Below are 43382 nucleotides of genomic sequence, written 5' to 3' on the forward strand. Positions count from 1 at the left end.
GCTGCAGACATTACTCATGATGGTGATGTTGAAATCGTAAACCCTGAACATGTTATTTGTCATTTAACTGATGAAAATGCATCTATTAATATGCGTATTCGTGTTCAACGTGGTAGAGGATATGTACCTGCATCAGCACGTGTACATGCCCAAGACGAAGATAGACCTATCGGTCGTTTATTAGTGGATGCTACATATAGTCCGGTTGACCGTATTGCTTATAATGTTGAAGCAGCACGTGTTGAACAACGTACTGACTTAGATAAATTAGTTATTGAGTTAGAAACAAATGGAACTATTGATCCTGAAGAAGCGATTCGTCGTGCGGCAACAATTTTAGCAGAGCAACTAGATGCATTCGTTGATTTGCGTGATGTTCGTCAACCTGAAGTTAAGGAAGAGAAACCAGAATTCGATCCGATTCTGTTACGTCCTGTTGATGACTTAGAGTTGACAGTTCGTTCTGCTAACTGTTTGAAAGCAGAAACAATTCATTATATCGGTGATTTAGTACAACGTACAGAAGTTGAGTTATTAAAAACACCTAATCTTGGTAAGAAATCACTTACTGAAATTAAGGATGTACTTGCTTCTCGAGGTTTATCACTGGGTATGCGCCTTGAAAACTGGCCTCCAGCAAGCATTGCTGAAGACTAGTTTCTAGGTCGATTTTTCTGAGAAGGATAAGATCATGCGCCATCGTAAGAGTGGTCGTCAACTAAACCGTAATAGCAGTCATCGCCAAGCGATGTTCCGTAATATGGCAAGTTCTTTAGTTAGTCACGAAATTATCAAGACTACTTTGCCTAAAGCTAAAGAATTACGTCGTGTAGTTGAACCGTTAATTACATTAGCAAAAGAAGACAGCGTAGCAAACCGTCGTTTAGCTTTCGCTCGTACACGCAACATTGAAACTGTTGCTAAATTATTCAATGAATTAGGTCCACGTTTTGCTCAACGTGCAGGTGGTTACACTCGCATTTTGAAATGTGGTTTCCGTGCAGGTGATAATGCGCCAATGGCTTACATTGAGTTAGTAGATCGCCCAGAAGTAGCTGTTGAAACAGTTGCGGAATAATTATTAAGTTATGCTATTAAAAAGCTCGCTAAATGCGAGCTTTTTCTTTTCTATTTTATTGTGTAGGTTCGATCTAATATAAGTTCGCAAATCTTTTTGCATAAAATCGAAATTTATTTTGCATAAATAATTAAACTATTATGAAAAATAAACCTCAAATTTAAACTAAACAAAAACGCCCTTTAAATCATCATTAAAGGGCGTTTAAATTTTACAGTTTAGAACTTGTAAACCATATTATCCTCATACTTGCCACTATATGAGGTTGATGTTTTAACGGCTATGCGCTCGTAATTAGCGAAAGATTGCCAGTTGTCCCATTGGTCGGTGATCATTGCGTCAATAAAGCGGACGAACTCCGATTTGGTTGAGCTAAAAAACACAAAAGGTGGACGAGTTAGATGGATTAGGCGTAGAAAATCAATCAAATCAAAATAGCGTTGCTGACCGTAGCTCTCCTGATGTGTACACAAATAAGAAGGCATCCACAATCGTCCAACCGTCACCATCATTAGGGATGTTATCATTTAATAATCGCTCAAAATGTTGTAAAAACATTCGTTTTTGACCGATAAAAGGGATCGGAGCTTGTTTAAACATAGCACGCTCCTTGTAAACTTATTTTGCTTGCTTATTGTCAGTATGTGCTTTTGCTGCAATAGCTGCAACTGCTGCATTGATGAGTTTATCTGTCATGATAGATCCCTTTAAAAATGACGGCTAATTGGTTCGGACTAAATCGCCACCCATCGGTACGTCCTGTGATTGCATTAAAACACCACTCTGAGCAGAAGTATTTACTACGTTTTTGTTTAATCCCCAAAATCACGCCTAGCGCGCCGCAGTAGTCATAACGTGCACCTTTGGTTTGCGCATAATAGGTTAGGATTTGTTGTTCGAGGCTAGAATTTATCGGCAATAAATTCCAGTCCCCCGTCCTCAAATCAATCACCTTGCAACGCACACCGCCATCTCGTGGCGATGAAGTATAGCAATGATATGTTGTCTCGTACTCATAATGAGTGCCTGTAATAAACTCCGTTTTTGCAATTACCAGCTCACAATGTGAGTATTTTCCGCGCGTGGTTTTGCGGATTATTAAGTCAATGAGTTTGTCCCATAAACTGCCACCAGAGCCTTTGTAAAATGCTAAAAATAATTGATTAGCCATTGGCTTGCTCCGCTAAGTAATCTGCATAAGTTTTAGTCCAACCTCCAGTGTAATTGTAATCCGCTGGATTATCAGATTGCTCTAATGCTGCTTTATGCCGTAAGGCATTAGCATGATTGCTTGTTTTAGCTGTCATTAATACTTGCCAAATCTGCATTAATTTATCTTTGTTAATCATCAAAATCGAATTATCCGCACAAGTCCAAGCAATCTCCATATCGCCGAAAAGGTCAAAACTGGCTTTTACCGATAAAATATTACGTTCGGCAGTAGCATCAGTGTCAATCCATTTACCTACCGCCTCTACATACACGCCACCGTTGATTTTAACGTCTCTCAATTCGTTAATTTTATCTCGTAGTTGAGCTATATGTTGTGCTTTTAATTCAGTCTCTTTTGAGTGGTCGATAACCCATTCTGAGCCATCCCATATGTGTAATGGTGATGGTGATTTACCAGAACAGGTTAATTTACCACTATCATCTAACCATACATCTCCACCGCCTGTGATTGATGCAGATATGTTGTCTATCATGTCATCATCAACTAAATACCATCCATCACTTAACTCTATATCATCATTTGCTTGAGTGTGGATATCATCAAATATTTTTAAAGCTAAATTAAATTGTTTTATCATCATAAGCCTCCGATAATGATAATGTTTATCCCAACGATAGCGTTTTTGGGTGCGTAAATTTTAATTTTGTTTGTGCCGTCCATTTTACCGCCATAACTAAAGCGAGCATTGCCATTATCAATAGCACTTATTACAGCATCGGTTGTTGCCTCAGGCAAATTTAAAGTGAGTACTCCGTCACCTGGCACAGTCATCTTATCTACTTGCATTTTAATGATTTTCCAGCCTGTGTTAGTGGTCTTAATTTTTAACACCTTGGCGCCATCATAATGGCTTGCATATACGGACTCCGATGTTAGATTAGGGATATCTGTCACTAATGCGTACTTGGTATTACCTTGATACAATATATCGCTCGTATGTAATTTTTTGCCGTCATAGCCTATATAGGCTAGTGGCTTACTTGCTGCTGCATTGTAGCCGAAACTAATATATCCCTTGTCGGCTTGTTGTTTACCGACAATGCCAACACTATTAGATAATTTTACGTCAGCAACAATAGCGTCATCGCCAATCTCGATGCCTTTGCCAGTATTATTAGCGGTGACTTTGAGTGTCGGTAATGACAATTCGCCTCTTAATGAGCCACCAGATAATGGTAGATAATTATCACCCACCCAGCCTTGATACGCGACAATTGATGTGCCTGTCGATTGATTAAATGCGATGCGCGATCTTTCGGCGCCAGTGTTATCAACAAACACGTAATTAAATCTTGCTGTATTTGAGGCAAGATCGCCAGCAGGAGCTACCTCAAAGCGCCAGATACCTCCTTGCGTTGTGTATTTTGTCTGTGCCCAATTTTTAGTGTCAAATATTAATACATCAGTCATAGTGTCACCACTTTTACTGACTTTAGTATTGGCTAAATCATAAGCAGTTTTAACTGCAAGACTCGTTGCTACTGTGTCAGCACTATTACTATCCACAGCATTGGATTTTTTACTGTTTGGGATGTAGTTATTCAGCGCAAGGCGTAAGATGGCGATGCCTTGTGCTAGTGCTTTACCAGCTTTAGCTGTTAATCCTAGTTCTTCGCTGTCCAACCCCGTATCACTCGTCAACCACACTTCGCCTTTTTGCGTTGTGCTGGCGGATTTACGGTTATCATCAATAATCTTAACAATAGCCTCATAAAGCTGAGTTTGCTTATTTTCTACAGGTTTAAAACCCGCTTTTCCCAACACATAATGCGCTTCGGCTTGCACGTCGCGCACACGGTCTTGCACGTCGTTCAGCCACGTGTCTGTCACACGTGTGCCTTGCTCGCCAGTTGCTGGATTCCCCGCGTGAAAGCGCTTGTCGGCGGAATTAATTTCAGGTAATAAAGTTTTCATTTATCGTTTATCTCTCTATTGATACGCAAAATAGCAGTAGGTGTGTGCTGGCTTTAAGTCTCTAAAAAACTCCTCAATAATCGGATCACCAAACTCAACCAAGTGATCGCCGGCAAACGAACTACCCGCACGGAAATACACAATATTGTCGTCACCGTTTAACACCGTCACCCGCCACATATAAATCAAGCTATCACGCGGCTCATTGCGAAATTGCACCAAGTCACCGGGATTAGGCAGGTCATTTTGTAAAGGCGAAAACTCTTTAATTTGGATCTGATAACCGATACTTTCGGCAATGCGTGCGAAGTATGGAATGGACAACCCTCCAACAGCATTTAACTGCACAATGACGCGTTTAACGCGCTCTTGATAAGACTTGCTTAAATCCGTTTTAATCCCACAAATGCGTTCCCAATCGGCTAACATTTGGTTTGATGTGGCTGGTTCGATAACGCTTAAAATTTCCACCGCACTTTGTTGTAAACGGTCAAACGCATTGCCGTCCACTTCGCATTGTGCGATAAAATGTTCTCCGTTGATGTTGTAACTTACCGGCGGATAAAGCTGTTTTAGCACGTTAGCATGTTGCATTAGGCCATCTCCGTTACATTCACATCACCAAGGCGGAACCATTCGATTTTGTTGATAACATCCGCTTTGCGGTTGGTATTCGGGGCAACAAAACGGCGGTCAACCACGCCGATTAAATCACTCACCACCGCTTCGCATTGCGACACAATCAAGTCATCGCCAGGAATCAAACCGTTAAAATAATCAGTCAGAGCATTGCGAATAGCCGTTTTGATGTCATTTAATGCCACACCGCTAATTTTAACCTGGATATTAAAATTGACTTTTGTCACATCAGGTTTAACGACTTTGCTTTCTTTTGCTGTTACTGGGCGTTCGTCATCAATATAAGCTTGCGCTCGACGCACCGTGTCATCACTTGGCACGCCATTATCGGCCGTAATCGCAATATCTACTGTGCCAAGCCCTCGGCGTAGCGGGTAAACATACGCTTGTTCAACGCCATCCACCTCTAACGCCCAGTCTTTGTAATCGTATTTATTGCCACCTGCTGCGGGTCGGCGGATTTTATTAAGCAAACGCTCCAACAATGAGCTATCGCTTTCGGCATTGGTCGCCCCAACCACATCATTTAATACAACATCCGTGCTCACGCCAACTGGCGCCGCCATAAACGATCCTTTTGTAGCAATTTTAATGTTTTGTACCGCGCCAGTAGCAAGGGAGCGCACCGCAACAACCGCAGTGCCACCGGAGGAAATCACCGCACTTTCGGTTGTCTCATAAAAACGCCCATCTTCGGTTTTGATTTGTAGTCCTATGGCAATTACAGCATCAGGATTGCCACTAATAGTGGCACCTTTGCCTGCTGCATAAGTGGCGTTGCGACGGCGCAAACCGCGCAATCCTGCGTGTTTTTCTAAAAATTCAGTGTCAGCAGTGTCGGGGAAAAACTGTTTAATTAGCCATTTTTGATGTGCATAAATCCCTTCCGCGCACGCTGCTAAACTACTGGCACGCGCATAAGCGTCACTGTCTTCGGACGTGTCGGCATTGGGGTAATACGTTTGATAATCCCGTAACAGACTTTCGCGGATTTCTTCAAGTGTGGGCACAATAAACACGATTTAAACACCTTTTAAATGACGTTTACGGGGTGTTTAAAAGTAAATTGTTCGCCCCGGCTGTCGGTCACAGATATTGAAAGAAGCACTTTGCCGTTGTGCGGTTGTTCATGCGTTACAATGATTTCACTTGCGCGACCGTCATCAATTAACGGCTGTAACGCCTCTTCGGCATATTGTTGCGCCAACATGCCAACACGGCTTAAGTCTTTTTCCCGTTGAATAGTATGGAGCAGAGAACCTACACGCCCATTTGCCCACCACGAGCCTAATGGCGTAGTTAATCTGATATACACAGCATTTTGCAGTGTACTGATATGCGAATTTGTATAGTCCCCGGTAAGCGGGCTGATTTCTCTGTCCATGCTGACAGAGTAAAAGAAAGGGGAAAGAAAAAGGCGGGGAGAGAGTTCCACACCGCCTTTCGTTTGATTATTGAGGTTTTCCGGTCACACCACCACTATCACCGCGGTGGGTGTGATTAATAAGGGATTTGCCGTTAGCAGTCACATCACCATCAGTAGTAAAGCTACCTTTTGTTTGTGTTACGTTGCCCGTAAATGATGCACCATAACCGCCCTGAACAGCCATGCCACCGTTGCCGTTGATTTGACCTTGGGCAGTAAATACATGGTCTGTCTCAACAATCGGGCTACTGATCTCAACTTTAGTGGTGGCGGTTATTTTTAATATATCACAATCAATTTCGATTAATCGACCTTGTTTTAAAATAATTGTGCTTCCGCTTTCGTCATAAACAGCGGTCTCGCCCGATTTTAAATTTTTAACCCTAAAAGAACCGTTTTCCGTGGCAATCACGATGGAGTGGGTTGTCTCCCCGCCCATCGGCAATACCACCACTTGCGTTCCCGCGGGCGGCACGGATGTGAGGCCGAATTGTTGCATTAACTCAACGTCTTGTAGAGTTTCATCTGCTAACCCCGACACCTGCACCTTTTGAATATTGTCCGCAGTTTTGACTAAATTCAACGTCCCGCGAAAGGCTTGGCGAACAGCGCCCAAGGCGGTTTCTGTGTGTTCTCTTATGGCTTTTCCTAATCTTTGCATTCCTAAGTCCCCTCATAAATGGATGCACTTGGACGTTTAGCTTTTTTCCCCTTACGTTTGCGCGCTTTCTCGGATTTTTTAGCATATGCATCGGGTGTCCAAATGCCATCTTCTTTTAAACGTAATTCGGTGGTTGTACCCCCTGTACGACTCAACATAAAACGGCGCCCCATCAAAAAGAAAATAGCATCAATATCGTACTCTTCGCAGATAACATGCACCCTTTGCCCAGGCGTCCACAAAACGCCATCTTGGGTTTTGTGATCAGGCACGGTAATCGTCAAAGTAAAACTGTTTAAAATGCTGTCCGTAATGTACTTTTTCGCCCATTTCTTCAGGGCTTCCAAGTTTTCTACATCCGGCACAATCACGGTCTTTGGCTTATAAGTCTCAATGGCGTCATCTTTAAACACCCATTTCAGATCGTTCTTGTTGTCGTCACCGCTGCGCCCGTGCCGTTGCGCCAAAAAAGTGATCTCTGAAAAGCTTTGGGATACATCGGTGGTCAGGCTTGCCTGCGTGAAATTGTTGCGCTTGCCGTCTTTCATGCAACACAATGTCGCCACCGGAGGCGTAGAGTAATCCGCACCGCCGACAATCAGCGTACCGGCAGGGTCAAACCACGCATGCAACCCCGCCGAATTGGCGCAGTGAATTAGTGCATTCCACGCGGTTTCGCCAATGTCGATGTCCACCTTGTCTAAGGTTGGGTTAGATTCCGCCCTAAGTTCCACTTTTTTAATGCCCAACGGCTCCACGATTTTTTTAATCGCATCTAACACCATCAAACCTTTAACATTGGTAATCGGCGCTGAGCAATCCACTAAAATAGACGCTTTGTCGCGCCCATTTAAGCTAAAAGTGCGGTCCATTTTTGAAATGGAATGTTGTGTCGTGTCAACAATGCCTGTCAGTACCAATTCACCGTTAATCAGCACTTTTGCCGTTTTACCGGAATAATCCTCCAGCACGGTTTTATCTGATGGTACGCCAACATTAAAACTAAATGCGTCAGCAGGAATTAAAAAATCGCTGTCGATGTCGTAGCTTTTCCAGTTTTTGTGCTGTTTACCATCAATCTCAACCACAATCTCATTGTTAAACGGGTAGCCGTTATTTTGCATAGCCATTGAGTACCTCGCCACGGGAAATAAAGTTTGGGTAACGAATGTGTGGATTTAAACGCAATAACTCGCTTGCACGTGTGTAGTCGCCATAAAACGCGTGCGCCACTTGCTGAATCGTGCTATCAAATTCGACTCTACGAATAATTAAAGGCGGTTTGCGGTTAATTGCCGCCAAGGCTAACTGAGTCAATTTGTGGCTTTGTTGACGCAGTTTTTCTGCTGTGTTGTAAGCCTGTGTATAAAGCCCCGTGTTCGGTGTTTGCAGTTGTCTTGCGCCTGTTTGTTTTTTCGCACTTAATGACATCAAACCAAAATCATCTTTAACGTAATGTAATGTCATGGCGTTTTGCTCCGCTTGCACTAACGCCCGCACGGTATTCAACGCCGCCAATGCTTGCAAGCGCGATTCCGTCACAATGTAATCAATTTCAGATGGGATTAACGAATCATCTTCAATAAACTGGGTAGCGATTTTCAGAACATTAGCCGTGGTCAGCAACTGGATAGCACAAAACATCTCTTTCGTATCTTGCGCAGTCAAAGATGAGGTTAATGATTTCAATTTGTTAGACTTGCTGTTTTTGCCATTGCTTAAATTCGGTGCAATTTCTAACAGGTCTTTCACGGTGCGAGTAACTTCATCAAATTTCGCACGCACGGTTAAGTCATCACGGTTAGCAATAGCCGTTAAGCCGTCGCGAATCATGCCCGCCATCTCACGCACGGCATTGCCACCTTGTTGTCTGAATGCGTCTTTTGATGATGGTGTATTGGCGGAAATAACGTGCTTTTTCTTATCCATATCAAACAAATCACGCACTTGTTCAAAACAGCCGTAAAGCGCGCCGAATGAGCCTAATAAACGTGATTTGACATTAGCGGCAAAAGAAATTCCTTCCATAAAGGTGCCATATAGCTCTAATGCATCATCCACCAAATCTTCGAGCTCGGTTAATAACTCATCAATCAAGCCAAGCACAGAAAAGTTAAACAAGAAGATCGGTTTTGCTGGTGTGGCTTCTTGGAAGCTAAGACTGACTGTGACATAGTCCACAAAATCTGCTTCGTGATGAAAATAAGCCGAGGTGCAAAGCATATTTTGCAACCGCCCGCGAATCGGATGCACCAACACCGCCGCACCTTGTTTTTCCAGGGCTGATAAAAATCTCTTAAAATCGGTGTAATACCCCTCACCATAAAACACGGCTTGCAGTTGGATGGTAAGCGGATTTAAACCTAAATCTTCAATGTCGCCGCCATTCACAAACGGATATGCGTGCGTAATGGTGGCGCGTTCTAAATTATCATCCACACTCACCACATCAAATCGCACACCGCGATAAGATGCCTGCTGGATTGGCATTGTCCAACCTTTCATTTTTACCCCCGTTTAAGTTCGCGATATTGGTTTTCGGACGTGCTTTCGGCAATCGTCCGACTGTCTAAGTCCACGCGAATTTGATTCTGAATAGTAAAGTTCTGACTTTCCACCGCTTGCTTCATACCTTCGGTAATCGTATTCCCAAGCTGCTGAAATTCGGCTTTATAGTCGGGCACTTGCACACGACGGTTATATTCATCTTGTGTTAATGTGCCTCGCTTTAAACGTTCATCGGCGATTTCTTTTCGTTTAGCGGCATCACCAAGTGCATAGCCGCCACTTGCTAAAGACCAAACTGACTTTTCAGGCGCTGGGACAGGTGGGGCATACTGAAACACCGATTTGCTTGGATAAGCTGCTGAATAAAAGGCCTGTTGAGAATCTTTGGTTTCTGCATTAAATTTTTCCTGTTGCGCTTCTTCAACGGCTTTTGCATACACATAGTTATCACTTGCCATGACAAGTGCTCCAACCCCTAACCCCAACGTGGCGCCACCACCAATTCTTAAGATTTTAGCTGCCTTACTTGCACCAGTAGCCAGACCTGCTCCCGTAGTAGCCGTTACCCCTGAACCTAAACCGCCCAACCCACTAACCATATAACCACCTAAACCGTACATTGCGGCAGTTCCGGCAACACTTGCCACCTGTGCTGCACCAGCTAATTCAGGATGGTCTTTCATATTGTCAATAAACCACTGATCATAGGCTTTACCAGCTTCATTAACATTGCCTAGTAGGGATTGAGCATGCATGAACTTAAGCGATTCAGCCCGTGCTTCCACTGCAGCAGCTGTAGAATTTTTAATTTCCACAGCTTTATCAATGCCTTGACCTAATTTATTCTGATCTAATTTTTCAATATGAGGTTCTACCTGTTCTTTGTCGGCGGCGGCAATCAAACCTGCTTTTGCTTGAGTATCCGGCATAACTTGGGCAATTAAAAAGCCGCGTTTTAAATCAAGCTGACGTTGGATTTCTTGTTTTTCCGTATCTTTGGTGGTTTGCGCTAATTTTTTGCGTAATGCTTGGTATTCTTTGTCGCTTTTCAGCATTTCATCTACAATTTTAATCAGCACTTTGGTCGGATTGTCACCTCGTTTGGCTCCCTCCAGCATGGATTGCTCAACATCAATGCCTTTGCCTTTTAAGGCTGGGTGATCTAACTTTTTAAGTCGTGTTACGGTATCTGCGGCTGTTTGTTTATTTAATGCATTGGTAACATTAGTTGCAGCTTCGTCATTAGAGCCGGCTTTATTTGCTGCACTTTGCAACCAAGCAAGAATAAATTTAAAATCCTCAATCCCGGAATAGGAATTGTTTTTTGCCGTGGATAAAATAGACGGCAATTTGCTAATCATGTCAGAAATTTCAAATTTTCCCTCGTACCCTGACTGTAATGTCATCTCAAGCGCTTTACTTAAATCATCACCCTTGAAACCGTAATCGCTTAACGTTTTCACTAATGATCCAACATCTTGACCGCTAGCATTACCGGCAATTTGCATTTTTTGTGCGACATCCAGATTCGCTACGGCTTCGTCAAAACTCATGCCGCCTTTTAACATCCCATCCAAACCTTGCAATGCTTGGTCAGCCGTACCATGTTTTTCTACCGTATCCAGCACGGCTTTATTAATTCTTGCAAAGCCCTCAGTTTGAATATATTCAGCAGATTTATCGTTAAACGCAGTTAGCGCGACCTCGGCGACATTGCTGTCCCATTGTTTTTTGTCATTCAGTGCCGGCGCAATCGTATTTTTCACACCAATTGCCCCAGCGACCATCGCCCCACCTACGCGCATCACATTTCCAAACTTTTGCCCCATGGACACTTTGCCCATTTCTGCATTTAACTCCGCAATACGGCGTTTCGTCGCCATAGCGGCACGGTCTAATTCGCGACCAGAAGCAATGCCACTGCGTTTTAATTGGTCGTATGCTGCTCGGGTGCGGTTGATTTCGTTTTGGATACTACGTTCACTACGCACGCCAATAGTTTCGCGACTGCGCGCAGCCTGTTGGATTTGGCGGTAGCTTTGTTCTGTTACTTGTGCCGTTTGGCGCACCGCTCTTTGTTGCGTGGTAGCGCTACGTTGAGCTTGGTTTTCAATATTTTTGGTTGATTTGCTAACACTGTTTTCAACGCTTTTTACTACGCTACTGGCGTAGTCTTTCGCTTTGAGTGTTAAAGAGAGATCCATATTTGCCATTTTTAAACCTTGTTTAAACGTAATTTAACAGCAATAAAAAAGGGGCATTACGCCCCCTTATTTTTACGACGCTTAAAAACATAGGACGTCGTAGTTTCATCGGTGTTGTGTTGGGTTTTCGCGCCTTGGCTCGCTAAATAGCTGTTAATCCATGCGCTAACTTCGGCGTGACACATATCCCAGACGGCTTGCGCGGTAAATCCAAACTTACCCAGTAAAATCGTTGCCGAGCGGTAGTTTTCATACGCCTGCCAAACCTCGCTGACATTGCGCCGTTTTACGCTTCGTTTGCCGTCTCTTGGTCTTCCGAAACGCCCATGCGCTTTTTTCGCAGTTGATTGATTTCGTTGTTAATCAACACGTAATCATCAGTGGCAAGATTATCGAGCAAGTATGCCGGAGTCACTGCCTCGCGCGGAATGCCGTCAAACTCGACTTGTTGCGCCAAATACGCCAAATCAACCAGCATTTGTTCTGCGGTGCTTAACGTCTCTTTGTCACTTAACCCAAGGTCACTGATAACTTCCGCCGCTTGGCATTCACCACCCACGGTCAAAATCTTGACTAACACGTCATGATGTAGCGTGCCGTTATACAGTACGCCAAGTTTCAAACGGGTTTTCATTATTCTTCAACCTTGTCTAAGGCGACCATTTGCAAATCGCGTACTTCTTCGCTATCTACGGTATAGCTTGTGCCGGTTTCGGTAGTAAAACAGCCGATGTATGAGATTCGTTTACCGTTTTCTTCTTCTACCGTGATTTTGGCATCTGTCACGTTATCCCAATCAGGCTCTGCCGCGTTTAACGGCACAACAACGGTTATAGATAACGTATATTCAGTAATGCCTTTGGCAAAGCCTTTCACACGTCCTTTACGGTTAATAGTTTTTACAGGCTTGCGGCCTGTTACGGTTTTTACATCAAGCTTGGTAAGTTCAATTTCTTGACCGTCCACTTCGACAATGCCAAGACTGGCGAATTCTTGAGCCATCTATGCCTCCTATAAAATTAAATCAATGCGGTTAGCAACAACATGCAATCCGTTCACCACATCAGTCGGGATGACACAATCCAAGCGGTTCGGGTCAACACCGTTGCGTTGCACCAACAGTTTCGCTTTATGCTGCGCCACGTTTTCCAAGATTTCTTCGTTTTCCAAACGCAATAAAACATCTAGGATTTCAGACCGCACTTTGTCCGGTGTACGTTTAGACAACTTGGCGCGAGGGAAACGCAACTCAATGCGCTGTTCAATGGCTTTGCGCGTATAGTCCAAGGTTCGGATGGTAGTTAAATCTAAGTAACTCGGGTCATCCGTATTGGTTGCCGACTTGGTGTAAGTGGTGATCGCACGCATAATACGGACACGATGATTTACAACGGTAATCGGGGTTAAACCGTGATATAACGCTTGATTCGCTTCGGTCAATAACGGGGTTTGTGTCGGGTCAACTTCCGTTAAACCTTTAATTTCAAGGGTATTTAACGGACGTGCCGGGTCTTCTTCGCCTGCAATCACCGCACCAAAACCTGCCGCAATTAACGCACAGGATTCAATCGCGCCTTTGTACCAACCACAAGTGACACGCTCGCTGTTGATTTTTTCGGTGTACGTTGTGCCGGTCGCCATACTGCCACGCCATGCCAGCACGCCGATAGCAGTTTTTTTCTCAAGTGGCGCAGACACGGATTCTAAATGCTCACGCAAGGCTTTGGCATTTTTATCATCCGCAAACGGCGAAATGATGACGTGGTAATGCGTACCGGCAACACTTGCTAATGCAGGGGCTAAATCCGCATTTTCTGCGCCGTTGGCAAAAGCGGTTGCGGACAATGTCATGTCTTTAGCCGTGTTTGTAGCAGTTAAATTAATTTCATTTCCGATGGCACCTTTGCATTTAGCCGTAAGCGTAATCGTGCTTTCGCTCACAGATGCCGTTGCCGGGCAATCTGTCGCACCGTTAATCACAGCGTTTAATCGGGCGGCAACATCCTTGGCTTTTTCACCTTTTGCTACGGCAACTTTGTAGTCAACACCGGCAATCGTTGCTGTCATAACACCTTGGCTGGTTGCCGTCCCGGTTAAAGCCAAACGACCACTTGCCGACACGCCGGAGGAACTATCCGCCAAACCCATCACAGATAAACGGATCAAGGAGTTGTTGGTAATGGCCATGCGCGTCATTAAATGCGCCCATGATCCGGCACCAAATGCGGTTGCGGCATCAAGATCGGAATACACGCGTAACGGCTGAGTAAATGCGGTTGTCCCCCCAATCATCGGCGCAACAATTAGCACTTCTTGCTCGTTAGTCGGCAGAGTAGTTAGCGCGCCTTTGGCGTTATACTCCGTATAAACCCCCGGTTTGCGTAAGCTGTTCGGGATTTTTTCAAATTCAATGTTAGTCATTGCCTGCACCTCTCTGCTTGATGGTTGGTTGCACTTCGATTAAGTCGCCATCAGCGATTCTGCGCTGATAATAGACCGTATTTTCCACTTCAACCGGTTCCTGCTCGATGTAGGCATACGGCTGATTTTCTAAAGGGACTTTCACCCCGGGGGCTGCTTTTACAATCATGTTTTATCCTTTGTTTTTACACTAAATCTGACCTCGGCATTGTTGTTCGGGTCATACAGTTTGCCGTCCACATGTTCAAGGATTGGTGACGCCGGGGAGAGTTCGGCCGCATAATGGGTAAACACAAAATCAGGGTTAGCCGGGTCTTGTGTTTTTTCCGGATACAAACCGTCTTCCAGCGGGGCGATATCATCAAACGCAGCCTCGTACTCAATGGCATACGCCGTGACTTTCTCCGTGCGAAACTGCGCATTGTTAAACAACGTCCGAATCGCCAACGGTTTTAACGGTTTCACCAATCCGCCTAAACGTTGCGCGTCCAGCAAGCGGCGCACTGCATAAATCAACTGATTTGCGCCGATTTCTCGTTTGTCCACACCGCCTTGTCGTGCTGCTTGATTGCTACGCAATGAGCGTACTGCCACAATCACTACAAACTTGGCGGTGGTGCGAAACGCATTGCCTCGCACCGTCATCGGCTCAATTCGTGCGCCACCGAACGTCACCAACACCATAGGCAAACGCCCCGTTCCAAGGCTTTCGTCGTCCAGCTCACCACCGTAGCTTTTTACGGTATTAGCAAGCTGTCCCAAGCCGCGTGTCAAGCGGTCAACCAGTGCATTTTCAATTTCGGTTATCACGGCCAAAAATCCTATTGTTCGGATTGGTAAACATCACCACATTGCCGTCGCTTTGTTGCTCATCTTCAATGTCAATACCAAGCGAAATCTTTCCTGCTGCCAAGTCCTCAAGCTCTTTTAAACTCAATTTATAGCGCGTGATAATTTCGTCAGTAATCGTTACCTCAGACATACTCGCCAAACGATAGCGGGTAAGATCACAACAAATACGGGTTAAGTTTTGCGGGATTGTCGGCAACGGTAAGCGATAACGCGCACTTAAATAACCGTCGATTTGGCTTGTGCTGTCAGATAGCGCAATGGTCAGCACGCTTTCATTCACCACGCCTTCGCGGTCACGGTCAGTCAGCTGGATTGTCTGAAACTCGCCAATGCGTAAAACAAAATCTTTTACCGTTGCATACATGGTTTAATCCTCACACACCGGAATCAGCTCTAACCAAGGGTCTTCCGCAAGCGTTAAAGTTTGTTCAGCCGTTAAGTCATCCGCTGCGATGTAAACCGCATCGGTTTTGTTAAAGCGATAACCGCAACGCCCATACGTTGCTTGCGGATGGATTTCACGCAATTTCACCGAATAACCGATAGGCACAATCACTTGCCCTTCTTTGTCGCCTGATTCATCGTGTTTTTCTACCGCACTTTTGGGCGCACTTTCAGCGTTATCCTCACCGGTTTCGACTTGGGTTTGCGCCTGTTCATCCGGTGCTGTTTGCACGTCTTGCGCTACTTCGTCTTTTTGGTTTTTCTTAGCCATAATTAACTCCTAGGGCGGTTTCCCGCCCGTTTGGTTATTCGTTAATGAATGGAGAGGCGAGCACCTCCAATTCACTTTCGAGGATGTTGGTTGTGCCGTTGATTTGTTTAGTTTTAAACAATTCTTTTGCCGCATACTCAAGGTTGGTCGGAACCAAAATTAAATTCGGCTGAATGTTTAATGCTTTGCCACCGTCACCTTTCAAGCCTTTCATGGTTTGGATGACTTTTTGCACGTTTTCTTTGGTTAATTTGGTTTTTTCCACACGGTGGATTAATTGCCAAAAACCGAAACCAGCCGCACCACGGGCACGCACACCCCATAAGTATTCATCTTCCATGAAGACGTGTTCGGATTTTGCCGGGTCAAACTTCGGCTCAATTTCCGGTGCGGTGCGTTTTTGCCAGATTAACGGTTTAATCGGCAAACGGGCATCCACGATATAGAACGTTGGCGAATCGTTATCTGTCCCCACTGTTAAGTTCACTTGAGTGGTACTGTTGCCTGTGCCGTCCACTTTCTCAAACACCGGGTGATCTGTGTCAAAGAAGTTCTGACCGTCATAACACAGCGTAGATTTACCTTTTTTCAACAAGCTGAATACTTCGTCATCAGGTAATTCGGCGGCAGATTGACCCGCTAATTGCATCATTGGCGCATATAGACCGACCTGATCATCTTCAATGTCTTCGCGCGGAATGCCGACGGTTGATTCAAATTTTTTGTTAGTAATGCTTGTACCTTGCGCTTGCATACTTTGAATTTGACGTTGGCCAACCCATTCACGCATTTTCGGGAATTTACCTAAAAATCCGTAAGTATTGGTTTTCGTTGTGGAAGGAATTTCCATAGCGATTTTTGCCCACTGAGTAGGGTGGTTTTCTAAGCCTTTGATAAATTCTTTACGAAAGGCTTCTGTGATGTGGTTTAACACCTGTGCTTTATTGATTGACATTATTTAGCCTCCTGAGACTGATATTTTTTAATGTAATCCGCATCTGTCATGCCAAGCATTTTGGCTACGGCTTGTTGTTCTGCGGTTAATGCCACCACATTGCCTTTATTCGGGTCTTCGTTCGCTTGATGACCGCCTGCTAAAGCTTGATTTGGCGTTGCAACAGTTAAATAATCAGAAAGGGCCGTAATGTCGGATTTACCTAATTTTTCCGCCCATTCTTTTTGTGATGGCAATAAACGCCCGTCAGATAATGCCGTTTGAATCAAGTCATTGACTTTATCGCCATGCACTTGCGCGCTTAACGCGTTTAGTTTGTCTTGCACATCTTTCATTGCCGATAACGGCACATATTTGCTCGGATCAGGCTCTGCGCCGACTTTCGCAGTTAAAGCGACGACTTCACCGTCTTTTTCTTTTAACTTACCGTACACATCACTGAGTGCCACCGGGCTGTCGCCCTTAGCCGCAGAAAGTGCGGTCAGTTTTTGTTTCATTTCGTCTTCGGTCGCTTCCGGCGTGCCGAATAATTGGCGTAATAACTCCAGCATGGAATTGTCCTTTTTGTGTTGATGTTGATTAAATTGGGATGAGAAGGCGACAGCTTCCGCCAAGTCATGACAAGCAGGGCGATTGGTTAATGCTGCATTCAGCACTTTCGTTACCTTGCCGTCCGGCTCAGTCAAAAACAGAGGCGAAATGTAACGATATTCCCCGTCTCGAATTTGTTGATGGGCTTTTTTTGTCCAATCTACATCGACAAAAATGCCTTCACCGGAAATATACTCCGCCGTTTCCATCCAACCTGCGGCAGGGTTAGGTTTGCCGTTTTTCTCAATAAATAGGGTTTGATGTTCGTAGTCGATCATGAGCTTAATTTTTAGCTGATTAATATCTTCAGCCAAAGCGTAGCCGTTAGTGTCATCTACATACCAGCCTCCTGCACCTTCGGTGCGTCCATCTTGCGAATAAAAACGACCAAAGGGGAACAACTGAATACGCCCATTTGTTTTTTTGTTAAGCGCGAAACTTAACGCAATCGGCTTAATGTGCATCGTTTGTTATCCTCGTTCTTTAATAGCGGATAACAGAATAACGGATTGGAAAAAATGAAAAGAGGGGAGTGACTTCCTCACTCCCCTCTAGGTTAGAATTTTTGAAAAAATGAAATTGGATGTTGCATTTAATCTTAAACTATTTTTAAAACCTTTTTAAATCCTTTTAAATCGTTTTAAAAAATTTAATTCGATAAATCACCCCTACAATCATAAAAATGCAAATACGCACGATTTAGGGCGGTTTTATGTTTTATTTAACTACACTCCGAAAATAGGCTTGCACATCCTCTAAAATATCCTCCTCGTCTTGTGGTGTTAAAACCAAGAATGGGCGGGCAGGAATATCACTTCCTGGGTGATCTACTGATTTTCTGACAATTCCTCCGAATGCCAAGGCTTTTTTAGTGACCGGTTTGATTTTATGCGGACTGGTTTTTCCGCCGAATTGATGGATAGCCGCATATTTTAGGTTTGTCCCAACCTGCGCTTCGTTGTTATCCCAACTGGAATGGATGCTATTTCTTAATGCACCGCTATCAATCAATGGTTTTCCGTCAGGGCGACTTTTCACACCAAGCCAAGCAGGACGCCCACCGGCTTCAAAGTTTTGGTCAACTGCAGATTGCATTGTACCAGCTATCGTACGCATAAGCGGCGCATTATATTTCACATGTTGCGCTAATTGTGATAATGCGTGGATAAGTTCTTTTTCGTTGTTGATTTTTACTTCTATCATGTTATAGTGCCTCTAGTCGCCCGTAGCAGCGAATCTCGAAAACTGCGAACGAATGCTATTGGAGCAGGGATTGATGTGTGGGGGTGTTCGAGTCCCACCGGGCGACATATCTATTTAAACGCTTTTCGCCATTGTCGATCACTTGCTAAGTGTTGCGATGTCAAGTAAATCTCATTGCTACCATTAAGCACTTTAATGACAGCTATCAATCGCCGTGAATCCACTTCTTTGTAAAATTTAAACGTATTTTTACCGTCTTGCTCTATTTTGTCAGGGCTATATAACACGTCCGGCAACCGCGCATAGTCATCAAAATCAAAATCTTGCCCGTAACGATTTGCAATTTGTTTAATTAATGAGTCATCCGAAAGCCAAACTGTGGATAAATCAGTTTTAATTTGCCGCTTGGTATCTTCGTTTAACACACCAGCAATAAATTTATAGTCCATTTTAAACCGTTCTCGAATCGGGTTTAAAAATGCCTCACGCTCATTTTTGCCTTTTAGCTTTTTATAATCATCAACATAAGGCGAGAATTCTTTTTCGAACTGTTTAAAATCAAATTTAAAGCACTCGCCGCCCATTTCACGTTTAGCAAATTGGTGTGCTAATGATTCAGGATAAAGCGATAAATTAGGTTTATATACGGTTCGTCCGACATTGTAATCAAAGCCTCTATCCGTAATAATCCATTTATCATCTGACAATTTAAATGCGGTCGTTTTTTCCGTTGTGGTGGCATTGATTTTTCGGTCGTAATCAATCAAACGATCTGTGCTATCCCCAACGACCAGATTGCGGCGGTTAATGTCACGCTCGGCTAATGCAATGACCGAACATCGACAATTAAATCCGTTGGGTGGGTAAAATGTCGCCCAAAATGGATCATCATAGCGATAAACCAAACCGTGCATAGCAGAATGACTTGGGCGGGTGCGATCATCATTTACTGCCGAATATTGCCAATAAGGTCGATTATCTGCGTTATCTCTCATTTCGGCATAGCGCTGAGAAGAATAGGCAGATTGCATGTTGGTGCGATAAATCGTCTCTAATCGACGTGGTGAGCCAAAATATTCACCGGTTTTCGGATCTGCAAGCAAATATTCTTTGTCATACCCGGCAATCCATCCTTTTTTCTTAAAATGTTCAAAAATTCCTTTTTTCCACTCGCTAAAAGGTAAGCCTTGTGCCTGTGCATCAACTAAAGACTGGTAGATGTCTTTACTCATCTCAAGGCTGGATAAATTGGCGATACGCGTTGCTTTTACTCGAGCGCTATCCATTAAAGCATCTTCATCAAAATGCCCTAATATGGCCTTTTTATCCCTTAAAAACTCAATGGCTTTTTTCGGTTCTAATCCCAAAACGAAATTAACGCTTGGCATTGCTGACTCCCAACAATTCGGACAAAAAGACGGCTTGTGTCAAATAACGTTGATGTTCTGCGTTATTTAAATCCGGGTAAATTTCGGCTAATTTATCACTTGCATCTTCATAGGAGTTGCATGCGGTTAATATGACTGCTAATTGACGCACCACTGGGTCTAATTGGCGGTTAAAGTCAATCACATTTAACGCCTCGTTTAAACTGTTATCCAACAAATCCTGTTCCGTTTCGCCCTTGTTGACTGCCGACAACGCCACGTGCGCACCTTTACCCGAACAACCGGCACACTGACAACCCACCACGTGGGCTGAAAGTGCGGTAGATTTCCCCGGTGTTTTTAAATCGGGATTAACATCGCTTTGAACGGCTTTTAAAACCACTTCACCGTCTTGCGCTTCCGGAATACCGAGCTTATCGCGCGTCCATTTTTCGGGGATTTGCACGCCAATGCTCACAAGTTTAGGGATGGCATCAGCAAAAGTGCTTAAATCATCGTATTTCTTGGTGTCAAACTCAAAATAGGGCACTCGATGTAATGCAATATTCGGATCAACGTTAATCTGCAAATAAGGCAGGATGATTTGCTGTGTGATGGTCTGTGCCACTTGTTTTGCGTCTGACACCAACAAATCACGGCGCACTTCATTATGCACGTTGCCCAAGGCATTAGTTGAGCTTTTACCGTCTGCACCTGATGTGAGCGTTTGCCCCAAAATCAGGCGGGCAATGGATTTTTCGCACCAGTCCACCATTTGCAAGAAAGGGTTATTTGCCGACCCAGCACCAGTATTTGCCGCATTATGCAATTCGATAGTCATAGAATCAGGCATAATCCCTGCGGCGTTATGTCCGATTTGCGCAAGGGCGCGTAATAGCGTGCGTTTTTCCTCGTTGGTTGCACCTGCGCCATATTTACCAATACGAATCGGCATGCCGTAAAGCTCTAAAAATTCGGCAAAATCCCGCACAGAATAATGCTTAAACATATAAAGCCAAGCCAGTGTACGGAATAACCCCATGCGCGCTAGTTGCACGGAACGGGATTTGTGCGAATGCACCACCCAGCCGAACGGACGCAAAGGTTCACCCATGGCATTTTTCGGGGTTTTTAACAAGAGATTGTCATTTTTATCTAGTTTGAACCATGACTGCGGGCGGGCGATAAAGTTATTCGGAATGTACTTACCGCCCTCAAGTTTCCATTCGATTTCCAACGCAGAAAAACCGTGACCTACCGCGTCCATCATATCCATCAGCAAGTTTTCAAAGTTCGGATATTGATAAAATAGTTCGTCAATTTCGGTTTGCAGTTTTTCTTCCGCCGGTGTTGCATTACGCGGTTCAGCAATGCGCCAATCCAGCGTCAAAATCGCCCGTTTGCGCGTCTGAATATTCGCTCCGATGGCACTGTCTTGTTCTTCGATGTCCATAAACAATTCGTGCTGTGCTGTAATGTCGCCGTTTTCCGCGTCTTCTAAAATACTTTTCAGTTTTGACGGGGTGATGCGGTTGCTTGGGTGATCGGATAAAACGCGCCCATTAGCCGTTACCATTGCTTCATCGGTTTGGGTTGGCTCGGTTTTCGCCCCCATCAATATCTTAAATTTTTCCCAAAATTTCATGTTTAACCTCGCCAAATGCTATATAAGTCATCTTCCGCTTCAAATTCATCATGCCCCAAGTCTTCATCGTTTAAGCCTATCCACTCAATCGGGGCGGAATACTTCCTTGCTAGACTCCACAACATTTCAAGTGCGTCTGGGCCATCATCATGATCGGCTTTTGGGAAATGCCGTAGTTGAGCTATTAAAGTCGTCTGTGACGGGTGCAATAAAATCAGTCCATTTGCCATATGTGGCTGTAAGCTTTCGATTCTTAACATTTTGTCTGTGTTCGGCTTTATTGGCACAACCGGGACTGGGTGACCTCGTTGCGCTGAACGTTTTACAATTTCAGAATTCAAAAACTCCTGGAATTGAACAGATTCGCCACCGTATTTAAGGAAGTTATACTGAATATGCAGTCGAATAGTGTCCTCGATGATTAAATCCGGTAATCGTTTTTTTATTGCTGCTTCAACCACATACAATTTACCTGTGGCACGCTGATAACCACCCACTAAAATCGCTGATGGGTCTCGACTTGCACCAGCTTTACCGAGTGATGGGTCAACCGCACCGAAATAAATCAAATCGGACGGCAGTTCCGTCCAGTATTTAATGGCATTGGCAAAGATGGCGTCATCACTGCTCAACGGGTCATTTTGATATTCAGAATCAAAAGTCGCATGGCCATCACGAGCACGGATTTTCATGAGCGTAAGTAACGGACGCGCAGCCCAACTCACTTCTGACCCTTTATCCATTGCAGCTTGATTAGCCTGATAAAAAGCGTCTGCAACCGCCTCGCCCTCATTTAAGAAAAAATCCTCCCACTTGTCCCACAACGCCATGTCGTCGGGCATTTTCTTTAAAGCTTTAAATTTGGCGGTTTTCCATGCTTTGGAGCTCAAAGTGCGGTTCAATACGCTGTCGTAATGCAAGATAGTTCCGATATACACCACGTCCAATTTATCGCCTGCTGCGCCCAATGGGAGCACGGTCTTTTTCAACCAGTCGTGCAACTTATCACGCTGTTCTGCACTGCGGACTTGTTCATCATTCTCAATATCGTCCAACACCACAAGATCAGGACGATAAGCCCCATGGCGCAAACCACGTAATTTCTTGCCGGAACCCGCCACCTGAACTTTCTGATTAGCCTTAGTGATAATGGTCGCCGCTTGCCATACGCGCCCTTGTCCTGCCACCTCCGGAAAGTCAATACGTAGGCGTTGGTTAAATTCCAATTCCACTTTGATCGCTTCCAGCATTGGATAGGCTTGGTCGATACTATCCATGACGATCAGTGCATAGCGTTTTTGCTGTGTCACCAAGCAATAAAGCGTAAACAACTGCGACACCAAAGTGGATTTAGCCTCACCACGTGGCGCAGCAGTTGCCATATTGATAGGTTTAGGCGCTTGTAATACGGCAGGGAGTTCGGCAAACAAATAATTGTGCAAATCCGAACGTGATGCCGAACGCACATAATGTGGAAAATAATTCGACACAAAAAAGTCATAGCCTGTAACAGGATCTAACACCTTCTTGCGTCGTTCGCTGATAGCCGAAAGGGAATCATCCCAGCCCTCAAACTGCGCCTCGACTTTTTGCCGTAGGCTATCCGAATAGGCTTTTAATTCCGCTAACAATTCTTTACTTTTCATAAGTTACTCTAGCAAAAAGCAATAAATAAAAACCATCCCCAACCACTAATACCTTGGCTTAACAATAAGAATGCACAAATAATGGCTGCAAGTGATGGCAACTGAAAAATTAATAGTTTCATGCTTTAAATTCCTTATCTAAGGCTTTCCCAAACCCATCCAACAAGTCCGCAAACTCATTAATCAGCTCAGGTTTATTCGCCTGCACATAATCACCAAACATCGTGATGGTTTTTATTGCCGTCGCCAGTTCCGACACTTCCGGCAATAACCGCTTACTGCTTGCCACCATTTTCGAGTAGCTATCACCCAAGCCCTGAATCAACTTCGCCTTTTCACTCACCGGCAACTCTTCGGCGTGGCGTAGCTCTTCCATGGTTTTCTCAAAATAGATGACAAACGTGGTGAGCATACCGCGCGCCACGTCTTCTACTTTGCCACTTGCCATGGTGTTCGCATCACGCACCGTGTCCCAATTGTCGCCACGTGCTTCCGCCTCTTTCTTCCAGCGGCGTGCCGTGTTGTAGGACACTTTGGCTTTTTCAGCCGCTTGTTCAAGCGTCAGACAATCAAACACATAGTAACGGCGCACATACGCCTTAGTTTTTTCATCGTGTGCCATCATCAGCCCCCGAATTTTGCTTTGATTAGCTCAAAGCCAACCGACACAACCAAACCACCTAAACCGCCAGCCATCACGGACTTAATGCCCAATTTATCCATGCGGGTTTCCAACATTTTTAAACGTGCGTCAATATCGTCCACGCGGTCGTCCAGCTTGTCGATTTTGCGACTAACTTCACGGGTTAAATCTAAAATTTGGTCTAACTTTTGGTTGGTTTTGGCTTGTTCGGCTTTCTGTTCCAACCGTTTTTGTTCTCTTGCCGACATTATTTATCCGCCTTTCTGTCGAGTTTTTCGGTGATTGAGTTAAGTTGTTTAGTGATAGCATCTAATTTTTCCATCACGTTCTCATTGACGATGTTAGAAACTTCTTTCGAGAGATAATCCCGTTTCACCTGGTCGACCTCGTCATGCAGCTGTTTAAATTCACTGTCTAAGCGCTTAAACCAAAGCCCGATAAAAAATACCGCAATAGATACCAACGCGTTAAACACCATGATGCCGTTAATGTGTAGTTCCATTCTCACCCCCACAAATTGCTCGCCATGTGTCGTTGTGCGCTTTAATTTGGCGTAGTGTTTCAGTCGTGTCTTGACGACTGGCATAGATTTTGCCAAAGCCATCGCAAGCCGTATTAATCACGTAGGTCTTTTGATTTCCGCATGCTGTCAATAAGCTCGTCACGAGTACTGCTATGAGCGTTTTCTTCATTTTTTGTGCGTTCCTTTTGATTATTTACACGGGTTTGTAACACTTGATTTTGTGTTTCGAGTTGTTTTTTGGCTTGCTCTAAATTAGCCGTTTTAGCTTTTGCTCTACGCCAAAGTCCCCAAAACAACAATAGAGCAGTCCCCAGCGTGGTCATTAAAATATGCAATAGATTCATTTTTTAACCTCATAAGCCCGGTCTTTGATACCTGTCATCGTCATCTTGACGTTGCCGTGGTTGATAGTTTTGATTGTTATTGCGTTTGTGTTTGGACTGATATGCCATCACTGCGCCTTTTGTCGCTGCCGACCCGCCGCAGAAAAACGCAAAATACAAATAGAGATCGGTCGCATTATCACGACCGAGATAGACCGAATACACGAGCACACCGGCAAGCACTAAAAAGCCAAAAAACTGAATAAAGCCTGTGGTGCTGGCGCGTCCGTTGTCATTTGTGAATAATTCAAAAAACTTTTTCATGAGCAAAGTATCAACATTAATTTGAATGCCGGTGTCATCTGGCCATTGCCGACATAACTCCACGCATTTTTACTGTAAAAGTGCGGTCGGCATTTGGTTTGTTTTGCTCTCAAGCAGAACCAATCAAAAACCCATCCTAAAATGTCTGAAAACTTAAACTTCATTGTCTTGTGCTCCATATCTCAAGTTTTGTGCTACACGATTCACCCAGCCTTTGCCAAAACGGTCAAAGTTCTTTAATCGGGTGTAAAAATTAAGGCGTTCGCCGTTTAACACCATCAACGTGTCAGAGATTGGATTGCTATTGATGGCCTCAAGAGAGTATTTACCGATAATGCCGTCATCTAACACACCAACTGCGCGCTGTAACATACGGCTCGCATTGCCGAAACCGTGATTCACCGCCGCATCAAAAAATTGATAGGCAACGGCATCCGGCATTTGCTCACAGTTGTAGCGCAACCAAAATGCACGATGGTAAATTTCATAGGCTTGTTGGCGTGTCATGGTTTTCATGTTGCCGGTATAGCCATTAGCTTGCGCGGTACGCTTAGTGACACCCCAGTTGGTTTCGCCTCCGGGGTCACGTGAGTCATTGACGTAACCGCCCTCATGTCCGATAAGTCGGTCAAAAATTTGCTGAAAAGATAAAGACATAAAAAAATACCCTCAATCGTTGATATGATTGAGGGTATTCTGAATTAAAAGAAGGTTAATTAATGGGGGAGAAACTTCCACACGCCCACTTGTTCTAAAATAACGCGGCTTGTTGATATTGCTGGACTTGATGAGAGCGTATAATTTCCCAGGCTTGACGATCACAGAGTTTGTATTTAGGACAAAGCTCAAGCATTGCCGTGCGGCCACTTTTCTTTTCGGTTTGCGTGATGTAGTCAAAATCTGCTTTTAGGCGTTCGTTGCGTAACAACCGCAGAGCGACTTCACAACGCGGAATATAGACTTCCTCCGCCTGAAAATAATGACGCAATTTGACCACACTTTCCTGTCCGATGAGTGCTTTTAGTCGCGGAAAATACACTGCTCCGTCGGTAAAACGAAACGTTGCCCCTCCGAACTGATTAATAATTTTTTCTACGTCAACAAACCCAATTAACTCCACCATTTCCAGTACGATTTCAGGCAGATAGTTGGCAACGCTCTCTAACTTTGACTGCATAACATTTCCCCTATGTGACCATTTAGGCGGATTGTCGCACGGAAATTTTAAAAAGGCGGTATTTTTGAAAAAAAAGATAAAAAAAATCCCACCGAAGTGGGATTATCTTTATGCCTTAATAGGCAATTCTTTCACTAACTGTCGCACCGTGCTAACTTGGCAATCCAATGCTGCGGTAAACACCGCAATCATCCCCGCAAGTTGGCTATAACTTAAGGTATCCGCCGTGTTGTCCGTGATTTCCAAGAACTGGCGCAAACAGTGCAAGCCACCAAGGCTACTTTGAATTTCATCAAATTGATGTTCTAATTCATATCCGATACTCATCTTCGCCCCCTTACGCCAACAAATCCAACTGCACCACAGCTGTTTTTGGTAATGTGGAGGAAAAAAAGCCCAAATTCCGCATTTTAAATGCCATCCATTTCACGCTATCTTTGGTTTTGCCTAATAGCGTACCAATTTCACGATAACTTAAGCCCATTTCACGATAGCGTAAAAAGTCTTTCGCTTGTGGGTTTGCCGTTAAAAAGGCAGTTTGCGCAGTGGTAATTAAACGTGCCAATTCATCTGGATTGTTGCGTAAAAATGTAGGAATGGCGAGCATTTGCGCTTGCATTTCAGTAGCTAAAGCAATAGCGTGCTGTTCCATTTTGATAAAATGGCGACGAGCTTGGCGACCAATTTCAGATCGTTCCAGCATACACAGCTCTTTTGCCATATCAAGGGTGATGTGGTATTCCTTGAGTGTTTCTTGTCTAATACCAAAGAAACCTCTATCGACGTTCACTAATTGGTGAAGCACGGTAAAATCAAGGTTTTCAGCAAATCCGTACTTGCTAATGCGGTGTTGAATCCAGTCAGAAAATTGTTTGCCGTTTCCTAATAATTTATGAAGATCACGAGCATTGACTAATTGAACAGATTGATTTTGAATTGAACCAGTGAAGGTTTGAATTTGGAAATTTGTCATAATTGCATACCTCTGAATAGAGACCCTATTTTGAGTAGGGCGACCGACAGCTCAAAACTGTGCAATAAACAGCGGAGTTATTCCCTTGCGGTATTGTATTCCTCGCACTGTCGGTCATTGATTAATATTTTTTATTTTTCTACCGCACTGGTATTCTGACGCTCAAGGCATTCCGATACTCAAATTGCAGGTAAAAAAATAGCACGAAATCACGGTTGTGCCGACCGTATTGCTGGGCTTTTGATACCCTGATCGCAAAATTAACCTTTTTTTAATCAGAAATCAAGGTTTTTTACCCAACATTATGCAAAAAGTTTTACGATTTTTGTTGATTGCGATCATACACCGCCAACATCTGCACCACCTTTTTCAACTGCCACGGCTGCAACCAATGCACAAAATCCACTTTAAACGAACGTTTCGCAATACCATCGGCATATTCTTTAGGTAAACCATGTTTTGCTAAAAGTGCGGTAATTTTTGCCAAATAAATTTTCTTATCTTCACGTGGTGCCGCACGATTTCCCCAAAAACTTGAACTGGATTTAAAACCCTTTTGCACCATAACATTTAACACCTGTTGCAATTCACTTTCCGTCATTTCAGTACAACTTGTTTTCCCCGTTGTACTTACCAATAATTGACGATAGGTTTCATCATCAAGGCCTAATTGGCTTTTCCCAATATGGATTCTAGTGATTAAATTTTTACGCAACATAGCCTTTCTCCTGTTCCGCTTTCCAGGCTTTCCAAACCGTAAACTCAGGCATATTTTCCACAAATTGCAACTGCCCAACAGAGGCATAACGTTCAATATATTGAATAGCTTCCATACGTTTATCCTCTTCTTGCGCCGCAACGCTTTGCATTTCAGCTTTACCTTCATTACGCACTACCGCAAACAACGGTTTCGCCCCTTCATACACTTTCTTCAAATAGTTATGATTCGATAACGCCTGAATATTGCGGGTTTCCCGACGGTTTTTCATCACCGCTTGCACCGTTTCATTCAACGCATGGGCGAGTAGCGGACTGGGTTGATACATCTCCAACACATCTTTCATTAATCTCAATGCCCGCCCATTAGATAACGCCGATCTTTCAGGGCGAAACAGACCAATATAACTCACCAACGCACGCGCATTACGACCACCCAAATTGGAGATTAACCCCAACATCTCACGCCCAGCATCATCTTCCAACAGCGCATCCAAATGAATATCACTGTGGCAAATAGGGCAACGGCATAGTTTCATTATTGTTCCCTCAAACTTAATTTAAAACACATTACTCAGCCCACTTCATCTCACTTAATTCCCCTCTTTTGTAAAGAGGGGCTAGGGGAGATTTGAATGGGCTGTAAATGGGTTTTAGTCATCAAAATAAATTTCATCAACGTCCGGCACCAATCGATACCATGGACTCACACGGAAAATTGAGTACCGTTCACTCCCTTGTTCTCTGATAGCGAGAAAAACATATTCATCCTCTTCATAACACTCCCATTTGCTATAATTACGCATAAATAATTCTTCGGCGACACTTGACTCTAAATAAAATGGTCGTTTTTTTTCGGTCAAATTCTAACCACTCGCTATCTTTAATGATTTTCTCTACTTCTTCTTTTTCTGGTTCTTCGTCATCGAGATCATCAATAAGTAACCATTCGTATTCGATATCCATAATTTATTCCCCCATTCGAATTGAAAATCCACCGTGACGAAATACAACATTCTGATCGTCTTCAGTAAGTTTTTTCATTAATTGATATGTTTTAGGGCATCTGCCAGAGCCTTTTTCTTCGTTAAATAAACGTTCTAACTCGTCCCAATGTTCCACTAATTTTGCCCAAATGGGAGAAATTGCTTTCATTTTGTGAAGATAATTTCGCATTTCTGGCGCACGTTCTAATAACTTTACGCAACGAGATAAATCGCTCGTATCAAGTGGATAGCTCTTACGTCTTGGCACCACATCAAAACCAATCACAAATGCCATACATTTACTGCTTAATCCGACATCTTCATCATCTGCCAACCATTGAATGATTTTTGTCTGCATTTTTCCTCCTTATTAATTGAAAACACATTACTCAGCCCACTTCATCTAACTTATTCCCCTCTTTTGTAAAGAGGGCTAGGGGAGATTTAATGGGCTGTAAATGGGTTTTAATAATCTCGTGCCTTTTGCACATCAATCGTAATTTCCCCCACTCCAATCATGTCATCATCTTTCCAACGAATCACATCTGCTAGAGTAATATTCAATCCAAGTTCTCTAAGCTTTTCGGCTTCGGCTCTCGCTTGTTTTTGAAAATGGAACCATTCTTTGAAATCTGCTAAGAATCGTTCAAACTGTTTATCATCAAGCACTAAAATATCGGTCACATTCTTAAATTCGTAAATTTGTTCACTCATTATCTATTTCCCCTGTAACATTAAAAATTCACTTTGTTTTATTTCTGTTAAACATTCCGGAATTGCCGGGAAGCCATCCCCACCAAAGCCATCTGATTTAACTGGTATTGAAACGATAAAGTAGTCACTTGCAACACCGCATACAGATATATAACTAGTGCGCGCGCCAAGCACCCAGCAATTAAGTTTTAATTTTCGTAGCATAAAATCATTAAAGCTTGGGTATTGATTTAAAATATCTCTAACGCTTTGGATTTTATCGTTAAATGCCTTACCGGCTTTTGTTCTGCCATTGCCAGTGATGACAACTTTCTCATTTTCAACTATTTCAAATTTATAGGTCTTATCCTCTTTGATTTTGGCAAATTCATCGCTATCTAAACTACAAACAATTCCAAATATATTACGTTCACTTCCTCTCCAACATTCATAAAATGGGATAGTGTCAAAAATAGCATCAAGTTTTTTATCTCTGAGCTCTCTATCTTTTCGCCATTGCTCATCTAATGATTTAATAGGCTCAACGCTTAATGCGCATTTAAAATATCTAAATTCAGGTCTCATATTTGCTCCTTTAATAAGTGGGATATTGGCTTCTCAAAATCCGATAACAATTGGTCTTTAACTCAAAAATGCTTCTCGGCAGAGCGTTAATAGGTAAGGTTTTAAAGGCTTTACCGCTATCGTCCATACCATATGGCACACCGATTGCGCGCCAACATCGTGCGGCGTGTACCGCTGCGTCTTTAATCACCTCTGAGTTAATCACAAAGCTATTTGGCCCAATGCGTTGCAACAAAACACCTTGTGCCATAAGATTTTTAACCCGCCGTCTAAATTGACTTTCGCTTAATCCGGAGCCTGCAATAAGTTGGCTTACACTCAATATTGCAAAGTCTTCTGCTCTTTTCTCTGCATAATCATCGCTATATGTACCAACGCTACCACCGATATAAGTCACTAAGGTTCCTTGCGCAATACGGTCTAATGTTTCATCCCAAATATACTCAAGGATATGTTCATCTAGCACTTTCATACTCACCCCAACACTGGCGCCATTTGCCACGCCACACTTTTCATCTCTCTGCTTGCTGCTTGTAATAGCAACAAAGCCCCTTTTGAATCATCAACCAGCCACTGTTCTTTTGCTGCTTCGATTTGTTCCATAATCTGTGCCAGTTGCTCGGTGACTTGCGCTTTCTTTTCACTCATACTTCCTCCACCTCAACCACATCATCAATTTCCGTAATCGTATGTGGTAGTTTATTCACATCACACACATTCAAATCACACAATTCCAACACTTGCTCATTGCTTTCAGCTTCCACAACGGCTTCAACTAAACAATAAAAGCGCGCCACAAACTTAGCCATGATTAACCTCCGGTCTTCTCGCTGGATAACGCTGATTTTCTCGACGGCGAGCCACCGTTGCCGCTTTTTCCCAAGCACTTTCTGCTTGTTTCCATGCGCCAGCACGTTCCATTTCAGCGGCGTGTTGGCTAAAATCTCGATAATTTTCCAGTTTTTTCATTGTTGCTCCTTTGTTGTTAAAACCTATTATGAATGCCCCTCATCTCATCCCCCTCTTTTGTAAAGAGGGGCTAGGGGAGATTTAAAGGGCATTTAAATAAGCTTTAAACCCCTGCAATATCTAACGCAATCGGCACATACTGATCGCTTTCGCCCACACGCTCATAAAGTCGCACATAAGCCTTACTACTCACCACTTGCACGCTTTCACTAATCGCCTGCATCGCGTTTTGCCAACGTGGATCTTGAATATCAACTCGACGCAATCCTAAAATGCGAGAAGTATTTAAATTACCTTCCTTGTCCACATTAAACGCACGTTCAATTAACGCTTTTAGTTCAGGGCGAGAGCCTTCGCTCCATTCATTCAAGCACTCATCAATCAACACTTTTGCCGCCTGAATACGTTCATCAAATTGCAAATGGTCGTTAATCGCACGTTGGATTTTGTATTTACCGTCGTAGCTATAAAGCGTGATATTGCCTTTACTACCGCCCACTTTTGCATTGTATTTTTCAGCCGAAAGTTCAATAAACGCCTGAATATCGCCGAAAATGCCATCTTTAAAATTGCGCATCTCCTTATTTAAGGACACGCCTTTTTCCACCCATTCACGCACAAGCACATCACGTGCTTTGTCGATGTCTTTCACCAATTCAGCTGGCGTTAAATTTCCTCTTGCATCACGCCAGTATTCTTTCCCCTCAATCATCACCTTCATTTAGAGTTCCTCTTTATCTAACTTAATCACCACAAGTCGCTTACCTTTATCACGTTTACATCGGGCGACTGTTGCCGAGCTGTAAATCGTTTTTTCGCTCACATTGAGTTTCTTTGCTAATTCTTCCGCAGTCCCGTCACCCAAATTCTCTTCGCCACGATAGACTGCATAAATTTGCCGACGCGTTGCCATTCCTCCTCCTATTTCAAATATTTCCGCCACACCACACGAATACCTTCCACCGTAAATTGCGCTTCTTGGTATCGAGCCACATCACGCCCCACGTGATACACATAAGCCCATTGGTCTTTCTCTAACTGTTCTGTTACCGCATTATTCATCACACGCACCGTTGGTCTTATCTTCTCAAAGTGCACATTAATTACCGTAAGCCCCATTTCATTTAAGCGTCTCACGGCTTTTTCCACTTGTTCTAAATAAGCCAACATCACGGCATTGTTTTTGTTTAATTGTTTATTTTTTCTTGCTTGTAACATGGTCATCTCCTTAACTAATTAACATTTTGCTGTATTGTTCGATCATCTCTGCGCTAATTTCGGTTTCGTTAATCTCTGCCGAACGCACAACACCTCGCATTAACTTACTCAATCGGTGTGCGTTGCCTTTACAGGCCTTCAATAAAGGGGCATTAAATTCACTTGTATTAAGTGCACTTTCCGCTAACATGGCTAAATCGTCATCAGGTAGGGCATTACCAAGGTCACAAGCAAATCCCACTCGACTATAAAGCTGTGCCAGTTCATTATTTTTCCCTTTTAAATTCACCAACAAGCGAGGCATACCCGCTAAAATCACGCCACAATTCGTTAAATCGTGAATGCGTCGGATAAAATCCAAAGAGCGGGTAGAAAGTAATTCGGCTTCATCAATCATTAACAAACGTTCCGCACCATTTACTTTTTCCACAATTCCTGAAAGTACATCGTTATTTACCCCTCGACTGGTTGAACCAACATTTTCTGCAATCTTGCGTAGTAACACTTTCGGTGTGCAACTTGGATCAACCTCAATCAAAATGGCTGAACTATGTTCTTTCGCATATTGTTTTAGCATTTGTGTTTTGCCTAAGCCTGCCGCGCCATAAATCACATTAATTTCGCCATCAGCGTGGGCAAAGTGCATAATTTCCATACCGCGCTTTGCTGTTTGAGTGGGGACAAATGCATTGTTGTATTTCGCTTCAACCACTTTCGCCTTATGGCGTGCTAACAACTCATCCACTTTTTCATCGAGCCACTTGGTATCGGTTGGATATTTACTGTTTAAATATTGGCTCACTGTTGTAATGGACACATCAAACAAAGTTGCCACTTGTTTTTGGCTCATCTTGTGCGCATCCATAAACGCTTTTAATTCTTGTGCTTTCATTGCTGCTCTCCTTACTCATTCACTAACTTTTTTCTTTGTTCCCACGCTTCTTTGTCCGCTTTGGTTAAGAAAATTGGGGTAGCTTCCTGTTTGGCTTTCGGTTTTGTGCGTAACAATTCAAAACCTTGCTGATGCTCAATCGTAACAACTGGATTGCGCTCCGCCTGAATTTCATCTGCTTTTTCCAATACATTCTTCAAGCGTCTATCACTACGCTCTTGGCGTGTTTTCTCAACAAACGGCATTGGGAAGGCATCACGTTTATTGCCATCTAATTCGGCATAACACACAAAAGTGCCGTCTTGCTTTCTCACAATCACTTGGCTTGGATCGTGAATATCAAACATCACTTGCACCTTTTGCCCATCAACATCGAGCAATTTCGCGCTAAAGTAATAATTATTGAAAAGTTGTAACCAACCACGTTGTGCCACACGTAATGTACTTGGGCGGAATAAATCCCTTGCTTCCACTGGTGTAATAAAGACCACATCATCAGGGTTCATTTTTTCCATCAATTGACGGCGTTTTTGTGCAGGTGTCATCCCCCCTAGTTCTCTGTGCTCGTGTTTATTGTTGTATTCATCAATGCCTTCTTGGCAGGCTTGTAAAAACTGATTCCAGCTTGGCAATTTACCCACAGCCCATTGTTGTTTTGGCGTTAGCTGTGTCGCACCTTTACGTTTTGCTTTATCCAGTGAAATCACTGCTGTGCTCACTTGTCGAATAGTGTCACGGTCTGCCCCTGTGCCGTGATAAGTTTCAAACTGGCGAGCGATTTTGTATAAAATCGTTTGGTGTACCCGCTCAATAATCCCACGGCCTTGTGGATTGCCTGGAATCCCTGTTTGGTGATTAATCCCTAAACGTGGCAACATCCCCGTAATATCCCCATCAAGCATCCAGTTTTTCTCGCCACCACCGTTATCAGAGTAATAAATTGCGGGTATGCCGTAGCGTTCCACGCCATAACGCAAAGCATCTGCCACTGCGAGAACGTTTTCCGCCAAACTTGCCGACCAACCCACAATAAAACGGCTCGCGGCATCCATAATCAACGTTACTTCAGGAATAAAAGGGCGACCGTGTTCAGGATGGGCGACTTTCAATTTCATCGCATGGCCATCACCCACCCACACATCATTCACCTGCAACACGCTCCAATCGCGTTTCACATAAGTGTTAAGGGCGCGGAGTTCAGAACCCGTCTTACGACCAATTTCCTTAATGTGTTTCGGCAATTTCGCTAATGCAGCGCGAACTTGGTCAATACTCGGTTTCATTTCTAAACGTAACGGCTCGTCTGCAAAACGTGCATCCCATTCAGCCGAAAAATAGTGATAGGCTTCTGCCACATTGATGCCATTGGTTTGGCGATATATCGCCAAAAAGTCAGGCAACCACACAATTTCTTCAGCCTTTTTCGCCACCCGTTGCATTGGTGCGAGGGCTTTTAATCGTTCTTCAGGGGTATCTGCCTTTTCATAATCCAACACCCATTGATTCAAAGTGCGGTCAGATAAAGTGCGATTTTTCCCTTTCTTGTTATTGGCGGTTTCCACCAATCTCATCAAATCAGAAGAAATGCCACCATGTTTGATTTGTTCACAAAAAAACTTAATCGCCTTGTAACGAGGTTGGGCTTGTTCAAGCTGTGCCACTTGGGCAACTAACGCCATTCTTGCCCCTGCTACTTCACGTTGTTTTTCCGTTAAAGTTTTTAATTCCACCTGACGGAGATCGGCGGGAAGAGATTTGGGTTTGGCTTTCACGATAGAAACTGCGAATTTAGTGCGAATCTCAGTTTGAATTTCTTGCGGTAAAGATGCCAAGGCATATTCTTTTCCACCACCTTTGCCAACGCGCTTGCGGGATTCCCAATTTTCACGTTCTGCTTTATCTTTAATTCTCCGAATGCTACTTGGAAGATATTGTGAATGAAATTCAAATAACTCCTGAACACTGTAAAAGTCCTTAAGTTTCAACATTATTTACTCCTACATTTGAGCAAATTGACGTCTTAATTGGCTAACTTTTTCCGCTCGAAGAACTTTTTTCTGTTGGTGTTTGGCGTAGTATGGAAAAACCTGATCCAGTGGTTTTTCAATCGCAAGACAAATGGCTTTTGCAATTCTCTGACTGCTTTTGCCTTGTTTGATCACCGTTGATACGGCTTGATTAGATACGCCCAATGATTCAGCAACCATTGCAACGTTTAGATTTTTGATTTTTAACGCTTGATAAATTTCATTCGGACTCATAAAATCCCCCTAGAACAACCAATTTATTCAACTGGTTGTTTCAACTAATTAACTCAACGGCTTTATTATATGCCAATATTTTTTGGCATGTCAAATAAATTTTGTAATTATTTGAGGTTTTTTTATGGAACTATTGATCACACGTGAAGATATGGGCATTCGCCTAATAGAAGAAAGAACAAGATTAGGCTATTCGCAAGCTAATTTTGCCCATCAAACAGATGTAAGCCGCGAAGCATTACGACTTAATGAGATTGGAAAAAGTGGTATTTCTGCTGAATTTTTAGGAAGAGCTGCGCAATTAGGCGTAGATGTTCAATATGTGATTATAGGGATTCGTTCTGCTAATAACGTTGATTGCACAGATAATGTAGATAAAGCTGCCAATAATTCTTCTGTACTCGGTGATAACAACAATGTTGTTTATGGCAGTGGCATAATTAATAACATCAAAACAGAAAAGGTTGTAACGCGTACAAAAGCAACCGTTGAGCCAGATAAAACACATATTAATGAAAAAATGGCTAGAACATTGCACGATCTTGTCGATGAAATTGTTAAGCTAGAAAAAGCCGTTAAACAAAAACCAAAGAGCTTTCAAGCCGTATGGAGCTCGCTGAATCGCCATTGCGGTGTAACTGCTTATCGCTTGATTGCACTACAAGACTATGAGAAAGCAGAGCTATACTTAAGAAAATGGGTTGGCAGATTAAATTCTTCAAAATCTGCACCGAAGAAAGTGGGCAATCAATGGCGAAAAACGAAGTACAGCTACATTCATACAAATGTGAAACAAATGGGTATTGAACCACTACTACGTCAACATCTTCAAGAAAAATACTCGGCAGGTAGCTTAACTGACTTAAGCGATGATCAACTTATGAAAGTTTACCAATTTATTGCAGGTAAAAAGCGTACATTACTTAAATAAAGTTGGACAGTAAGCGTCCAAGTTTAAAATAAACAAAAAATAGGCAGTTCAGGAATAATTTAATTGAATATCAATCAGTTATACTTAACTTGGACATTTTATTCTGTTTATGTTAAACGTCCAAGTTTAAGATAATAAACTTGGACGTTAAATTGCTATTAGGCAAGTAGTACGTGGCTATCGTGACTTCTAATATATCTCCGACATCAATGTTGGTAACATCCGCAAAAACCGCATCACAAGCGCTTTCTTAATATTTTAAGGCACAAAGGCAAGGATGCCAGTGTTCCTTTCAAATACCGCTAAATAATGGCGCATTTTCGCAAATTCTACCCATAATCACACACAACAAACCGCTAGATTTCATCTAAACGCACCAAAAACCAACAAAAAATGCGATTTCTACCACTGAAACCGCCTTTTCTCCTAGCTTTTACCAAAACAACCATAAAAAACCTCACTTAAATACACCACCTCTATTTCATCTTCCTGCAATTTCCACCCCGATTTTAAAGCTGAATTTAAACCCTTTTAAACCCACTTTAAAACGAACTTTAAAATTTTAAAAATGTTTAAAACCTAACAATTCACCGCCAACTTTTATGCAAAATAAAACCCAATTTTCGACCATTTTCCCCCAATCCCCACCATTTTCCATTTTTGCATAAATCCCCCCCTAAAAACGCCAAAGCCCCACAAACAGTGGCTCCAGCCAATTTTTTTCCACCAAATTTTTTCTTTTTCCTTATGCAAATATTGTCACTACCCCATACTAAATCTTTCGATCATCAATTCCTTTAATAAGATAATTTCCTTCAAGATCACATAAACTTCTAAATCCTACATTGGTGGTTTTGAATGTAGATTGGGGAAATGGTGAATAGTCAAAATTTTCATGATGATGGCCATGAAATATATGTTTAACTTGCATTTTTTCAGCTAATTGATTAAGTATTGCGAAGCCTGATGGATGAGGTTTTGGTGCTTCATGACAGATCAATATATCTGCTTGTTCTACACTTAAGCCCTCAATATCAGATGGGAATATGGATGAACGATGACGCAATGGTATGCCACCTCGCCAAATTTTTTCTTGTGGACAATATTGGCAGAAATGAATCGGATCAAAAAAGAGTGGTCTATTAGGTGGCATCCAGATTTGTCCTCTGAATACCCCTCCTAACCCTGCTATTTTTTGACCTTCTATTTCAACAATTCTACCATGTAGGTTTCTTGTTTTCCATTCTGTCCCCCATAAGGTTTCAAATGCTGAAATAGTTTTACTGTCATGGTTACCATGGATATACCAAACATCACAATTTTTAGCGAGCTTTTCTAATTCACTAGTAGAAGAGAGCTGTAGGTCTCCTAAAATAATCAAAGAGATATCTTTTTTATCACACAGAAAATTATGAATATGTTCAAAACTTCCATGTGGGTCACCTGCAAATAAGATCATATATCCCCTTATTCATTTGTGTTTACATGTATCAGTTCGGGAATTTCTTCATCATTAAGAACTTTTTCTACTATCAATTTTGTCTGATTATATCGTTCTAGATAACTAGGTGAATCAATTGCGATATAAGGAACTTTATATTTATCTAACAATTTTTTAAGTAATTGCTGAAAGCGTTGGCGTTGCTTTCGATCGCCCAAACTACGTAAACCATCGTCTACCCATTTTGTATTGTTATTGAGTAAAATAGTTACATCAAATGGATATTCTCTAATCATTGAATCTAGAAATGGGTGAGGTTTTCCTTCATATTGAATGCAAAATGCCTGGGTAGTAATGAAATCAGTATCAATAAATGCTACTTTATGGGCATGCCGTACTGCATAATCCACATAATGCTGATGTCCTAATGCCATTTTAGGATAATCAGAATATTGCATAGCCTGTTCATTTCCTCCTAATTTATCAAATACGTAATCACGACCGTATTCCCAAGCGGAAGTTGTATTAAATACAGTTGCAAGTTTATTCACTAGTACAGATTTTCCGCTACTTTCTCCACCTAATATAGCAATTGTTTTAGCAAAGAAAGGACGTACTTCCTTAGGAATAAATTTCCAATATTTAAAAGGTTGAGTGCGTATTTTGGTAGCTGAAACATTAAAAAATTCTCGTTTGGGATCGACTAGGTAGACATCTAGTTGAAGATAAGTTTCATAAGGTTTTTTATCTTGTACTTCGCTAGTAAATACAACACTTGGTTTAATACCTTTATCTTTAAAAAGTTGTTTAACCGCATCAGACCAACTTTGCCAACCATTAGGGTAGCTAGGAATACCATCTTCTACTAAGTTATGAATAAAAATTTGATCTTTTTGGTATTTAAAGATTTGCTGCATCCAACGTAACCGATCTTGGACCGTTGGCATACGTTTCATCTTGCTATCATAGAATAGTTTTAAATCACGTTCAGTATCACTGCAGACAATTACATGTAATTCATCTACTTTACTGAACGCTTCATAGATCATGTTGATATGCCCTGTATGTACAGGATAAAACTTACCAAAAATGACGCCAATTTTTTTATCTTCTTGTTCAGTAATTTGCAGTGCTTTATGTAGTGCTGTTAATTTTGTTGCACTTGGATTTTTAATTTTTCCGCTTACTAGTTGATTAAAATAAGCTCGGGTTACGTTGGCTTGTAAACATATATCATTTACTTTTAAATTCAATTGTTTACGTTTATGCTGAAGATAAGAAAAGTTGGACATTGATTATTCCTTATAATTTTGTATTTAAAAATACAACAATTCAACTACAATTTTGTAGTATATCATGCTATTTTTTATTAATTTATTTGCCTATTGTATGTAATTCTTGCTACAAAGAAAATTATTTTTTCATTCTCTGCTTTGCGATATACTATATATGCATTCTCAGGGCAGGGTGAAATTCCCTACTGGTGGTATATGTATATTTACATGAGCCCACGAGCGCTTAATATTTAAGGTCAGCAGATTTGGTGTGATGCCAAAGCCAACAGTTAAAGTCTGGATGAAAGAGAATAAAAGACAACACAGGTTTTATGGCTTGTGTTGAGTTATTTTTATAATCAGCCCTGATTCTGGTATTGAATATTAATTAATCAAGGAATTTACTATGAATCAGTCATTATTATCTTCATTTGGCACATCTGAAGCACGTGTAATTGCAGCATTAGAAGCCTTTAAAAAAGGGAATGGTGTATTAGTATTAGACGACGAAGATCGAGAAAATGAAGGTGATCTTATTTTCCCAGCAGAAACGATTACGCCAGCTCAAATGGCGAAATTAATTCGCTATGGTAGTGGTATCGTATGTTTGTGCATGAGCGATCAACTTTGTCAACAATTAGATTTGCCACCAATGGTGACACATAATACGATGGTTAATCAAACGGCATTTACTGTTAGTATTGAAGCTGCAAAAGGAGTCACCACTGGGGTATCTGCATCTGATCGTGTTACAACAATTAAAGCTGCAGTCGCTGATGGCGCAAAGCCGACAGATTTAAACCGTCCTGGACATATTTATCCATTACGTGCCAAAGATAATGGCGTATTAGAACGTCGAGGTCATACAGAAGCTTCAGTTGATCTTGCTAAATTATCAGGCTATAAGGCCGCAGGAGTTATTTGCGAAATTACAAATGATGATGGTTCAATGGCTCGAACTCCAGAAATTATTGCTTTTGGACAGCAATTTGGCTATCCAGTAGTCACAATTGAAGATTTAGTCGAATATAGAATAAAATATAATAAATAGCGCTATTCGTTGATATAAAAGTGCGGTAAAAATTTTAAAAATTTCTACCGCACTTTTTATACGCCTTTTTTCACCCAATATCTAAAAGGGATACTTTCTATTTCGCTATGTAGTAGCGTATGATCCATAAATTGACAGAAGCTAGGAATATCTCTTGTGCTGGCAGGATCATCTGCCACAATTAATAGTACTTCCCCTTCTTGCATATCACGGATTTGTTTACGTACTAACATAACTGGCTCTGGACAGCGTAATCCTTGCGCATCAAGAGTATAATGATTCGTTAATTTATTCATTATGTTATACTTCGTAAAATTAATTTAGGTGTATGATACAACCCTAAGTAAATATGGTCAAAATAAAACATAAATACGAATAGGTTGAAATGGAATATTTAATCCCCAAAAGTGCGGTTGTTTTTGAAGAAGAAATTAAAAAAAGCCATTTCATTACTTACTTAAAACATACTGAAGGATTAGTAGAAGCTAAAAATTTTTGGCAATCTATTCGAGATTTGCACCCGAGAGCTCGTCATCATTGTTGGGCAGCTGTTGCAGGAGCCCCGAATAATTTTCAGGAATTGGGGTTTTCTGATGATCAAGAACCGCCAGGAACTGCTGGTAAGCCAATGCTTAACATGCTTCAAGCAAGTCAGATTGGGGAAATTAGTGCTGTGGTGGTTCGTTATTATGGTGGAGTGTTACTCGGTACAGGAGGGTTGGTTCGAGCTTATGGAAATGGTGTACAACAAGCTTTAAAATTACTTGAGACAACATTAAAAATTGAGTGTACTCGCTATTTATTGATTTGTGATTATTCACAAGTAAATTGGTTGCAAATGTTATGTGATAAATATTCTATTATGATCAATCATCAACTTTTCGAGGCTAATGTGATATTTGAGTTAGGCATTAGTGATGATAAACTTAGACCCTTTGAACAAGAACTAATAGAACGCTCCGCAGGGCAACTTCATTTAACGCCTGTGGAATAAGTGAGATAATCGTGCATATTTTATCTATTCTCCGCATTGTTGGAATCCTCGTCATGTGTTTTTCTGTGACGATGCTGGCACCTGCTTTCGTCGCCTTAATTTACGGCGATGGTGGCGGTAAAGCATTTATGCAATCATTTATGATTAGCCTAATTGTTGGTGCTATTCTTTGGTGGAGCTGCCATACCCATAAGCAAGAATTACGTTCGCGGGAAGGTTTCATTATTGTTGTGGCATTTTGGGTTGTTTTAGGCAGTTTAGCAACAATTCCATTTATTTTATTTGATAATCCAGATCTCAGTGTTGCATCATCTTTTTTTGAGGCTTTCTCCGGTTTAACTACAACAGGTGCTACAACAATTGTCGGCTTAGACAATTTACCGAAAGCGATTTTATTCTATCGTCAATTTTTAGAATGGTTAGGCGGTATGGGAGTTATTGTGCTTGCAGTGGCAATTATTCCTCTTTTGGGTATTGGGGGAATGTCTTTATACCGTGTTGAAAGATCTGGTTCAATTAAAGAACAAAAAATGCGACCTCGAATTGCTGAAATTGCGAAACTTCTATGGTTTATCTATTCATCACTTACTATTTTATGTGCTTTGGCATATTATGCCGCAGGAATGACAGCGTTTGATGCAATTAGTCATAGTTTTGCAACAGTTTCTATTGGTGGTTTTTCAACCCATGATGCGAGTATTGGCTATTTTAATAACAGCTGGATTAATATCATTACCATTATTTTCCTATGGATCTCAGCATGTAATTTTGGATTACATTTTCGAGCATTTTCTGAAATCAATAAAGGGCATTTCTTTAGAACTTATCTTAGGGATCCAGAATTTAAGTTTTTTGTAAAAATTCAATTATTATTAATCTTAATATGCGCATTAGTCATGATTAATAGTCAGTATTTTGAAACAAATTGGCAAAATTTTGAACAAATCATTTTCCAAACTGTTTCAATGTCGACTACTACAGGTTATACCACATCAGATTTTTTTTCATGGCCATCGTTTATCCCAACCTTGCTCATTATTGCTTCATTTATTGGTGGCTGTTCAGGATCAGTGGCTGGAGGAGTGCGTGTAGCACGTGTTCTCGTTTTATATTTACAAGGCCGTCGAGAACTAAAATTATTTGTCCACCCAAATCTTGTTTATCCAATTAAATGGGGAAAACATATTTTGGATGAGCGAGTTATAGGGAGTATTTGGGCTTTCTTCTCAGCTTACTTACTAGTATTTGTGGTTTGCTTGTTAGGTGTCATTGCTTGTGGTGTTGATACATTTGATGCATTCAGTGCAGTATCCGCTTGTATTAATAATTTTGGACTAGGCATGGGAATCGTAAGTAGTAATATGGTTGAAATTCCTGATAGTGCAAAATGTATCTTAACTGTAGCAATGGTTTGTGGTCGTTTAGAAATTTTTACATTATTGGCTTTATTTAGCCCGACTTTTTGGAAAGCATAATGCAAACAATTATTCTTTATTCAACACATGATGGGCAGACTAAAAAGATTGCCGATTATTTATCAACATATCTCGAAGGAGAGATTAAGGTTGCTTCAATTACAGATGCAAATGTCATTCTAAATCAAGCAGATCGAATTATTATTGGTGCATCTATCCGTTACGGGCATTTTGATAAAAAGCTCTATCAATTTATTGAAAATCATACCGCACTTTTACAGAGTAAATTTAGCTATTTTTATGGTGTAAATTTAACTGCCAGAAAAGCAGGAAAAGATACACCTGAAAGTAATGTATATGTTCGTAAATTTCTAAAGCGTATCAATTGGAAACCAACTATGTCTGCTGTTTTTGCTGGAGCGCTCTTATATCCTCGCTACAAATGGTTTGATCGTATTATGATCCAATTAATTATGAAAATTACTGGTGGAGAAACTGATACCACACAAGAAATTGAGTTTACTAATTGGAATCAAGTTGTCTATTTTGCTAATCAAATAAATAAGATTAAGTAATAGGCTAAAATAGTATTGTTTTTAGGCTTTAAAATAAAGATCGCTTAATAAAAGAGCAATTAAAAATATTTTTAAAAAAAGATCTTGCAAGCCAATTGAATATCTCTATAATACGCCTCCGCACCGCAAGGAAAGCAAAGATTAGAAAGAAAAGTTTAAAATAAATTTTCTAATAATACTTGACGTAAGCATGATAATTAAATATCATAAAAAACCTTGCTAAATGCAACAGCTCTTTAACAATTTATCAGACAATCTGTGTGGGCACTTGTAAGATTTGGTTTTGAAAAAAATAAAGTCTTAAGGTGCTGAACAAAGTTAATTTAATTAGCGATTAAAGTCAGTATTTTGAGCGATT

General features: G+C 41.9%; 59 protein-coding genes, 1 pseudogene and 1 riboswitch (1 of these 61 only partly in view). Of the genes and pseudogenes, 7 read left to right on the top strand and 53 right to left on the bottom strand.

Going from position 1 to position 43382, the window contains the following annotated elements; genetic code table 11:
* Together BN1226_RS01145 and rplQ are read left to right on the top strand one after the other, a co-directional pair.
* Positions 1–657, top strand: the 3' portion of a protein-coding gene (locus tag BN1226_RS01145; protein WP_005759608.1) for a DNA-directed RNA polymerase subunit alpha. Its footprint begins 333 nt before the window's first position; 657 of the gene's 990 nt are visible here — the last part of the coding sequence; its start codon lies off the left edge, out of view; it ends in the stop codon at positions 655–657.
* A 34-nt stretch (positions 658–691) separates the two neighbouring features.
* Entirely contained in the window at positions 692–1078 is a 387-nt protein-coding gene (gene rplQ, locus BN1226_RS01150) for a 50S ribosomal protein L17 (RefSeq protein ID WP_005759610.1), read from the top strand.
* A 218-nt stretch (positions 1079–1296) separates the two neighbouring features.
* Here rplQ and BN1226_RS10510 read toward each other — a convergent pair.
* From BN1226_RS10510 to BN1226_RS01380, 50 genes and pseudogenes are all read right to left on the bottom strand, one after another.
* A pseudogene (locus tag BN1226_RS10510) lies at positions 1297–1560 on the bottom strand (hypothetical protein); the annotation flags it as partial.
* On the bottom strand, positions 1508–1678 hold the full coding sequence (locus tag BN1226_RS10950) for a hypothetical protein (protein WP_420835332.1): 171 nt from the start codon (positions 1676–1678) through the stop codon (positions 1508–1510). The pseudogene BN1226_RS10510 and the gene BN1226_RS10950, both read right to left, overlap by 53 nt.
* Before the next feature lie 85 nt (positions 1679–1763).
* Positions 1764–2249 carry a hypothetical protein gene (locus BN1226_RS01160; protein ID WP_044469648.1) on the bottom strand — a complete coding sequence of 162 codons (486 nt, stop codon included), beginning with the start codon at positions 2247–2249 and terminating at the stop codon, positions 1764–1766.
* Positions 2242–2892, bottom strand: coding sequence for a DUF4376 domain-containing protein (locus BN1226_RS01165; protein ID WP_052506669.1), 651 nt, complete (start codon positions 2890–2892; stop codon positions 2242–2244). The genes BN1226_RS01160 and BN1226_RS01165 overlap by 8 nt, the downstream gene beginning before the upstream one ends.
* On the bottom strand, positions 2889–4226 hold the full coding sequence (locus BN1226_RS10955) for a phage tail protein (protein WP_052506670.1): 1338 nt from the start codon (positions 4224–4226) through the stop codon (positions 2889–2891). The genes BN1226_RS01165 and BN1226_RS10955 overlap by 4 nt, the downstream gene beginning before the upstream one ends.
* A 15-nt stretch (positions 4227–4241) precedes the next feature.
* A complete protein-coding gene (locus BN1226_RS01175; protein WP_005760373.1) occupies positions 4242–4820 on the bottom strand; it encodes a YmfQ family protein in 579 nt (192 codons plus the stop codon).
* The gene (locus BN1226_RS01180) at positions 4820–5884 is read right to left on the bottom strand and encodes a baseplate J/gp47 family protein (RefSeq protein ID WP_044469649.1); all 1065 of its coding nucleotides are present in this window, start codon (positions 5882–5884) and stop codon (positions 4820–4822) included. The genes BN1226_RS01175 and BN1226_RS01180 overlap by 1 nt, the downstream gene beginning before the upstream one ends.
* A 14-nt stretch (positions 5885–5898) precedes the next feature.
* Entirely contained in the window at positions 5899–6249 is a 351-nt protein-coding gene (locus tag BN1226_RS01185) for a phage GP46 family protein (RefSeq protein ID WP_040596324.1), read from the bottom strand.
* Between the two features lie 67 nt (positions 6250–6316).
* Positions 6317–6952: a phage baseplate assembly protein V gene (locus BN1226_RS01190; protein ID WP_005760368.1), complete on the bottom strand. Its 636-nt coding sequence runs from the start codon at positions 6950–6952 to the stop codon at positions 6317–6319.
* A 2-nt stretch (positions 6953–6954) separates the two neighbouring features.
* A complete protein-coding gene (locus BN1226_RS01195; protein WP_005760366.1) occupies positions 6955–8082 on the bottom strand; it encodes a phage baseplate assembly protein in 1128 nt (375 codons plus the stop codon).
* A complete protein-coding gene (locus tag BN1226_RS01200; protein WP_005760397.1) occupies positions 8066–9457 on the bottom strand; it encodes a DNA circularization protein in 1392 nt (463 codons plus the stop codon). Before BN1226_RS01200 ends, BN1226_RS01195 begins: the two co-directional genes overlap by 17 nt.
* 2 nt (positions 9458–9459) lie before the next feature.
* Positions 9460–11673: a phage tail tape measure protein gene (locus BN1226_RS01205; protein WP_044469650.1), complete on the bottom strand. Its 2214-nt coding sequence runs from the start codon at positions 11671–11673 to the stop codon at positions 9460–9462.
* A gap of 277 nt (positions 11674–11950) precedes the next feature.
* On the bottom strand, positions 11951–12298 hold the full coding sequence (locus tag BN1226_RS01210) for a hypothetical protein (protein WP_005760367.1): 348 nt from the start codon (positions 12296–12298) through the stop codon (positions 11951–11953).
* Positions 12298–12666, bottom strand: a complete 369-nt coding sequence (locus BN1226_RS01215; protein WP_005760385.1) for a phage tail tube protein — start codon at positions 12664–12666, stop codon at positions 12298–12300. Before BN1226_RS01215 ends, BN1226_RS01210 begins: the two co-directional genes overlap by 1 nt.
* Positions 12667–12675: 9 nt before the next feature.
* Positions 12676–14085 (bottom strand): phage tail sheath subtilisin-like domain-containing protein, encoded by a 1410-nt coding sequence (locus BN1226_RS01220; RefSeq protein ID WP_005760364.1) that lies wholly within the window; start codon positions 14083–14085, stop codon positions 12676–12678.
* Positions 14078–14254 carry a DUF2635 domain-containing protein gene (locus BN1226_RS10530; protein WP_077064977.1) on the bottom strand — a complete coding sequence of 59 codons (177 nt, stop codon included), beginning with the start codon at positions 14252–14254 and terminating at the stop codon, positions 14078–14080. The genes BN1226_RS01220 and BN1226_RS10530 overlap by 8 nt, the downstream gene beginning before the upstream one ends.
* A complete protein-coding gene (locus tag BN1226_RS01225) occupies positions 14251–14895 on the bottom strand; it encodes a phage protein Gp37 (RefSeq protein ID WP_005760389.1) in 645 nt (214 codons plus the stop codon). The genes BN1226_RS10530 and BN1226_RS01225 overlap by 4 nt, the downstream gene beginning before the upstream one ends.
* Complete coding sequence (locus BN1226_RS01230) at positions 14879–15301, bottom strand: gp436 family protein (protein ID WP_005760394.1); 423 nt, start codon at positions 15299–15301, stop codon at positions 14879–14881. The genes BN1226_RS01225 and BN1226_RS01230 overlap by 17 nt, the downstream gene beginning before the upstream one ends.
* Positions 15302–15304: 3 nt before the next feature.
* Positions 15305–15652 (bottom strand): hypothetical protein, encoded by a 348-nt coding sequence (locus BN1226_RS01235; protein ID WP_005760390.1) that lies wholly within the window; start codon positions 15650–15652, stop codon positions 15305–15307.
* Positions 15653–15686: 34 nt separating this feature from the next.
* On the bottom strand, positions 15687–16607 hold the full coding sequence (locus BN1226_RS01240; RefSeq protein WP_005760375.1) for a Mu-like prophage major head subunit gpT family protein: 921 nt from the start codon (positions 16605–16607) through the stop codon (positions 15687–15689).
* Positions 16607–17662, bottom strand: a complete 1056-nt coding sequence (locus BN1226_RS01245; RefSeq protein WP_005760369.1) for a phage protease — start codon at positions 17660–17662, stop codon at positions 16607–16609. The genes BN1226_RS01240 and BN1226_RS01245 overlap by 1 nt, the downstream gene beginning before the upstream one ends.
* A gap of 253 nt (positions 17663–17915) precedes the next feature.
* Positions 17916–18401, bottom strand: a complete 486-nt coding sequence (locus BN1226_RS01250) for a phage virion morphogenesis protein (protein WP_005760365.1) — start codon at positions 18399–18401, stop codon at positions 17916–17918.
* 110 nt (positions 18402–18511) lie between these two features.
* Positions 18512–19789 (bottom strand): phage minor head protein, encoded by a 1278-nt coding sequence (locus BN1226_RS01255; protein ID WP_005760387.1) that lies wholly within the window; start codon positions 19787–19789, stop codon positions 18512–18514.
* A complete protein-coding gene (locus BN1226_RS01260) occupies positions 19776–21413 on the bottom strand; it encodes a DUF935 domain-containing protein (protein WP_005760381.1) in 1638 nt (545 codons plus the stop codon). The genes BN1226_RS01255 and BN1226_RS01260 overlap by 14 nt, the downstream gene beginning before the upstream one ends.
* Positions 21414–21415: 2 nt before the next feature.
* Positions 21416–23059, bottom strand: a complete 1644-nt coding sequence (gene terL, locus BN1226_RS01265; RefSeq protein ID WP_005760398.1) for a phage terminase large subunit — start codon at positions 23057–23059, stop codon at positions 21416–21418.
* A gap of 118 nt (positions 23060–23177) precedes the next feature.
* The gene (locus BN1226_RS01270) at positions 23178–23681 is read right to left on the bottom strand and encodes a DUF1804 family protein (protein ID WP_005760377.1); all 504 of its coding nucleotides are present in this window, start codon (positions 23679–23681) and stop codon (positions 23178–23180) included.
* A gap of 2 nt (positions 23682–23683) precedes the next feature.
* Positions 23684–23950, bottom strand: a complete 267-nt coding sequence (locus BN1226_RS01275; protein WP_005760383.1) for a hypothetical protein — start codon at positions 23948–23950, stop codon at positions 23684–23686.
* Positions 23950–24306, bottom strand: a complete 357-nt coding sequence (locus tag BN1226_RS01280) for a hypothetical protein (RefSeq protein ID WP_239384641.1) — start codon at positions 24304–24306, stop codon at positions 23950–23952. Before BN1226_RS01280 ends, BN1226_RS01275 begins: the two co-directional genes overlap by 1 nt.
* Positions 24307–24317: 11 nt before the next feature.
* On the bottom strand, positions 24318–24569 hold the full coding sequence (locus BN1226_RS01290; protein WP_052506671.1) for a DUF2681 domain-containing protein: 252 nt from the start codon (positions 24567–24569) through the stop codon (positions 24318–24320).
* A gap of 9 nt (positions 24570–24578) precedes the next feature.
* A complete protein-coding gene (locus BN1226_RS01295; RefSeq protein WP_005758662.1) occupies positions 24579–24872 on the bottom strand; it encodes a DUF2644 domain-containing protein in 294 nt (97 codons plus the stop codon).
* Between the two features lie 153 nt (positions 24873–25025).
* Complete coding sequence (locus BN1226_RS01300) at positions 25026–25529, bottom strand: glycoside hydrolase family 108 protein (protein ID WP_005758668.1); 504 nt, start codon at positions 25527–25529, stop codon at positions 25026–25028.
* Between the two features lie 94 nt (positions 25530–25623).
* Positions 25624–26049 (bottom strand): Mor transcription activator family protein, encoded by a 426-nt coding sequence (locus BN1226_RS01305; RefSeq protein WP_044469652.1) that lies wholly within the window; start codon positions 26047–26049, stop codon positions 25624–25626.
* A 108-nt stretch (positions 26050–26157) separates the two neighbouring features.
* On the bottom strand, positions 26158–26376 hold the full coding sequence (locus BN1226_RS01310; protein WP_005641522.1) for a hypothetical protein: 219 nt from the start codon (positions 26374–26376) through the stop codon (positions 26158–26160).
* Between the two features lie 10 nt (positions 26377–26386).
* Positions 26387–27022, bottom strand: a complete 636-nt coding sequence (locus tag BN1226_RS01315; protein ID WP_005758691.1) for an antA/AntB antirepressor family protein — start codon at positions 27020–27022, stop codon at positions 26387–26389.
* Between the two features lie 316 nt (positions 27023–27338).
* On the bottom strand, positions 27339–27740 hold the full coding sequence (locus BN1226_RS01320) for a gp16 family protein (protein WP_005758672.1): 402 nt from the start codon (positions 27738–27740) through the stop codon (positions 27339–27341).
* Positions 27730–28278, bottom strand: a complete 549-nt coding sequence (locus BN1226_RS01325; protein WP_005758670.1) for a hypothetical protein — start codon at positions 28276–28278, stop codon at positions 27730–27732. Before BN1226_RS01325 ends, BN1226_RS01320 begins: the two co-directional genes overlap by 11 nt.
* A 259-nt stretch (positions 28279–28537) precedes the next feature.
* A complete protein-coding gene (locus BN1226_RS10740; protein ID WP_005758681.1) occupies positions 28538–28705 on the bottom strand; it encodes a hypothetical protein in 168 nt (55 codons plus the stop codon).
* Positions 28706–28708: 3 nt separating this feature from the next.
* The gene (locus BN1226_RS01330; RefSeq protein ID WP_005758665.1) at positions 28709–29083 is read right to left on the bottom strand and encodes a hypothetical protein; all 375 of its coding nucleotides are present in this window, start codon (positions 29081–29083) and stop codon (positions 28709–28711) included.
* A 107-nt stretch (positions 29084–29190) separates the two neighbouring features.
* A complete protein-coding gene (locus BN1226_RS01335; RefSeq protein WP_005758679.1) occupies positions 29191–29439 on the bottom strand; it encodes a hypothetical protein in 249 nt (82 codons plus the stop codon).
* Positions 29440–29442: 3 nt separating this feature from the next.
* Positions 29443–30003, bottom strand: coding sequence for a DUF5420 family protein (locus BN1226_RS01340; protein ID WP_005758666.1), 561 nt, complete (start codon positions 30001–30003; stop codon positions 29443–29445).
* A 10-nt stretch (positions 30004–30013) separates the two neighbouring features.
* Positions 30014–30475, bottom strand: coding sequence for a hypothetical protein (locus BN1226_RS01345; RefSeq protein ID WP_005758664.1), 462 nt, complete (start codon positions 30473–30475; stop codon positions 30014–30016).
* Positions 30476–30477: 2 nt separating this feature from the next.
* Entirely contained in the window at positions 30478–30651 is a 174-nt protein-coding gene (locus BN1226_RS01350) for a hypothetical protein (protein WP_005758675.1), read from the bottom strand.
* Positions 30648–30812, bottom strand: coding sequence for a hypothetical protein (locus BN1226_RS10815; protein ID WP_005758677.1), 165 nt, complete (start codon positions 30810–30812; stop codon positions 30648–30650). Before BN1226_RS10815 ends, BN1226_RS01350 begins: the two co-directional genes overlap by 4 nt.
* Positions 30805–30972, bottom strand: coding sequence for an ANR family transcriptional regulator (locus tag BN1226_RS10745; protein ID WP_005758663.1), 168 nt, complete (start codon positions 30970–30972; stop codon positions 30805–30807). Before BN1226_RS10745 ends, BN1226_RS10815 begins: the two co-directional genes overlap by 8 nt.
* A 103-nt stretch (positions 30973–31075) precedes the next feature.
* The gene (locus BN1226_RS01355; protein ID WP_005758683.1) at positions 31076–31693 is read right to left on the bottom strand and encodes a DUF3164 family protein; all 618 of its coding nucleotides are present in this window, start codon (positions 31691–31693) and stop codon (positions 31076–31078) included.
* Positions 31694–31885 (bottom strand): HTH domain-containing protein, encoded by a 192-nt coding sequence (locus tag BN1226_RS01360; RefSeq protein ID WP_005647090.1) that lies wholly within the window; start codon positions 31883–31885, stop codon positions 31694–31696.
* A gap of 8 nt (positions 31886–31893) precedes the next feature.
* Positions 31894–32190, bottom strand: coding sequence for a hypothetical protein (locus tag BN1226_RS01365; RefSeq protein ID WP_005758657.1), 297 nt, complete (start codon positions 32188–32190; stop codon positions 31894–31896).
* Between the two features lie 10 nt (positions 32191–32200).
* A complete protein-coding gene (locus BN1226_RS01370; protein WP_044469653.1) occupies positions 32201–33082 on the bottom strand; it encodes an AAA family ATPase in 882 nt (293 codons plus the stop codon).
* Between the two features lie 11 nt (positions 33083–33093).
* A complete protein-coding gene (locus BN1226_RS01375) occupies positions 33094–35070 on the bottom strand; it encodes a Mu transposase C-terminal domain-containing protein (RefSeq protein ID WP_044469654.1) in 1977 nt (658 codons plus the stop codon).
* A gap of 9 nt (positions 35071–35079) precedes the next feature.
* Entirely contained in the window at positions 35080–35343 is a 264-nt protein-coding gene (locus BN1226_RS01380; protein ID WP_044469655.1) for a hypothetical protein, read from the bottom strand.
* 124 nt (positions 35344–35467) lie between these two features.
* Between BN1226_RS01380 and BN1226_RS01385 the strand changes: the two genes are divergently transcribed.
* Complete coding sequence (locus tag BN1226_RS01385) at positions 35468–36274, top strand: transcriptional regulator (RefSeq protein ID WP_044469656.1); 807 nt, start codon at positions 35468–35470, stop codon at positions 36272–36274.
* A gap of 772 nt (positions 36275–37046) precedes the next feature.
* On the opposite strand, the gene BN1226_RS01390 is transcribed toward BN1226_RS01385, so the two are convergent.
* The gene (locus tag BN1226_RS01390; RefSeq protein WP_044469657.1) at positions 37047–37733 is read right to left on the bottom strand and encodes a metallophosphoesterase family protein; all 687 of its coding nucleotides are present in this window, start codon (positions 37731–37733) and stop codon (positions 37047–37049) included.
* Between the two features lie 8 nt (positions 37734–37741).
* Entirely contained in the window at positions 37742–39007 is a 1266-nt protein-coding gene (nadR, locus tag BN1226_RS01395) for a multifunctional transcriptional regulator/nicotinamide-nucleotide adenylyltransferase/ribosylnicotinamide kinase NadR (protein ID WP_044469658.1), read from the bottom strand.
* 157 nt (positions 39008–39164) lie between these two features.
* Positions 39165–39306: riboswitch (FMN riboswitch) on the top strand.
* Between the two features lie 89 nt (positions 39307–39395).
* Between nadR and ribB the strand changes: the two genes are divergently transcribed.
* Positions 39396–40040 (top strand): 3,4-dihydroxy-2-butanone-4-phosphate synthase, encoded by a 645-nt coding sequence (ribB, locus tag BN1226_RS01400; protein WP_005759630.1) that lies wholly within the window; start codon positions 39396–39398, stop codon positions 40038–40040.
* A gap of 56 nt (positions 40041–40096) precedes the next feature.
* On the opposite strand, the gene tusA is transcribed toward ribB, so the two are convergent.
* Positions 40097–40336: a sulfurtransferase TusA gene (gene tusA / locus BN1226_RS01405; RefSeq protein WP_005759966.1), complete on the bottom strand. Its 240-nt coding sequence runs from the start codon at positions 40334–40336 to the stop codon at positions 40097–40099.
* A gap of 89 nt (positions 40337–40425) precedes the next feature.
* Here tusA and BN1226_RS01410 point away from each other — a divergent pair, with 89 nt between their 5' ends.
* From BN1226_RS01410 to hemG, 3 genes are read left to right on the top strand one after another with little or no spacing between them, the layout of a single operon-like run.
* Positions 40426–41034, top strand: a complete 609-nt coding sequence (locus BN1226_RS01410; protein WP_005759968.1) for a YigZ family protein — start codon at positions 40426–40428, stop codon at positions 41032–41034.
* Between the two features lie 11 nt (positions 41035–41045).
* Complete coding sequence (locus BN1226_RS01415) at positions 41046–42509, top strand: TrkH family potassium uptake protein (RefSeq protein ID WP_044469659.1); 1464 nt, start codon at positions 41046–41048, stop codon at positions 42507–42509.
* Positions 42509–43024, top strand: coding sequence for a menaquinone-dependent protoporphyrinogen IX dehydrogenase (gene hemG, locus BN1226_RS01420; protein ID WP_044469660.1), 516 nt, complete (start codon positions 42509–42511; stop codon positions 43022–43024). Before BN1226_RS01415 ends, hemG begins: the two co-directional genes overlap by 1 nt.
* Positions 43025–43382: the final 358 nt, after the last annotated feature.

This window comes from Mannheimia massilioguelmaensis (assembly GCF_000940515.1).
Classification (GTDB): domain Bacteria; phylum Pseudomonadota; class Gammaproteobacteria; order Enterobacterales; family Pasteurellaceae; genus Basfia; species Basfia bettyae.

Bases quoted from the DNA above. Each gene is read 5' to 3' on its own strand.
- rplQ (WP_005759610.1), top strand. From the start codon at position 692: ATGCGCCATCGTAAGAGTGGTCGTCAACTAAACCGTAATAGCAGTCAT.
- BN1226_RS10950 (WP_420835332.1), bottom strand. From the start codon at position 1,678: ATGTTTAAACAAGCTCCGATCCCTTTTATCGGTCAAAAACGAATGTTT.
- BN1226_RS01160 (WP_044469648.1), bottom strand. From the start codon at position 2,249: ATGGCTAATCAATTATTTTTAGCATTTTACAAAGGCTCTGGTGGCAGT.
- BN1226_RS01165 (WP_052506669.1), bottom strand. From the start codon at position 2,892: ATGATGATAAAACAATTTAATTTAGCTTTAAAAATATTTGATGATATC.
- BN1226_RS10955 (WP_052506670.1), bottom strand. From the start codon at position 4,226: ATGAAAACTTTATTACCTGAAATTAATTCCGCCGACAAGCGCTTTCAC.
- BN1226_RS01175 (WP_005760373.1), bottom strand. From the start codon at position 4,820: ATGCAACATGCTAACGTGCTAAAACAGCTTTATCCGCCGGTAAGTTAC.
- BN1226_RS01185 (WP_040596324.1), bottom strand. From the start codon at position 6,249: ATGGACAGAGAAATCAGCCCGCTTACCGGGGACTATACAAATTCGCAT.
- BN1226_RS01190 (WP_005760368.1), bottom strand. From the start codon at position 6,952: ATGCAAAGATTAGGAAAAGCCATAAGAGAACACACAGAAACCGCCTTG.
- BN1226_RS01195 (WP_005760366.1), bottom strand. From the start codon at position 8,082: ATGGCTATGCAAAATAACGGCTACCCGTTTAACAATGAGATTGTGGTT.
- BN1226_RS01200 (WP_005760397.1), bottom strand. From the start codon at position 9,457: ATGAAAGGTTGGACAATGCCAATCCAGCAGGCATCTTATCGCGGTGTG.
- BN1226_RS01205 (WP_044469650.1), bottom strand. From the start codon at position 11,673: ATGGCAAATATGGATCTCTCTTTAACACTCAAAGCGAAAGACTACGCC.
- BN1226_RS01210 (WP_005760367.1), bottom strand. From the start codon at position 12,298: ATGAAAACCCGTTTGAAACTTGGCGTACTGTATAACGGCACGCTACAT.
- BN1226_RS01215 (WP_005760385.1), bottom strand. From the start codon at position 12,666: ATGGCTCAAGAATTCGCCAGTCTTGGCATTGTCGAAGTGGACGGTCAA.
- BN1226_RS01220 (WP_005760364.1), bottom strand. From the start codon at position 14,085: ATGACTAACATTGAATTTGAAAAAATCCCGAACAGCTTACGCAAACCG.
- BN1226_RS10530 (WP_077064977.1), bottom strand. From the start codon at position 14,254: ATGATTGTAAAAGCAGCCCCCGGGGTGAAAGTCCCTTTAGAAAATCAG.
- BN1226_RS01230 (WP_005760394.1), bottom strand. From the start codon at position 15,301: ATGTATGCAACGGTAAAAGATTTTGTTTTACGCATTGGCGAGTTTCAG.
- BN1226_RS01235 (WP_005760390.1), bottom strand. From the start codon at position 15,652: ATGGCTAAGAAAAACCAAAAAGACGAAGTAGCGCAAGACGTGCAAACA.
- BN1226_RS01240 (WP_005760375.1), bottom strand. From the start codon at position 16,607: ATGTCAATCAATAAAGCACAGGTGTTAAACCACATCACAGAAGCCTTT.
- BN1226_RS01245 (WP_005760369.1), bottom strand. From the start codon at position 17,662: ATGCACATTAAGCCGATTGCGTTAAGTTTCGCGCTTAACAAAAAAACA.
- BN1226_RS01250 (WP_005760365.1), bottom strand. From the start codon at position 18,401: ATGATAGAAGTAAAAATCAACAACGAAAAAGAACTTATCCACGCATTA.
- BN1226_RS01255 (WP_005760387.1), bottom strand. From the start codon at position 19,789: ATGCCAAGCGTTAATTTCGTTTTGGGATTAGAACCGAAAAAAGCCATT.
- BN1226_RS01260 (WP_005760381.1), bottom strand. From the start codon at position 21,413: ATGAAATTTTGGGAAAAATTTAAGATATTGATGGGGGCGAAAACCGAG.
- terL (WP_005760398.1), bottom strand. From the start codon at position 23,059: ATGAAAAGTAAAGAATTGTTAGCGGAATTAAAAGCCTATTCGGATAGC.
- BN1226_RS01270 (WP_005760377.1), bottom strand. From the start codon at position 23,681: ATGGCACACGATGAAAAAACTAAGGCGTATGTGCGCCGTTACTATGTG.
- BN1226_RS01275 (WP_005760383.1), bottom strand. From the start codon at position 23,950: ATGTCGGCAAGAGAACAAAAACGGTTGGAACAGAAAGCCGAACAAGCC.
- BN1226_RS01280 (WP_239384641.1), bottom strand. From the start codon at position 24,306: ATGGCTTTGGCAAAATCTATGCCAGTCGTCAAGACACGACTGAAACAC.
- BN1226_RS01290 (WP_052506671.1), bottom strand. From the start codon at position 24,569: ATGAATCTATTGCATATTTTAATGACCACGCTGGGGACTGCTCTATTG.
- BN1226_RS01295 (WP_005758662.1), bottom strand. From the start codon at position 24,872: ATGAAAAAGTTTTTTGAATTATTCACAAATGACAACGGACGCGCCAGC.
- BN1226_RS01300 (WP_005758668.1), bottom strand. From the start codon at position 25,529: ATGTCTTTATCTTTTCAGCAAATTTTTGACCGACTTATCGGACATGAG.
- BN1226_RS01305 (WP_044469652.1), bottom strand. From the start codon at position 26,049: ATGCAGTCAAAGTTAGAGAGCGTTGCCAACTATCTGCCTGAAATCGTA.
- BN1226_RS01310 (WP_005641522.1), bottom strand. From the start codon at position 26,376: ATGAGTATCGGATATGAATTAGAACATCAATTTGATGAAATTCAAAGT.
- BN1226_RS01315 (WP_005758691.1), bottom strand. From the start codon at position 27,022: ATGACAAATTTCCAAATTCAAACCTTCACTGGTTCAATTCAAAATCAA.
- BN1226_RS01320 (WP_005758672.1), bottom strand. From the start codon at position 27,740: ATGTTGCGTAAAAATTTAATCACTAGAATCCATATTGGGAAAAGCCAA.
- BN1226_RS01325 (WP_005758670.1), bottom strand. From the start codon at position 28,278: ATGAAACTATGCCGTTGCCCTATTTGCCACAGTGATATTCATTTGGAT.
- BN1226_RS10740 (WP_005758681.1), bottom strand. From the start codon at position 28,705: ATGGATATCGAATACGAATGGTTACTTATTGATGATCTCGATGACGAA.
- BN1226_RS01330 (WP_005758665.1), bottom strand. From the start codon at position 29,083: ATGCAGACAAAAATCATTCAATGGTTGGCAGATGATGAAGATGTCGGA.
- BN1226_RS01335 (WP_005758679.1), bottom strand. From the start codon at position 29,439: ATGAGTGAACAAATTTACGAATTTAAGAATGTGACCGATATTTTAGTG.
- BN1226_RS01340 (WP_005758666.1), bottom strand. From the start codon at position 30,003: ATGAGACCTGAATTTAGATATTTTAAATGCGCATTAAGCGTTGAGCCT.
- BN1226_RS01345 (WP_005758664.1), bottom strand. From the start codon at position 30,475: ATGAAAGTGCTAGATGAACATATCCTTGAGTATATTTGGGATGAAACA.
- BN1226_RS01350 (WP_005758675.1), bottom strand. From the start codon at position 30,651: ATGAGTGAAAAGAAAGCGCAAGTCACCGAGCAACTGGCACAGATTATG.
- BN1226_RS10815 (WP_005758677.1), bottom strand. From the start codon at position 30,812: ATGGCTAAGTTTGTGGCGCGCTTTTATTGTTTAGTTGAAGCCGTTGTG.
- BN1226_RS10745 (WP_005758663.1), bottom strand. From the start codon at position 30,972: ATGAAAAAACTGGAAAATTATCGAGATTTTAGCCAACACGCCGCTGAA.
- BN1226_RS01355 (WP_005758683.1), bottom strand. From the start codon at position 31,693: ATGAAGGTGATGATTGAGGGGAAAGAATACTGGCGTGATGCAAGAGGA.
- BN1226_RS01360 (WP_005647090.1), bottom strand. From the start codon at position 31,885: ATGGCAACGCGTCGGCAAATTTATGCAGTCTATCGTGGCGAAGAGAAT.
- BN1226_RS01365 (WP_005758657.1), bottom strand. From the start codon at position 32,190: ATGTTACAAGCAAGAAAAAATAAACAATTAAACAAAAACAATGCCGTG.
- BN1226_RS01370 (WP_044469653.1), bottom strand. From the start codon at position 33,082: ATGAAAGCACAAGAATTAAAAGCGTTTATGGATGCGCACAAGATGAGC.
- BN1226_RS01375 (WP_044469654.1), bottom strand. From the start codon at position 35,070: ATGTTGAAACTTAAGGACTTTTACAGTGTTCAGGAGTTATTTGAATTT.
- BN1226_RS01380 (WP_044469655.1), bottom strand. From the start codon at position 35,343: ATGAGTCCGAATGAAATTTATCAAGCGTTAAAAATCAAAAATCTAAAC.
- BN1226_RS01385 (WP_044469656.1), top strand. From the start codon at position 35,468: ATGGAACTATTGATCACACGTGAAGATATGGGCATTCGCCTAATAGAA.
- BN1226_RS01390 (WP_044469657.1), bottom strand. From the start codon at position 37,733: ATGATCTTATTTGCAGGTGACCCACATGGAAGTTTTGAACATATTCAT.
- nadR (WP_044469658.1), bottom strand. From the start codon at position 39,007: ATGTCCAACTTTTCTTATCTTCAGCATAAACGTAAACAATTGAATTTA.
- ribB (WP_005759630.1), top strand. From the start codon at position 39,396: ATGAATCAGTCATTATTATCTTCATTTGGCACATCTGAAGCACGTGTA.
- tusA (WP_005759966.1), bottom strand. From the start codon at position 40,336: ATGAATAAATTAACGAATCATTATACTCTTGATGCGCAAGGATTACGC.
- BN1226_RS01410 (WP_005759968.1), top strand. From the start codon at position 40,426: ATGGAATATTTAATCCCCAAAAGTGCGGTTGTTTTTGAAGAAGAAATT.
- hemG (WP_044469660.1), top strand. From the start codon at position 42,509: ATGCAAACAATTATTCTTTATTCAACACATGATGGGCAGACTAAAAAG.